Origin of the sequence: Parafrankia discariae, from assembly GCF_000373365.1 — a bacterium.
GTDB lineage: Bacteria > Actinomycetota > Actinomycetes > Frankiales > Frankiaceae > Parafrankia > Parafrankia discariae.
In genome coordinates this window covers 57,672-115,342 of sequence record NZ_KB891285.1, presented here as the reverse complement: position 1 = coordinate 115,342, position 57,671 = coordinate 57,672, and the positions used below count along the sequence as shown (strand labels likewise).

The 57,671-nt window shown below is 70.9% G+C and carries 46 protein-coding genes and 1 tRNA gene (1 of these 47 only partly in view); 22 read left to right on the top strand and 25 right to left on the bottom strand.

Annotated elements, in window-relative coordinates:
• From B056_RS0133680 to B056_RS0133665, 4 genes are all read right to left on the bottom strand, one after another.
• Window positions 1–694, bottom strand: partial view of a replication initiator gene (locus tag B056_RS0133680; protein WP_018506239.1) — the start only. Its footprint begins 938 nt before the window's first position; only the first 694 of its 1,632 coding nucleotides appear in the window; the start codon lies at window positions 692–694; its stop codon lies beyond the left edge, outside the window.
• 95 nt (window positions 695–789) lie between these two features.
• Window positions 790–2,538, bottom strand: coding sequence for an FtsK/SpoIIIE domain-containing protein (locus B056_RS39005; protein WP_035753709.1), 1,749 nt, complete (start codon window positions 2,536–2,538; stop codon window positions 790–792).
• A gap of 137 nt (window positions 2,539–2,675) precedes the next feature.
• The gene (locus B056_RS0133670) at window positions 2,676–2,969 is read right to left on the bottom strand and encodes a hypothetical protein (RefSeq protein ID WP_018506237.1); all 294 of its coding nucleotides are present in this window, start codon (window positions 2,967–2,969) and stop codon (window positions 2,676–2,678) included.
• A complete protein-coding gene (locus B056_RS0133665; protein WP_020572851.1) occupies window positions 2,966–3,376 on the bottom strand; it encodes a hypothetical protein in 411 nt (136 codons plus the stop codon). The genes B056_RS0133670 and B056_RS0133665 overlap by 4 nt, the downstream gene beginning before the upstream one ends.
• Before the next feature lie 217 nt (window positions 3,377–3,593).
• On the opposite strand from B056_RS0133665, the gene B056_RS0133660 reads away from it, so the two are divergent.
• On the top strand, window positions 3,594–4,016 hold the full coding sequence (locus tag B056_RS0133660; RefSeq protein WP_195905982.1) for a helix-turn-helix domain-containing protein: 423 nt from the start codon (window positions 3,594–3,596) through the stop codon (window positions 4,014–4,016).
• Between the two features lie 56 nt (window positions 4,017–4,072).
• Here the strand turns inward: B056_RS0133660 and B056_RS0133655 are convergent, their stop codons facing one another.
• Window positions 4,073–4,558, bottom strand: a complete 486-nt coding sequence (locus B056_RS0133655; RefSeq protein ID WP_018506234.1) for a hypothetical protein — start codon at window positions 4,556–4,558, stop codon at window positions 4,073–4,075.
• A 336-nt stretch (window positions 4,559–4,894) separates the two neighbouring features.
• Between B056_RS0133655 and B056_RS0133650 the strand changes: the two genes are divergently transcribed.
• The 3 genes from B056_RS0133650 to B056_RS43355 are packed head-to-tail and all read left to right on the top strand — an operon-like array spanning window position 4,895 to window position 7,449.
• On the top strand, window positions 4,895–5,893 hold the full coding sequence (locus B056_RS0133650) for a helix-turn-helix domain-containing protein (RefSeq protein WP_018506233.1): 999 nt from the start codon (window positions 4,895–4,897) through the stop codon (window positions 5,891–5,893).
• A complete protein-coding gene (locus B056_RS43360) occupies window positions 5,880–7,076 on the top strand; it encodes a hypothetical protein (RefSeq protein ID WP_018506232.1) in 1,197 nt (398 codons plus the stop codon). Before B056_RS0133650 ends, B056_RS43360 begins: the two co-directional genes overlap by 14 nt.
• Window position 7,077: 1 nt before the next feature.
• Complete coding sequence (locus B056_RS43355; protein WP_018506231.1) at window positions 7,078–7,449, top strand: gamma-glutamylcyclotransferase family protein; 372 nt, start codon at window positions 7,078–7,080, stop codon at window positions 7,447–7,449.
• 134 nt (window positions 7,450–7,583) lie between these two features.
• On the opposite strand, the gene B056_RS41460 is transcribed toward B056_RS43355, so the two are convergent.
• The 3 genes from B056_RS41460 to B056_RS0133630 form a co-directional block, all read right to left on the bottom strand.
• On the bottom strand, window positions 7,584–9,815 hold the full coding sequence (locus B056_RS41460; RefSeq protein WP_076784831.1) for a S8 family peptidase: 2,232 nt from the start codon (window positions 9,813–9,815) through the stop codon (window positions 7,584–7,586).
• The gene (locus B056_RS41455; RefSeq protein WP_076784827.1) at window positions 9,805–10,971 is read right to left on the bottom strand and encodes an AAA family ATPase; all 1,167 of its coding nucleotides are present in this window, start codon (window positions 10,969–10,971) and stop codon (window positions 9,805–9,807) included. The genes B056_RS41460 and B056_RS41455 overlap by 11 nt, the downstream gene beginning before the upstream one ends.
• A gap of 1,001 nt (window positions 10,972–11,972) precedes the next feature.
• A complete protein-coding gene (locus B056_RS0133630) occupies window positions 11,973–12,398 on the bottom strand; it encodes a hypothetical protein (RefSeq protein WP_154677372.1) in 426 nt (141 codons plus the stop codon).
• Window positions 12,399–12,652: 254 nt separating this feature from the next.
• Here B056_RS0133630 and B056_RS0133625 point away from each other — a divergent pair, with 254 nt between their 5' ends.
• Window positions 12,653–13,084 (top strand): hypothetical protein, encoded by a 432-nt coding sequence (locus B056_RS0133625; RefSeq protein ID WP_018506228.1) that lies wholly within the window; start codon window positions 12,653–12,655, stop codon window positions 13,082–13,084.
• On the opposite strand, the gene B056_RS0133620 is transcribed toward B056_RS0133625, so the two are convergent.
• The 8 genes from B056_RS0133620 to B056_RS0133585 all read right to left on the bottom strand — a co-directional run bounded on the left by B056_RS0133620 (window position 13,015) and on the right by B056_RS0133585 (window position 23,044).
• Entirely contained in the window at window positions 13,015–15,660 is a 2,646-nt protein-coding gene (locus B056_RS0133620) for an FUSC family protein (RefSeq protein WP_018506227.1), read from the bottom strand. The two genes, B056_RS0133625 and B056_RS0133620, sit on opposite strands and share 70 nt — an antisense overlap.
• 394 nt (window positions 15,661–16,054) lie before the next feature.
• Window positions 16,055–16,816 carry an ABC transporter permease gene (locus B056_RS0133615; protein ID WP_018506226.1) on the bottom strand — a complete coding sequence of 254 codons (762 nt, stop codon included), beginning with the start codon at window positions 16,814–16,816 and terminating at the stop codon, window positions 16,055–16,057.
• On the bottom strand, window positions 16,813–17,982 hold the full coding sequence (locus B056_RS0133610; protein ID WP_018506225.1) for an ABC transporter ATP-binding protein: 1,170 nt from the start codon (window positions 17,980–17,982) through the stop codon (window positions 16,813–16,815). Before B056_RS0133610 ends, B056_RS0133615 begins: the two co-directional genes overlap by 4 nt.
• Before the next feature lie 307 nt (window positions 17,983–18,289).
• Complete coding sequence (locus B056_RS0133605) at window positions 18,290–18,994, bottom strand: GAF domain-containing protein (RefSeq protein WP_018506224.1); 705 nt, start codon at window positions 18,992–18,994, stop codon at window positions 18,290–18,292.
• Window positions 18,995–19,052: 58 nt separating this feature from the next.
• On the bottom strand, window positions 19,053–19,481 hold the full coding sequence (locus B056_RS0133600) for an STAS domain-containing protein (RefSeq protein ID WP_018506223.1): 429 nt from the start codon (window positions 19,479–19,481) through the stop codon (window positions 19,053–19,055).
• Entirely contained in the window at window positions 19,478–19,792 is a 315-nt protein-coding gene (locus tag B056_RS39880; RefSeq protein ID WP_051105814.1) for a hypothetical protein, read from the bottom strand. Before B056_RS39880 ends, B056_RS0133600 begins: the two co-directional genes overlap by 4 nt.
• A 469-nt stretch (window positions 19,793–20,261) precedes the next feature.
• Window positions 20,262–21,167 (bottom strand): LLM class F420-dependent oxidoreductase, encoded by a 906-nt coding sequence (locus B056_RS0133590; protein ID WP_018506221.1) that lies wholly within the window; start codon window positions 21,165–21,167, stop codon window positions 20,262–20,264.
• Window positions 21,168–22,153: 986 nt separating this feature from the next.
• Window positions 22,154–23,044 (bottom strand): class II glutamine amidotransferase, encoded by an 891-nt coding sequence (locus B056_RS0133585; RefSeq protein WP_018506220.1) that lies wholly within the window; start codon window positions 23,042–23,044, stop codon window positions 22,154–22,156.
• A 298-nt stretch (window positions 23,045–23,342) separates the two neighbouring features.
• On the opposite strand from B056_RS0133585, the gene B056_RS0133580 reads away from it, so the two are divergent.
• Window positions 23,343–24,350 (top strand): helix-turn-helix transcriptional regulator, encoded by a 1,008-nt coding sequence (locus B056_RS0133580; RefSeq protein WP_018506219.1) that lies wholly within the window; start codon window positions 23,343–23,345, stop codon window positions 24,348–24,350.
• Between the two features lie 7 nt (window positions 24,351–24,357).
• Here B056_RS0133580 and B056_RS0133575 read toward each other — a convergent pair whose 3' ends face one another.
• Window positions 24,358–25,131, bottom strand: coding sequence for a globin domain-containing protein (locus tag B056_RS0133575; RefSeq protein ID WP_018506218.1), 774 nt, complete (start codon window positions 25,129–25,131; stop codon window positions 24,358–24,360).
• A 148-nt stretch (window positions 25,132–25,279) separates the two neighbouring features.
• On the opposite strand from B056_RS0133575, the gene B056_RS0133570 reads away from it, so the two are divergent.
• From B056_RS0133570 to B056_RS0133560, 3 genes are all read left to right on the top strand, one after another.
• Window positions 25,280–25,705 (top strand): winged helix-turn-helix transcriptional regulator, encoded by a 426-nt coding sequence (locus B056_RS0133570; protein ID WP_230203315.1) that lies wholly within the window; start codon window positions 25,280–25,282, stop codon window positions 25,703–25,705.
• A gap of 224 nt (window positions 25,706–25,929) precedes the next feature.
• On the top strand, window positions 25,930–27,837 hold the full coding sequence (locus B056_RS0133565; protein ID WP_026240460.1) for a serine/threonine-protein kinase: 1,908 nt from the start codon (window positions 25,930–25,932) through the stop codon (window positions 27,835–27,837).
• 131 nt (window positions 27,838–27,968) lie between these two features.
• The gene (locus B056_RS0133560; RefSeq protein ID WP_018506215.1) at window positions 27,969–28,871 is read left to right on the top strand and encodes a hypothetical protein; all 903 of its coding nucleotides are present in this window, start codon (window positions 27,969–27,971) and stop codon (window positions 28,869–28,871) included.
• A 106-nt stretch (window positions 28,872–28,977) separates the two neighbouring features.
• On the opposite strand, the gene B056_RS0133555 is transcribed toward B056_RS0133560, so the two are convergent.
• Window positions 28,978–29,304 carry an FKBP-type peptidyl-prolyl cis-trans isomerase gene (locus B056_RS0133555; RefSeq protein ID WP_026240459.1) on the bottom strand — a complete coding sequence of 109 codons (327 nt, stop codon included), beginning with the start codon at window positions 29,302–29,304 and terminating at the stop codon, window positions 28,978–28,980.
• Window positions 29,305–29,609: 305 nt separating this feature from the next.
• Here B056_RS0133555 and B056_RS39875 point away from each other — a divergent pair, with 305 nt between their 5' ends.
• A complete protein-coding gene (locus B056_RS39875; RefSeq protein ID WP_026240458.1) occupies window positions 29,610–30,284 on the top strand; it encodes a serine/threonine-protein kinase in 675 nt (224 codons plus the stop codon).
• A gap of 202 nt (window positions 30,285–30,486) precedes the next feature.
• Window positions 30,487–30,819, top strand: a complete 333-nt coding sequence (locus tag B056_RS39870; protein WP_195905981.1) for a WD40 repeat domain-containing protein — start codon at window positions 30,487–30,489, stop codon at window positions 30,817–30,819.
• Window positions 30,820–31,559: 740 nt separating this feature from the next.
• Here the strand turns inward: B056_RS39870 and B056_RS0133540 are convergent.
• The 3 genes from B056_RS0133540 to B056_RS0133530 all read right to left on the bottom strand — a co-directional run bounded on the left by B056_RS0133540 (window position 31,560) and on the right by B056_RS0133530 (window position 34,966).
• Window positions 31,560–31,630: transfer RNA gene (locus B056_RS0133540), tRNA-Gly, on the bottom strand.
• A 130-nt stretch (window positions 31,631–31,760) separates the two neighbouring features.
• Complete coding sequence (locus B056_RS0133535) at window positions 31,761–34,163, bottom strand: glycoside hydrolase family 65 protein (protein WP_018506213.1); 2,403 nt, start codon at window positions 34,161–34,163, stop codon at window positions 31,761–31,763.
• A complete protein-coding gene (locus B056_RS0133530; RefSeq protein WP_035753736.1) occupies window positions 34,160–34,966 on the bottom strand; it encodes an HAD family hydrolase in 807 nt (268 codons plus the stop codon). Before B056_RS0133530 ends, B056_RS0133535 begins: the two co-directional genes overlap by 4 nt.
• A gap of 316 nt (window positions 34,967–35,282) precedes the next feature.
• Here B056_RS0133530 and dcd point away from each other — a divergent pair, with 316 nt between their 5' ends.
• Window positions 35,283–35,888 carry a dCTP deaminase gene (gene dcd, locus B056_RS0133525; RefSeq protein ID WP_018506211.1) on the top strand — a complete coding sequence of 202 codons (606 nt, stop codon included), beginning with the start codon at window positions 35,283–35,285 and terminating at the stop codon, window positions 35,886–35,888.
• Between the two features lie 93 nt (window positions 35,889–35,981).
• Here dcd and B056_RS0133520 read toward each other — a convergent pair whose 3' ends face one another.
• Entirely contained in the window at window positions 35,982–38,201 is a 2,220-nt protein-coding gene (locus tag B056_RS0133520; protein WP_018506210.1) for a (Fe-S)-binding protein, read from the bottom strand.
• A gap of 819 nt (window positions 38,202–39,020) precedes the next feature.
• Between B056_RS0133520 and B056_RS0133515 the strand changes: the two genes are divergently transcribed.
• The 6 genes from B056_RS0133515 to clpB all read left to right on the top strand — a co-directional run bounded on the left by B056_RS0133515 (window position 39,021) and on the right by clpB (window position 48,528).
• A complete protein-coding gene (locus B056_RS0133515; protein WP_035753733.1) occupies window positions 39,021–40,283 on the top strand; it encodes a nuclease-related domain-containing protein in 1,263 nt (420 codons plus the stop codon).
• 790 nt (window positions 40,284–41,073) lie between these two features.
• Window positions 41,074–42,912 (top strand): molecular chaperone DnaK, encoded by a 1,839-nt coding sequence (dnaK, locus tag B056_RS0133505; protein WP_018506207.1) that lies wholly within the window; start codon window positions 41,074–41,076, stop codon window positions 42,910–42,912.
• Complete coding sequence (gene grpE, locus B056_RS0133500) at window positions 42,909–43,736, top strand: nucleotide exchange factor GrpE (protein ID WP_018506206.1); 828 nt, start codon at window positions 42,909–42,911, stop codon at window positions 43,734–43,736. Before dnaK ends, grpE begins: the two co-directional genes overlap by 4 nt.
• Before the next feature lie 171 nt (window positions 43,737–43,907).
• A complete protein-coding gene (gene dnaJ / locus B056_RS0133495) occupies window positions 43,908–45,089 on the top strand; it encodes a molecular chaperone DnaJ (protein WP_026240456.1) in 1,182 nt (393 codons plus the stop codon).
• Window positions 45,086–45,709, top strand: a complete 624-nt coding sequence (locus B056_RS45185) for a heat shock protein transcriptional repressor HspR (RefSeq protein WP_026240455.1) — start codon at window positions 45,086–45,088, stop codon at window positions 45,707–45,709. The genes dnaJ and B056_RS45185 overlap by 4 nt, the downstream gene beginning before the upstream one ends.
• 206 nt (window positions 45,710–45,915) lie before the next feature.
• Window positions 45,916–48,528: an ATP-dependent chaperone ClpB gene (clpB, locus tag B056_RS0133485; RefSeq protein WP_018506203.1), complete on the top strand. Its 2,613-nt coding sequence runs from the start codon at window positions 45,916–45,918 to the stop codon at window positions 48,526–48,528.
• Between the two features lie 122 nt (window positions 48,529–48,650).
• Here the strand turns inward: clpB and B056_RS0133480 are convergent, their stop codons facing one another.
• Window positions 48,651–49,460, bottom strand: coding sequence for a hypothetical protein (locus tag B056_RS0133480; RefSeq protein WP_018506202.1), 810 nt, complete (start codon window positions 49,458–49,460; stop codon window positions 48,651–48,653).
• 311 nt (window positions 49,461–49,771) lie between these two features.
• On the opposite strand from B056_RS0133480, the gene B056_RS0133475 reads away from it, so the two are divergent.
• Entirely contained in the window at window positions 49,772–50,692 is a 921-nt protein-coding gene (locus tag B056_RS0133475; RefSeq protein ID WP_018506201.1) for a pseudouridine-5'-phosphate glycosidase, read from the top strand.
• Window positions 50,693–50,713: 21 nt separating this feature from the next.
• Here B056_RS0133475 and B056_RS0133470 read toward each other — a convergent pair whose 3' ends face one another.
• A complete protein-coding gene (locus tag B056_RS0133470) occupies window positions 50,714–51,556 on the bottom strand; it encodes a hypothetical protein (RefSeq protein ID WP_051105811.1) in 843 nt (280 codons plus the stop codon).
• A 395-nt stretch (window positions 51,557–51,951) separates the two neighbouring features.
• On the opposite strand from B056_RS0133470, the gene B056_RS0133465 reads away from it, so the two are divergent.
• The 3 genes from B056_RS0133465 to B056_RS0133455 all read left to right on the top strand — a co-directional run bounded on the left by B056_RS0133465 (window position 51,952) and on the right by B056_RS0133455 (window position 56,391).
• Complete coding sequence (locus tag B056_RS0133465; protein WP_018506199.1) at window positions 51,952–54,243, top strand: MMPL family transporter; 2,292 nt, start codon at window positions 51,952–51,954, stop codon at window positions 54,241–54,243.
• A 153-nt stretch (window positions 54,244–54,396) separates the two neighbouring features.
• The gene (locus B056_RS0133460; protein ID WP_018506198.1) at window positions 54,397–54,921 is read left to right on the top strand and encodes a PH domain-containing protein; all 525 of its coding nucleotides are present in this window, start codon (window positions 54,397–54,399) and stop codon (window positions 54,919–54,921) included.
• Between the two features lie 30 nt (window positions 54,922–54,951).
• Complete coding sequence (locus tag B056_RS0133455) at window positions 54,952–56,391, top strand: PH domain-containing protein (RefSeq protein ID WP_018506197.1); 1,440 nt, start codon at window positions 54,952–54,954, stop codon at window positions 56,389–56,391.
• A gap of 56 nt (window positions 56,392–56,447) precedes the next feature.
• Here the strand turns inward: B056_RS0133455 and B056_RS0133450 are convergent, their stop codons facing one another.
• Window positions 56,448–57,539, bottom strand: coding sequence for a nucleotidyltransferase domain-containing protein (locus B056_RS0133450; protein ID WP_026240454.1), 1,092 nt, complete (start codon window positions 57,537–57,539; stop codon window positions 56,448–56,450).
• Window positions 57,540–57,671: the final 132 nt, after the last annotated feature.

Here is a 57,671-nt window from a genome sequence, read left to right as displayed (position 1 = left end):
GGTTCTGCCAGAACCGGTCGATGAGCTTCGGGAAGTGGATGGCGTCGCGGGCCGCCCGCCGGTAGTCGTACGAGCCCGGATCCACCGGCGTGCTGTCGCTACGCACCCGCCCGTAGCTGTCGCAGGTCAGCGTCAGGAACATCGACGGCCGCCAGGCCGTGCCGTCCGGAGCTTCGTAGGTTCGGCCGATCGTCCGCTTGTCCACCGGGAGCCGGGGCAGGTCGGGGGCATCCTGCCGCCGCCGGGTCGAGCGTGCCCGACGAGGACGATCCCGGTTGTCCGGAGCGGCCTTGCCGCGCACGCCCAGCGCGTTGAGTTCGTCGTCCACCTGGCCGATAAGTTCGTCGATCTCCGCCACGCCCGCCGGGTCGCCGTCGCGTTCAGCGTCCCGCCGGGCGACTTCGAGATCCGCACGGAACCCGGCAAGAACCTTCGCGTCGTCCGTCGGGGGGTCCGGGTCGGGAACGGGTTCGTCGTCGAGGTGCCAGCCTGCCGTGCACTGCGCCATCCGCAGCCGCCGGGCCCGTTCCGCGCATGAGGGGCATTTGCTCGCCAGGGTGGCCCCGCAGGGCACAGGGATGATCTCGGTTTCGCCGGTGTCTAGGTTGGTGCGGCGCATCGCCATCGGCCGGACGCACACGCCGTTCTCCACAGCGACGGCTTCGACGACCTGTCGGGCCAGAGGCATGCGCATTCGTGCTTCCCGGGATCCGGGCCGCGCCGGTCGATCGTCACGGTCGTCACGGCCAGGGGAAGGAGCCGCGTCGGACGGGAGGGTGGTGGGGTCAGTCAAGCAACCTCCCCCCAGCCGGCAGACCCGTTCGCGGCCGGGCCGCCGGGCTCTTGGAACGGTCGGAGATCCGGCGTCCATCCCGCCGGGCCGCTGTCCGTGCCGTCCCGGTATGGGTCGAGGTCCGGAACCCAGCCACCGGCACCGCCGCCGTCCGGACGGTCGGGCGTGTCGTCGAGGTAGGGGCTCAGGTCCGGTGTCCAACCGGCAAGGGCCGGGGTTGGCCGGTAGGCCAGCACGGTGCGGCTGATCTCCGTGTCGTCGATGAACGACGCGCGGACCCGGACCGGTTCGGGCTGTCCCTCAGCGAGCACGTAGCCGACGCCGGGCAGCGAGACCGGGATCTCTTCCGCCCGCGCGCCGCGGTCCCGGGCACCGGAGCCGAGGACAAGGTCAGCCTGTTCGGGTTCGGTCATGCGCAGCGCGACCCGGACCGGGAACAGGTCCCGGAAGGGAAGCACTTCCTTGCGCGGGTCCTGGACCGCCGCCAGGACTACGACGCCGGGCGCACGTCCTTGGGAGAGCAGCAGTGGCAGCGCCGCCCCGATCCGCTTCTTGACGTCCCGGTCGGTGACGTACGCCGTCAGGGAGGCGATTTCGTCGACGATCAGGACGATCAGCGGCTCACCGGTCGTGGGCGTGTGCAGCCGGGTCCGGCCCCGCAGCCGTGCCGTGCGCTGTTGCATGACCGAGACGGCGTCGTCGAGGAGATCCGCGATCTCGCCGGTGGTGGTGGCGAACCGGGTGAACAGCGGTTCCCCGAACGCGAGTTCCATGCCTCCCTTGGGGTCGCAGACCCACAGCTCCGCCAGGCCGGCACGGATCGCCGGGCCGAGACCGCGGATGATCGACCACAGCACCGACCCCTTGCCCGCGCCGGTCGCCCCCGCGACGAGGACATGCGTCCCGCGGACAGGCAGGGTCCACGGGGATCCGTCCTCACGCCGGCCGACAGGCACCGCGGACAGGCCCTCAACGAGCGGACCCGCCGTGGCACTGGCGTCACTCGCCGCGGGTCCGTCGTCGAGGACATCGTCATCCCAGCCGCGGTCAGCGTTCTCACCGTGCAGATCACTGGCGTCGTGGTCGATGGCCGGGCCGGGGCCGGGGTGGTCGAGCCGGGTGGGGTGAACCGGTCGGGTCAGGGTGTCGCGGTAGTGGAAGTGCAACCGGACGAACCGGTGTTCCTCCGCCTGGACCTGGCAGCGCCGGGCCCGGAACACGTGCCGCAACGCTTCAGCCTGATCCGCCCACTGTTCCGGGGTCTGGCCGGGAAGCAGTTCCACCCGCAGCGTGTCCGCGGCCCGCGTGGAGCGGATCGAGCGGATCCGCGGAAAGTACTCGTCAAACGTCACCTGGTCGCCGTTGGACGCCGGCATCCGGATCGCCAGATCGGTGTGCACCATCGCCGGCCGCCACCGCCGCCGGTAGACGAACGCCAACCGGACCCGGGCCCGCACCCACCGGGCCAGCCAGCCGAACGACCGCGGATGCACCCGCCGCCACACGACCGCTACCAGCGCGACGGCAACGAGCAGCGCCACCAGGCCCAGCAGGCCGAACCGGTGGGTGAACATGGCGAGAGCCAGGCCCAGAGGGACGGCGACCCGGTGCCGCCAGCACCAGCGCACCCCCAGCACCAGGCCCTTACCGACCACCGCCACGAACAGCATCCACAGCGGGACCCGCATCCGATCCGGCCGGGACGGAATACGCGGCAACCCCCGGTCACCGTTGATCCTGGACATGCCAAATACCACCCTTTTCAGAGCGCGCGAAACGAGAGGGAGTAAGGGGAGGAAGAAAGGAGGAGCGGCCCGGAGCGGCAGTTACTCAGGATCCGGAATCCGGGCCGCCTCCCCGAAGAGAGCAGCTAGAGGAGCTGCTACGCGGCGCGGTACTCCGCGGATTCGGCTATTTCCAGCATGGCGAACCGGAGCCGTTCGCATTCGATCAGGTAATCGTTCACCGCGGCGAGCAGCGCGTAGGCGAAATCCACCTGATCCGACGTCACCGCGCTACCCGCCACCGAGACGGACAGGGTCGTGCGGCCGAGGGTCACCGCGAGGATCGGCGCACTGTCCGGGTAGCTGTGGCAGCGGGCCGACCAGTCCGCACCCACGTGCAACCCCAGGTGCGTCGACGAGCGCAGGCCGTCCAGGCCGGGTCCGGTCGTCATGCCGCCACCCCCGGGTTCGTCCGACGAGCCGGGCCAACCGGACGCATCGACACTGCCCGCAGCGAGAACGCCTGTCGAGGCTTGGAACTGTTGGTGTCCACGTACGGCAGCACCGACAGCCCGTCGAACAGCACCGGCCGGAACGGCATCCCCGGCATCGCGTCCGGGGCGACCGGAGCCGTCTCGCCGAGGATCTTCACCTTGACTTCCGCCTGCCGGGCCGCCGGGTCCGGGTCCAGGGCACGGACGGTCCAGACCCGGGCGCCGGTCTCCTTGTCCCGCTGCTGTGGGTCCGCCGCGCCCGCCCGCACCTTGTCGAAGTCGTTCGCCGCCTCCACACCGAGCACGTACGCGCCGTGCGGGAACACATCCTCGAACCGCACCGGAATACGCCGGGGAACCGCCATCACGCCACCTCCACACATCGCAGACCGTCATCTGTGGCCGGTCGTTCCGGCCGATGAGATACACGATCCACCGCTCGGCAAGCGCGCATCAAACGCTAACCAAGCGTTGTATGTACGGGTGGTATGAGCCCCATGCGGGCCCGCATGGTTCATGCCATGGTGATATGAGGCACGGGTATGCGTTTCCGACTTCTTTGCAGGCCGCTAATATGCGCGCATGGCTGACCGGAAAACCGCGCCGGTGTACCGGACCAGAGGCCCCGTGGATGGTGAGGACTGGGCCGCCGTCGCCGTTGCGCTCAACGAGCGGATGGCGCGACGCCGCATCGGTCAGCAGGACCTTGCCCGCCTGTCCGGGGTGTCCGTGTCCACGCTGCGCGAGCTTCAGCACGGCGCCGGCCGCCGCGTGCAGAACAAGACCCTCGCGTCGATCGCCCGCGCTCTGGAGTGGCCCGACGACCACCTGATTCAGGTGCTCCTGTCAGGCCCGCCGGTCGACGACCCCGAGACGGCCGAGCCCATCGGGCGGGAGATCCTCACCGCACTGGCCCGTGTCGAGGACCGTCTCACCGAGATCGTGACCAGACTCGCCGTAGTCGAGCAGGCCGTGACCAGGTCGGACGAGCCGGCATCGTCCTGACATGCCAAGGGCCGGATCCCCCCGACGAGATCCGGCCCCTGTGAACGTGCGCGATGTCAGCCCAGAGCAGTGGGGTTCCACGACCGCGGACGCCGACGGCGGATCACCTGTCGCCGCAGCGCATCCGCTACATCCGCCTTCCCCGCGGCGTACGCGTCCTGCTCCCCATCCGTCATCCACCGCCGCCCGGCACCGTCCCCCACCGTGGCCGGGTCGAGTTCGAGCATGGAACGCAGGAAGTCCCCCGGAAGCTGCCGCCGGGACAGCCGCACCCCAGCCGCCGCGTAGACGAGCACCACGTCCGCGTCCCCGTAGGCCTCCACGAAGTGCAGCCCCGCAGGCATCCCCGCCATCGCTTCCGCCAGCGCCGACGCGGACGAGCCCGCAGGAACGACCAGCGCCCAGGCATCCGCGCCCCACGGCAACAGGCCGACGCCCGGTTCCGCATCCGCCTGACACGGCCCGCTCGCCCAGGTCATCGCGAACCCCCGTTCCCCCCGCGCCGTGTCACGGCTGTCCCGCCCGTCGTTGGCTTCGGCCACACCGCCGCACCCCCTTCATCCGTTCTCATGCCGCCTCACGGCCTGGACGCCACCCCGCCCCGCGGAGGACGCCGCTCGACACGGGACGGGATGGCTTGCGAATCAGACTGTCCGGATCCGGATGGGTCACGAAACGTCAAGATGGAATGGCACTCAGTGCATGGGATTCCGGCGGTCCGCCGCTCGGCGAGCGGTCAGCAAGCGCCACACGAGCGCCCGATCCGCACAACAACCGCGAACAGGCCATACCACCGTTGCATGGCCGGGTTAGTCTCTGCGTAGCGACCTGACCACCCGCTGACCATGCCAGTCGGCCCGCACCCGAGGAGATGGCGGATGGCCCAGCCCGCCCCTCCGTACACCGTCTCGCCCGAACTCCTCGGACGAGGCGAGTTCCGCGCCGCCTGCGAAGCCATGGACTTCCAGACGATCTTCCGTCTGATGCGCAAGTACGACGGCGCCAGTCAGGACCGCGTCTCCTCACCCGTCCGCGGCCTCACCCAAAGCCGCGTCAGCCGGGTCATGTCCGGAGAAACCCGGATCGCCACTCTCGAGCTGGTCGAGCGCATCGCCGACGCCCTGCGTATCCCCGGCGCCTACTTCCGTCTCGCCGCACGCCCGTGGGAAGCCACCGCCCCGGCAACCATTGCCGAACCCGCGGCACCAGCGCCGACCGCACCGGATGAGGCCCGAACACCCGCCATCCCCGAACAGGCCGCCAACCGCGCACCCGGACCAGCCGCACCGGTGACGTCTGGTGCGGTGACCGGTGACGTCGTGGACCGCAGCCTGACCATCGATATCGACGTGGCCGACGACGGATGGGCGACCCTGACCTACCGGCACGAGATCTACAACGCGACCGCGACGCCGTTCACCCGGCTGAACCGGGAGCTGTGGTTCGAGACCACCAACGGCCCGTTGCAGATCGAGGCCCTGCCCTCCCCCGACCGGAACGTCATCATCCAGCGCATCCATGACACCGAGCTGAACGCCCGGTTCGCCTGCCAGGTCTTCCCCGCGATCCAGCCCGGTGAGTCCGCGATCGTCGGCTACCGCAGCTCCGGCGGGCGGTTCGTCTACGACCACTACTGGCGACAGTCGATCGTCCGGCCGACGGGCACGTTCACGATCCGGCTTCGCCACCAGGGCGTCACGTCGCTCACCCGATGCACCGCAACCGAGGACCGGCCGGACGGGTCGGAGATCTCAGCGACCGACGGCCTGTCGTTCTCCCGCGGCGAGAACGGCGTCGTCATCGAGCTGACGCGTTACAACCTCCGGCCGAACCAGTTCGTGACGTTGCGATGGGACACCACCCATGCGTCTCCGTGACGCGGTAGAGCAGACCCTACGGGCATGGCACGGCCACGAGACCGCGCGCCAGGCAGCCCCGGTCATCGACTTCGACTGTGCGCCCACCGCCGCCCCGGTCACCGCGGCCCCGAGCCGCCTGGACGTCTACGACACGCTCAGCAGGCTGGCCGAACGCGCCGAAGCCGAGCACGACCAGGTGTGCGCCGAGCAGCTCCGGGCGCACCTGGCCTATCTCGGGGCCTTGCTCGGCGAGCGGCCCCCACTCGGCCCCTACCTGAGCGCCACTCAGGGATGCCCCGCCGGCGGATGGTCCGACGAGTACGTCACCGCCGTAGGCGACCGCGCCCGCGCGGCACTCGCTGATCTCGGGATTTCCTGGGGACCGGACACCGACCGCCAGCTCCGCGATACCGAAGGCCCGGTCGACACCGCCGACGCGCCGGACCTCATCCGAGCCGCCGCCGACGAGCTGGAGCCCGCTGTCCGGGCCCTTGCCGAAACCGATGCGCCGTACACGCTGGACATCACGACCGCCGACGTCGACGCCTACTGGGCCTACTGGCTGGACGGCACCGGCCACCAGGTCCGGCTACGGTTCAACCTCCGCAATGCCGCCTTCACCAAGACCCGGCTACGCCAGTTCGCCCTCCACGAGATCCTCGGCCACGCGCTCCAAAGCGCCAGCTACACCACCACCGCCGAGACCACCGACGTCCCGTGGCCGCGCCTACTGTCGGTCCACGTGCCGTACCAGGTGCTGTTGGAAGGCATCGCCCAGGCCATGCCCCTGTTCGTCCTCCCCGACGACACCGCGGTCACCGCCCGCGTCCGCCTGGACCACTACCTCCAGCTCGTCCGCGCCGAGCTCCACCAGGCCATCAACACCGGCCGCCCTGTTGCCGCATGCGCCGAGCACGCCCGCGCCCGCGCCCCGTTCTGGACCGCGGGCACGATCGCAGACATCCTCACCGACCGCGGCAACGACCCCCAGCTACGCAGCTATCTGTGGGCCTACCCCGCCGGCATCGACTGGTTCGTCAATCTCGCCGACACCGCCGACACCGACACCGTGGGGAAGGTCTTCCGTGCCACCTACACACAGCCCCTCACCCCGAGCCAGCTCACCGACCTCTGGCCGACTGGCCCCCGCATCGGCGGACCCGGCACCCCTGTTCGTCTACGGAAGCCTTCTCTTCCCTGAGGTGCTCCGCGTCCTCATCGACCGCGACCCCCACCGCTCACCGGTCACCGTCACCGGATGGCGCGTCATCGCACTCCCCGAACGCATCTATCCCGGCCTCATCCACGACCAGGACGCCACCGCGACCGGGCACCTCTTCGAGGACCTCACACCGGCCGAGTGGGAGACCCTCGACTCGTTCGAAGCCGACTTCTACACCGTCGGACGCATCAGCCTGGACCACGACCGCCACGCATGGGCCTACATCTGCGCCGACCCCAACGAGATACTCCCCGCCTCAGTGTGGAGCCCAGACGACTTCGCCCGCGACCACCTACCCGCCTACGTCGAACGATGCACCGCATGGCGCCGCCGACACGAGGCAACCACGTAGGCCGCACGTTGCCGAAACCGTCGATTTAGGATCAAGCGCGATGGAGGCCGCGCCGCGCGGCCGCCTGCGCGCGGCCGTGGACGGCCGTGCTCGCCGGGCGCGTCGCAGCCTCCAAAATTCTCCCCAAGCCAAGTTCACGTGCGAACAGAGATCTCCACAACAGGCTGGAGCACCTCAAGCCTTCCAGCATATGTGCGAATCACGGCATCGTAAATGTCGGTCTTGGTGCTGTAAACCGCAACAACAAGTGCGTACCTGATTTTATTAGCCGAGCTAGCGATACCTCCACCCAGACGCGCATTATAGTGGATATCAAACATGGGACGATAAAGGGTGTTCCCGCGAAATCTCTGTTTTGCGTTGAGGACTGTGTCCCACTTCTGCGCATCTCGGCGCAGAGTTTGTTCCGAATCATAATTGGTACGTTTAAAGAAGGCCTTGCTCTGAGGATCGGTACTGTCGTCCTTGGCGAAGCGGCGGGCATCGGGGCGGAAAGTTACCTCAAGCCCACTCCGGGTGTAACTTCCCGGGTCCTGTGGATCTACAGCTGTCGCATAGCAGAAGGTCGCGCTGATTTCCACCATTCCATTTAGCTGCTCATCAGGCATCGGAATCAGCGCGCGAAGGTACTGGCTCGGCTCCAGCTCGCCTTGATAGATCACGCGTACAGTGTTCTCTGGGCAGGTGACAAGGCTTTCCAGATCGCCTCTCAGCCGGCCCCAACCGACCTCGGACCTGTCATTCATAGCCCCGTCTGCACCATGAATAAGGAGAGCCTTCAGCGCAAGAGGATTCAGACGACTACCAAAGTGCGCGCGAATTCCGGAGGCCAGACGTAGCGCCGCAGGTGCTGCGAACGACGTGCCGCAAGTCGACGCTATTTGCGGAGAACGGTCCGTGGCGTAGACCATAAATGGCTCACGGTCTTCGCCCCCAAAATGTAGGAGATCCGGCTTCACTCTACCGGGGCTGCGACCGGGACCAAACGCGCTGTAGCTGGCACGCTGCCAACCCTCTCGCACACTATCCGCAGCGCCTACACCAAGGGCATTAACGCAATCAGAGGGTACTTGGATCCGCGCCTCACCCAGGTCAGAGTCGCCTTCCCCATTGTTTCCGACCGCTACCGCTGCCAGTGCGCGACCGTCGGCGAGATACTCATCCAAAAGCGCCGTCCATGCATGAACCTCATCGTCCTCAACAGGGAGAGCTGGACCGATACTGAGGCTGAAAAGCTCATAGCACTCCTGCTTTAGTACACTCTCAATCCGTTTCAACACATCGTAAAGCTCGTAGGGGTCGCTATCAGTCTTCTCGTCAAGGACCCGATAATGATCAATTCGACTGTACGGCCGCGGCGCCGGTTTACCGACCATAAGAGAGCCGAAGAGAGCAGCTGAAGTGACATCATGGCCGTGCTGTAGAAGCATCGGTCGGGAGCTAGACACCCCTTGAGCGTCCATAGCGGTCACCCATCTACCAAGGTCACTCGTTTCGTCAAACCCTCCGTCGAAGATCGCCATTCGGAGATCGGGATCAACAGGCCCCTCGGACGGCAGGGGAGAAACGGGCGAGTTCGGGAGTGGGACTGATCTTTCTATAGGCATCAGCCTGCGCAGTCGAGGCATAGGGCGTACAACCCGGAGAAAAGAAAATCGCGCAAGATCGGAAACCGCATGAATCGGAGCCTCGACGGGCATAAAGCACAGACCACCTGCGTACACTCTACGATCTAGGTCGGGCTGCACATCAAGCGACAACGCATATTCTTCAAACGCCAAAATAATGTACTGTGCCGCACGAGAGTTACTTGCATGTAGACCGACTTCGAGTACAACTGATGCGGCCGAATAAATCTGCGAATCCCCAGAAGTATTGCGTATCTTCTCGGCGCTGGTGGGCGCACGGAAGTCTTCCAATCGTTGGATCTGATCACTAATTCGATGCGGGAAATTGCCGAGCTCGGCGGCCCAACGATCGAATGATTCACGTTTCCCTGCGACAAATATATCTGTACTTGGCAGCGGCTGAGGATCCCCGTCTCTAGTCCATCTTTCCGGCTGGACTGTGACGGGACGGCTTCCTACCTGTCTAAGACTAAACTCGTCAAATAGCTGCTGCGGATGATACGATTTTGCGATGGACTGAGGATGGAGTGTTACTACCCCGATGGCTTCATTTTCCGGACATGCCGAGCGTGGCAATGCGTCCAAAATAGTTGCAGCTTCCCTAACCCTCGGGCGCAAACGCTCTATTGCCTCCTGGTAAGAGTAGGCGAGTTGCGTCCCCCCTCCACCACCGGGCGGAGGGATACGTTCCGTCAGACGCTCACCGTAACCGAGGAGAAAGCGCGGCTCATCCGGCATCCCCAATTTCCTCTCTGCTAACGCTGCCGCTTGGCTGATTCACCATATATTTACGGATAGTGTCTCTACTTACACCAGTCATTTCGCTGGCTCGCCTCTGAGACATTCCCGTACTTCTGATTATTTCGGCTACAAAGCGTCCGCGCTGGGCCGCCGGCAGCGTTCGGATACGAATCTGGGCTATCTGGAAAAGCGCCTGCTCGATGGAGGTCCCGTCCAAGACAGCCGCCCGACGAGCCCGCATCACCTCACGTTCTACGTCATTGAATGACGATCCCACATAAAGTTGCGCAAGCATGGAAAGCGTTTCGTTCCCAATTTCATTTCCGTCAAGATACCGCTGAATCGCTGCTGCAAGTTTCTCCGACTCAGGTAGGGGAAACTCGACGAGAAGCTCAAATCGTCGCCACACTGCCGGGTCGAGTAGTTCGGGGTGGTTCGTTGCGGCTAGAAGAAGGGATCCCTCCGGCCAGGAATCAACTTCTTGCAGAAGTACCGTTACCAACCTCTTTAGTTCACCGACATCCGTTACGTCATCACGCTTCTTCGCAATAGCATCAAGCTCATCGAGAAGTAGGATGCTTTTTGTGCTCTTGGCGTAATCAAGAACCTTGCGAAGATTATTTCCTGTGCGACCCAGCAAACTACTAATAACGGTCGAAAGATCCAGCACTATCAAGGGGACGCCAAGTTCCCTGGCTAGCCAACGTGCAGCGAGAGTTTTTCCAACACCAGGAGGGCCCGTAAAAAGTGCAGTTCGAGTAGGGGATATACCCGCCTCAAGTAGAGGTTCGGGCATTCGATGTTCCCGAAGAAGCTGTTGCAGCAAGGCATTTGTTTCCGTATCAAGTACTGGCTCAACCGAAAGTACTACATGCTCTTCTTCGCGAACGAGAGGAAGGCGTGACTCCGTGTCGATCGGCTCCGCCATTACCGTTGCGCGACCAGCACTACTCCTGAGGGGGCTTTCGCGAAGGAGCATGACGAGATCCGATGCCAGCGCCGGCCTTCTGTCTCTGTATCGCCGTGCAAGGCGCCGGAGCGTCACCTGTGCGTGAGAGGAGTTCGAGGCGAGGGCGAGTCGCGCCACATGGACTAGATCTGTCTCTACCTCCGAGAGCTCGTCCGCCTGGATGTTGGAAGGGTTCGAGGGCATGGCATCAGCCTACCGGGCTGGTGGACTAGCAAACAGGATCAGGACAACAACTAGTCCACATCGTAGCAGTCGCCTTGCGATCCGGTGACGATCACCTGACCCTGCCGGTACGACGGGCACCCACTGCACGGCAACGATCGAGATCTTCCTGATCTTTGACTCGAACGAGAGGTTTCCGGCGCTGTGGCGTGACAGCCAGACAGCCAGCATTTAATGATCTTCAGGCGGACCCGGCCGGCGTACCGCACAGGCGAAGGAGCTGTCCGGGGAACGGGACAAAGAAATGGGAGCCACTACTACCACCAGCCCGTGGGCGGAGACGCCCGCTGACGCCTCGTGATCCCGCCCGGATGCTGCCCGCCATGCGCCCGTGAACCATGGTCAACAGTGGGATCCCGTGGGACTCGCCGGGACCACGCACCGACGATCAATGCGAGGGATCCGCCCAGGTCAGGCCGGGTTCACCGAGGTCAGGAGGACCACACGGCGCCGGGCCGGTCGGCGTCCCGAGTAGTTTTCAAGACCGCCGTCGATGCGCCGCGCAGGCCCGCGGAACCGTTCCGTGCCTGTTCCGTGGAGGCTGGTCAGCGACGGGACCCTGCGGGACTTTGCTGGACCCGACGCCCAAGCACGTACGGCCCGTCGATCCAGGTCACCCGCTCGCGCCGCAGCTCACGGGCCGTTTCGATCAGGCCGAAATCCGAGGCACCGTAAGCATTTCAAGACCGCCGCCATCGGCCACTAGGCGAGCCCTCCTGACCTGCGGAGACGCTGCCAGGCTTTGTCCGGCGTGCCGGAGTTCGCCTGGCCAGGTGCCCGCCGGGTACCTGGCCAGGATCTCACAGCCCGCGGCGGCGGTGTCCGGGACATCACCCGACCGTCCCGGAGGGCAGGTCGACGGTCGCTCGTCAGTGCGCCCGCCGCCGGCCCCGGCCCCAGCTCGGCTGATTTGGACCGCCTGGCCTGGCCCAGACTGGCCCGGCCCAGGCCGGCTTGGCCCGTCAGCCGCGCCGGAGGCGGCCTTCGAAGCCGTCCCCGGCGAGTTGCTCGAAAAGCGCGCGGGCACGGGCGTCCTCGGCGTCGAGATGGTCGCCCATCGACTCCTCCGCGTCCTGTGCGGTGAGGAAGCACAGGGTGTCCAGCGCGCCGCAGGCGCAGGTGACCCGCCACTGGCCGTCGGCGTCCTGGTCGGTCGTCGCGTCGGTGCAACTGTCGTCGCCCAGCAGGAACATCGGCACGAATCCGACGCCCGGTCGGCAGACGCTCATCGAGATCTCGCCGCATCGCCGGTCCGAACTCGGATGGCCGTCCGCCGCCGCCCGGGCGTCGGCTCCGGTCGGATGTTCGCCGTTGAGCTCACCGCACCGGCAGTGCACCCACCAGGGACCATCAGTGTCTTCCCGGTCCACCGCGTCTTCCCGGTCCACCGTGTTCCCTCCGTCGGCTGCCTCGCGTCGGCTGCCCGCCTCGCGCCCGTCGCCCGCCTCGCGCCACACCCATCGTGCCGGGCTCCTCAGCCGGCCCGAATGACCCAAACAAGATCGCCTTGATTGTGCCCGGCCCGGACGGGCACGCAGGTACTGTGACCAGCGCCCATCCACCGAATACCGCAGGGCGACACGATCGCCAGGCCTCGTGGGCGGCCCAGCGGCCCACCGCACGTGCCGCGCCCACGGCGGGCGTGACGCCGCCGGCGCCCACGGCCGATCGAACCGCCCCCCAGGTCGACGACGCGACCTCGGCGGCCGCCGGCAAACTCAGCGAGGCGCTCGAGTGGGTGGAGCGCGCGCGGGGCGCGCTGTACTCCTTCCACCAGCTCTCCGGCCGCGCCGATCTCATTCTCGGCGAGGCACTGGACGCCCTTCGCGAGGCCGGGCACCCGCGGCTGGCGGCGGAGGTTCGACGGGAGCTGCACGGCCGCAACGTGCTGGACGGACGGTGGACGTTCCAGATCGTCGAGGAGTACGACGATCTGTACTACCAGCCGTTCGTCAGCACGGAGGAGCGGGTGCGCGCCCTGCTCACCGACGGCCGACGGCACGTCTACGAGGCTCGGATGAAGGCCCGCGAACGCTCCGGGGCCGCCCGCGACCCCTGGGGCCCCGGCGCCTGACCGACCGGCCCGCGCGGGTGGTCCCGGCCGCCGTCGGACGTCCGGTCGAGCGCGCGGGCGGCGGCGGTCAGCCGGGGCTGCAGATCGCGCAGGATGTCCAGGTAGGCGGCCCGGGCGGTTAGCGCGGCACCGGCGAGGACCTCGGGTCCGCGGTGCGCGCGGGCGGCCCGATGAATCATGATCAGTCCGGCTGTCGCGGCCCGGCCGGAGCCGGCCTGGGGCTCGGGTGGCCGCCGCGCGGCGCCGAGGGCCGTGGCGTAGGCGCCGTACCAGCGACAGAGATCGGTCATGTCCTCGACGAGGATGCCCTGGGCGAAGGCGAAGCCGGTGGCCGCGCCGCGGCCGCTCACCGCGGGCCCGTCGACGGCCGCGGCCCCGTCGGGGCCGGTCGTGGGTGGCGGATCGAGCGTCAGGTCCGGCGGCCAGGGGACGTCCCCGTTCCACAGGAGCTGCGCGGTCCGCCGGATACGCAGCGCGCCGGCGGCGATCGTCATCAGTGCGTCGACGTCGAAGCGACCCGGCGGCTGCTCGGCGAGGAACTGCCGCACGGCGTCGTCGAGGAGGCGCCCGGCCCGGATCGCCGCGCGGGAGGCCGGTGCCGCGGCCGGATGCTGGGATGCGCCCGGCGTGTGCGGGACGACGAGATCGAGGAACCCCACCGCGCTTCGGTACGCGGATTCGGCGCGGGCCCGGATCACGGCGACCGCGCCGCGGGGCCACAGCAGGGCACCGACGACGATGCTCACCCCGAACCCGATCATGACATCCTGGATGCGCACCAGGCCCACCCGCCAACCGGCGGGTTCGACGATGTTGAACAGCATGAGCACGGCGACCGTGAAGCCGGCCTGGCCCAGCACGAACCCCGACCTGCGGCGGGCGTAGCTCCCGAGCAGCACGGCGAACGGGAGAACCGCCCACAGCACCGCCGTGTGGGTGCCCACGGCGACCACGAAAAGGCCACCCACGACGATGCCGACTCCCGTGCCGGCCAGCGCGCGCAGCGCGGCGGAACTGGTGGCCATGGCATTCGAGCGCAGGACGGACAAGGTCCCCAGCACCACCCAGAACCCATGCTGGAGCCCGGCGGCCTGAGCGATGATCACCGCCGAGGTGAGGCCGAGCGAGCCGCGCACGCTGTTGCGGAACCACACCGACCGCGGGCTGGCGTAGCCGGCGGCGAGATCGGTCGCGGCGGTTCCCCGCTCGCGCGCCAGCCGGCGCGCGTGGTGGAACGCGTCCACGGCACGTCGGACGGGGCCCACCGGCGGCCGGGGCGGGACGGGGCCGGTCACCCGCAGCACGTTCAGCGCCAGTTCCCTGGTCCCTCGGGCCAGTCGGCGCAGGCGGAACGCCTCGGCCGCGGCGAGGTCCGGCGGACGGTCGGGCGCCGGTTCCCGCAGCTGCCGCAGCAGCGCCGAGCGCATCGCCCGTTCGGACCGTTCGAGTCGCGCGATCCCGAGCCGATCGTCCCCGACCCGCACCACCCCCGCACCGCCCCCGCCGTCGGCACCATCCCCGCCGTCGGCACCATCCCCGCTGTCGGCATCGCCCCCGCTGTCGGCGCCGCCCCCGCCGTCGGCGATTCGGGTGGCCGCCGCACGCAGCGTCGCCGTGACCGCGGCGTGCAGCTCGGCGGCCTCCGCGGGGAAGCAGACCCGGGCGGTCCGGTCCCGCTCCGGCCACGGAAGGGCGAAAGGCACCAGCCAGTTGACGTCCATCACCAGATGGCCGAGGGCCGCCGCGCGCCCGCCGACCCCGGTCGGACGGTGCGCCGTCGCGACGAACTGCCGCCGCAGCCGCCGCAGCGCCGGCCAGAGGTCGGACGCCGGACGCCGCGTTACCTCGGCCGCCGGGTGGCGCCGCACCTCCCGGGCCGGATCCCGCGCCCTCTCGGACACCGGACCCCGCGGCACCTCGGCGGCCGAACGCCACGACGACGGCGACGGCGACGGCGACGGCGGATCAGACACGGTGGGGTGCTGCCAGCTCACGGCTGTCGCGAGGGCGCGGCAGACGTCCGCCGTCGCCGCGCGCAGGCGGTCCGGCGGGCGGCGGGGCCAGAGCAGCATCACGGCGACGATCGAGGCGACCGAGGCCAGCCCCCAGCCGGCCAGCCGTTCCGGTATCGCCGAGATCGGACCAGGTGTCATCACCGGCAGCACGAAGGCGAGCAGCGCGGATCGGCCGGCGACGGCGACCTTGGCGTTCAGTACACCGGAGAACATCACGACGAAGGCCACAACCGCGGTCATCGATGCCGCCAGCCAGGGTGACCGCGAGCCGAGCGTGCCGAGGACGACCATCCCGGCGCCGGTGGTGGCGAGCGTGAGGTAGGCGGTGAGCCTGGCCGGCCGGGGCCCGTCGAAGTCGACGAACTCCAGGAGCGCGTAGGCGCCGAACCAGGCGAACAGGCTCATCCGCACATCGCCGACGAGCGTGGAGACGAGGGCGAGCAGAGCGGGGGCCACGATCGCCACCCGAGCCGCCGAGGTGAGGCAGTAGTGCCCGGGGTCGCCGTCGAGGACTTCGGACAGCCGCGGACGCCACTCCCCCCGCCGCCACAGCTGTCGCATCGAGGTAACCGCTACCCACAGTCGCGATCCGGGATGCGTACCAGCCCTGCCTCAGACCACGAACCGCCTACCGAGAGGCAGCCCCCCAACCCCACCCAGCCCAGCCCAGCGCCCCAGGCCCAGACCGTCAAAGCTCGGGGCCCGAACCGAGGCGAGGTGTCCCACCAGCACCTGGACTGGCTCAGACAACTTCCTTCCGCCAAAGCGGCGGCAGGGTCCGGAAGGGCCGGCGGCGCGCGGCCGACCGGGCCGGCCCGCGGGGCGCGGACCGCGCGGGGCCCGACCGGAGCGGCGTCCGGTCGGGCCCGGCGGATCGGAGCGGCCTGCCTCCCCAGCGAACGAGTCGTCGCGCGGCGGGTCAGGCGTCCCGGTGGGTCAGGCGCCCAGCGGTGGGTCAGGCGTCGCGGCGCTTGGCGGCGACCAGGCCGATCACCAGCAGGCCGACGCAGACGGCGGCGAAGTAGATCAATGATCCCCAGGGGCCGAAGGGCAGGCCGTCGACCACCGGCGGGCCGTCGTTCGTCTCGGGCTGGCCCGCGACGATGAAGTTGTTCCCGACGATGAAGGGCAGCCAGTCCTGGATGTGATCGCCGATGCGCGGGATGACCGGCAGCAGGCTCTCCACCAGGAAGAGGTAGACGAGCATGACCACGACCGCGCCCGCGGTGTGCCGGATCATCAGGCCGAGGCCGATCGCGAAGACCGCCGCGAGAAGGTAGATCAGCCCGATCCCGAAGACGTTGCGGTACTCCTGGCCGGTGTCCAGGGCCAGCGGGGCGTCCGGCTGGATCAGGCGCGCGACGCCCCAGGAGGCCACCGCGGTGATCTCACCGACGATCCCGGCGAGCCCGGCGACGACGACCGTCTTCGCGAGCAGCGCGGGTGTCCGGCCGGGGACGGCGAGGAATGTCGACCTGATCGTCCCGAAGCGGTACTCGGTGGTGACGGCCAGCGCCGCCATCACCATCATCACGACGAGCCCGAAGTTGTACGCGAACTGCGTCACGCTCGGGGTCAGGTCGGCGAGCTCGCTTGGCTTGGTCGCGACGCTGAAGACCGCGGTGAGGCCGACGGTGAGCGCGACCGCGAGGATCATGCACCACCAGGGCGAGCGGGTGGAGAAGAGCTTGATCCGCTCGACGGTGAGCAGTGTCATGGCTTGTCGACCCCCGTCCAGGCGTCGGTACCGGGGCGGGTCGGAGCCGGGACCCCCGAGCCGCGGGGGCCCGATGGTCCGGCGGGCGCGACGCCCGGTGGAGTGGGAGCGGGCACGGCGCCGGGAGGCACACCCCCGGGTGGGAGCGCTCCAGGCGGCGGCCCGGCGAGACCGGGAGCACCGGGACCACCAGGACCACCGGGTGCGCCGGCCGGCCTGGTGCCGGCGAGCGACCCGGCCGGGCCGACCCCGCCCGCGTGGTACTCGACGTCGCCGCCGGTCATCTGGATGAACGCCTGCTCCAGCGAGCCGCGCGACTCGGAGAGCTCGTGCAGGACCAGCCCGACGGCGCCGGCCAGCTCACCCACCTGCTCGGTGGAGCTGCCGCGCACCACCAGGGCGGCCGGGATGTCGGTGGTGGCGGGTGTCTCCTGGACGGCCAGGCCCTGGCCGGCGAGGACGCTGTGCAGCCGCTCCATCTCGGGCCCGCGCACGCGTACCGAGGAGTCGGAGGCCGAGTCGATGAACTCCTTGGTGCTCGTCTGGGCGATGAGCCGCCCACGACCGATGACGATGAGTTCCTGGGCGGTCAGCGCCATCTCGGAGAGGAGATGGCTGGACACGAACACCGTGCGACCCTCGTCGGCGAGCCGATGCATGAACTGGCGAATCCAGAGGATTCCCTCCGGGTCCAGGCCGTTCACCGGCTCGTCGAACAGCAGCACTCCGGGGTCACCGAGCAGCGCGACCGCGATCCCGAGGCGCTGGGCCATGCCGAGGGAGTAGCCCCCGGCCCGGCGGCCGGCCACCGCGGTGAGGCCGACGATCTCCAGGACCTCGTCCACCCGCTTGGCGGGCAGCCGGTTGGAGGCGGCCATCCAGCGCAGGTGTGCGCGGGCCGAGCGGTTGGGGTGGACCCACTTCGCCTCGAGGAGCGCGCCGACCTCACGCAGCGGCTCCCTGAGCTCCCGATACCTGCGGCCGCCGATCCGGACCTCGCCGGCCGACGGGTGGTCGAGCCCGAGAATCATGCGCATCGTGGTCGACTTGCCCGCACCGTTGGGGCCCAGGAAGCCGGTCACCTTGCCGGGCTGCACCGTGAAGGTCAGGTCGTTGACGGCAACCGTACGGCCGTAACGCTTGGTCAGCCCTCGTGCCTCGATCATCACCCTCCTTTCTCGATCATTCGTTATTCGTCTAGCTAATTCGCCGCTGCTATGGGAGCAATCCACGGCCGTCACTCACCGGATGGTGGCATCCGGGGCAGACACTTCCCGACCGCGCGAGCAATCGGTAGACATGTGGCCTGTCGGGCTGGTGACAACCCGAAGCTTCCCCGCGGACAGTGAACAAGAACACGAGCCGTGGCAGCCATCGGGCTAACCCCCGGAAGCGGGGTCGAGACAACCGCAGGCGGCCGCACGGTCCCTGGAGCCGGACCCGCCCGGACCTGGAACCGGACCCCGCCCGGTCCTAGAGCCGGACCCGCCCGGCGAGAATCTCCTCGGCCAGCTCGGACACCCGCCGGCGGCTGCTGCGCGCCGCACGGCGCAGCCGTTCGAAGGCGGTGACGGCGTCGGTGTCCCAGACGGCCATCAGGTAACCGACGGCCCGGTCGATGGGGACGCGGTAGTCAAGGGCGAACTGCAGCTGGCGGGCCAGCTTGGTGCTGCGGTCGGCGACCAGTCCGGCGAGCAGGATGCTCTCCAGTACCTGCCCGAACCGCTCGAGGGCCTCGCGCTCGGCTGGGGTCCACTCCCGCGGCGAGTCGTCGGCGACGTTCAACGTCCCGATCGGGCCGCCGCCCATCCGGAGCGGCACGCCGAGGACCGCCCGCACCCCGCCGGCGAGCAGCCGGGGCCTGGCCCGCGGCCAGCGTGCCTCAGCGGTGAGATCCGGGCTCACCACCAGCTCGTCCAGGACGAAGGACTCGACGCACGGGCCCTCACCGAGCTCTTCCTGTACCTGTTCCAGCAGACGCCCGCTGCTGTTGCTCGCGGCCACGCTGCGCAGGGCCCGGTCGGCGTCGACGACGAGGATACCGGCGCCGTCGAGCCCGAAGACGTCGGTGATCGCACGCACGGCCTCGGACAGCAGCTCACCGAGCTCCACCCGCTCGGGGACGAGGTGGTGCAGCCGGGTCAGGCTGGCGTCCAGACGCGCCTTGTCGATCTCCACGTGTCCTCCCGCGGCCGGCCGGGGGGGCGCGGAGGGGCAACGTCGGCACGACCGGCGACTACACCCGCTCCACCCGCTCGGACATGGTCAGCACGGCATTCCAGGCTTCCGCGACGCCAGGGTAGAGCGGAACTCCAGGTGATGTGAGCAGCTCCACCATACGGCGCAGCAACGGCGCCGCACCGCCGAGCGCGACGACGACCGCGCGGCGCTCCCCGGCACGCCACAACCGGTGCAGCACAGTGAGTCCGCGGACGTCGGCGAACACCCGGGACACGTCGAGCACCAGCCCCACCGGCGCGGGAGAGGGCGCGCGCCGGGCGGTGACCGCGCTCAGCACGGTGTCGAGGGCGGCCCCGGCCGACGCCTCGGTCAACATGTCCAGGTCGCCGTCGAGTGCCGCCGTCGCGCCCCACGGGTTCAGCCGTACCGTGATCTTCAGCGCCAGGGGATCACCGAGAGCGACCCGGAAGCCTTCGGGGATCAACGGTCGACGTGCCTGGAGCGCTCGGCGGGGCCGGAGAGGTCATCCGGGCCCGCGTCGGCCGACGCCGGATCGGACTCCTGATCCGGCTCGCGCCGGCGCCGGTGGCGAGGTCCCACGTCGACCTGGCGACGTATCCGGCCGTCGAGCGCGGCCTCCCGCTCGGCCTCCACGCTCGAGCTGATCATCCCGAGCATCCGGGAACGCTCGCCGACGTCCATGCCGGCCATCAGGCTGTCCAGCAGGCCGCCGCTTTCGCTCAGGAGGCTCGCCGGCACCCTGACCGGCCCGTCCACCGTGGCGGCCGAAGGCACCCGGGGCGTCTTCACCGGCCCCGCCGCGGACACCTCACCGGAGGCGTCCGCGGCGTCTCGGGGACGAGGAGCGCCCGCGGGCCGACCGGCCGGGAGCGGACTCGCCGGCACCTCGGCCGGGGCGGGCGGCGCGGTGGGCACAGAAGGCGCGGCAGGCGCAGAAGGCGGGGCAGGCCCAGGAGGCGCGGCAGGCGCCGACGCCTCGGCCGGACTGGCCGAGCCCGCCGCCGCCCGGGTACGGGCCGCTCCCCTGCGGGCTGTTTCGTCGAGGAACACGTCGAGGGAGGTCTCGACGGAAGAACGGTCTGCGGGCATACGTCACACTCCGTGACAGGGCCGCAGACACAGGGCAGCGCGAACTCGGTTTCGTGAAGGTACTACCTTCGCGGGCACGACCGCCAGTGGATCTTTTCGGTGGCCTCGGGGCCCCGAGGCCACCGCGAACCGGGCGGCCGCCGTTTCACAGCGGTCAGGGAGCGGTTCCGCGCGCCGCTCCGGCGCCCGCCCGTGGCCTCAGGTCGAGCCCCGCGGCCAGGTCACGCCACTGCTCCCGTGGCAGCTCCCGGCCGCCGGTGAGGATCTGCGCGCAGACGTGATCCGCGCCGGCCGCGCGGTGCTCGTCCAGCCGTGCCCGGACGGTGTCCATGTCGCCCCACGCCACCAGGGCGTCGACCAGGCGGTCACTGCCCCCACCCGCCAGGTCCGCGTCGGTGAAACCGAGCCGGCGCAGGTTGTTCGTGTAGTTCGGCAGGTCCAGGTAGACCGCCAGCGCGGCCCGCCCGATCGCGCGGGCCCGGTCGGCGTCCACCTCCAGGATGATCTTCTGTTCCGGTGCCAGCAGCGCGCCGGCGCCGAGGATCTCCCGGGCCGTCCGGGTGTGCTCCGGCGTGACGAGGAAGGGGTGCGCCCCGGCCGACCGCTGCGCGGCCAGGCCGAGCATCCGCGGGCCGAGCGCCGCCAGCACCCGGGCCGAGACCGGGATGCCCACCGCGTCGAGCGCGTCGAGGTAGGACAGGACGGCACCGTAGGGGTGGTGGTAGCGGCGACCGGTCATCGCCTCGACCCGTTTCGCGTGCCCGGTTCCCACCCCGAGCAGCAGGCGGCTGGGGTGCGCCTTCTCCAACATGCCGTAGGTGTCGGCCAGCAGGTCGACCGGTTCGGTCCAGATGTTCAGGATCCCGGTGCCGACACACAGGTGCTCGGTGGATTCCAGCAGCGCCGCCGGCAGCTCCAGGTCCGCCGTCGCGCCACCCAGCCAGACCATCTCGTAGCCGAGCTCCTCGAGCTCCTGGGCGGTGTCGCGACGTTCGGCCGTGCCACGTGGCCACTGCCCGGCGGGCATCCAGAGCCCGGTCCTGGCGACATTCATGGTCACTCGTGATCCCTTCTCGCTGGTCACATCGTCGTCATCGACGTCGCGATCCGATCGGGTCCTCCTACCCGATGCCGCGGTCCTCCTCACGTCTCGGCGTGGTCCTGATGGGTATGTCACCCCGGCGATTCGGGACGTCCGCCCCTTGTCTGTCCGAGCCACCAGTCCGAACCACCGGTCCGGGCCGTCCGCTTTCGCCAACCGCGATCGCGGATGTCGTTGCAGGTGGTCGAGGTATTCTCGATCAGTCAACGGCTGCCGACGACCCCGGCGGCCGTGAATCCGCGGCGGGCGCCCCGGTGGTGAACCGGAATCCCGTGGCGGGAACCGACCCCACCATCCGGCCATTCGGCGGTCGTTATTCACCCGGATGGCGTACCTGACCGGTTTTACGCACTCGACATTTCGGTAGTGCCGCCCCGAGATGACCGGGATGTCACCACGGCGGCGGTTCGAGCGGGGGAGGGCCCTGCGCCGACCATAACTACCCGAGGGGACAATCGTCACGGTCGACGGGGACCGTGCGGCCCCCCACGGGGCGTCATCCGGCCGAAACGGAAGCAAGCCATCCAGGTCGCGCCGCTGCCGCCCGGCGTCGACGGGCCCGCCCGGAGGTGGTGCCCGCCCTGGCCCGATCGGGCCAGCCGCCACCGCCCCGGACACCGCCGCGGCGCCGCTCCGGGCCCACCCGGCTCCGGCCTGGCGCCGCCCGCCGTCAACAGGCCGTCCACGGGTGGACGGGGCCTGCGGCCCGCCCCGGAACCGGCCGAAAAAGCCTGCCCCACCAGGGGTGTCGTCCTGGCGGGGCAGCCGGGCGGCGCGAGCGGAGGCCGCGACTGTCCACAGCTCTCCACACACTTTCCACAAGTTATCCACAGGCTGTGGTGACGACGGTGGAGACACGGCCCGACGCCCTCACCGCTCAGGCCCCGCTGGCCAGAATTATGGGCGACCGGGCCGCGGCCGGGCCCGCGTTACGTGCCCGGCGCTCAGGCGGAGACCGGGAGGTCGGGGACGGCGGTCGTCTGCGACGCGGCCGCCTCGGGACGAAGGTCGTCGAGGGTCAGCGGATGCGCCGGCGGGCCGGCCACGACGATGCTGGACGTCACTTTCAGATCCGGGCCGACGTGCAGCAGTTCCCCGCTGGCCATCAGCCGCCACCGGGGGTCCTCGTCCATCCGCTCGCTCTCGACGACCACGGCGGGGCGGGTCGTCAGGTCGAGGGAGCGGACCCGGATCTCGCTGAACGGGCTGGCGTGATCCAGGTGGCGGTTGTTACGCCCGCCCGGGGCCCGCTGGAGCACGTGCAGACCATTCGTGTCGGGATACCGCAGCGCCCACAGATCGTCCCGGCTGGCCAGGATCATGTTGATCGAGTAGAGCGGCAGGTTCTCGGCGATCCAGTTCGCCGCGGCCGCGATGCCCGCCGCGACGTCGCCGTCCCGCGCCGCGATCTCGCGGGTGATCAGGGCGAAGTAGCGCTCCGAGTCGGTGTCACCGAGCACGCCGGAGCCCGTCGTGCCGAGCTCCGCGTCGAGCTTGCCCAGCCCCTCGATGACCCCGTTGTGGGCGAAGATCCGCCCGTCCTGGACGAACGGGTGCGTGTTGCGGTCGTCGACCCGCCCGGTCGAGGCGTGCCGCACGTGCGCGACGAACGTCGACGAGGTGACCTGCTGCGCCTCGCGGGCGAACGCCGTGTCGGCGCGGGAGCGAATCGCCTGCTTGACCACCTCGGGGCGGCCTTCGTCACCAAAGAAGCCGAAGCCCGCGCCGTCCGGGGGACGACGGGTCTGCGCCCGCGGACTGTCGGGCGCGTCCAGCAGCCAGAAGGTCGCCTGGATCCGCTCGCTGCCACTGCTCATCGCGAACAGATGACACATTTCAGACCTCCTCGCACCGTTACGGGTCCCATCTCGGAAAGGGGTGATCCGCCACGTCCCAGACCTCGTATGTAGGGGAAGGTAGCCGACCGGTCAGGGTTCGTGGCGTCTTCTGGGCCCTCCCCCCGATCCAGGGGATCACGCCAAGCCCACGAACGTGAGATGTGTCCACTTGTGGCCTCATGTGGGACTACCACTTTTCGGACAATCAACCTGATCAGCCGTAAAGCAACCGGAGAGAGCAAGCAGACTGATCGCGGACCGCGGACTGTCCGCCGGTAGCGGCAGACTCGGGTACATGCTCGAGACCTCGGCCCGCCTGCTCCGGCTGCTCTCGCTGCTGCAGACCCATCGCGACTGGTCCGGGGCGGACCTGGCCGACCGGCTCGGGGTCACCGCCCGCACCGTCCGGCGGGACGTCGACAAGCTGCGCAGCCTCGGCTACCCCGTGCATGCCGCCCCCGGCACGGCCGGCGGCTACCGCCTCGGCGCCGGCGCCCAGCTACCGCCGCTGCTGCTCGACGACGACGAGGCCGTCGCCGTCGCCGTGAGTTTGCGCACCGCCGCCGCCAGCGGCTCGGTCGAGGGCATCGCCGAGTCCGCCATCCGGGCGCTGACGAAACTCGAACAGGTCCTGCCGACCCGGCTCCGGCACCGGGTGCTGGCGCTGCACTCGGTCACCGTCTCCCTGCGTGGCACGAATCCCGCGGCGGTCGACCCGGACGTCCTGATGGCCGTGGCGACCGCCTGCCGTGAGCACCAGCGGCTGCGGTTCGACTACCGCGACCACAACGGGACACCGACCGCGCGGATCACCGAACCACACACCCTCGTCCACACCGGGTGGCGCTGGTACCTCATCGCCTGGGACGTCGACCGCGACGCCTGGCGCAACTTCCGCCTCGACCGCATCGCGCCGAAGACCCCGACCGGCCCTCGGTTCACCCCCCGGGACCCACCCGCGGACGACCTCCAGTCGTACGCCTCCTGGTCGGTCTCCACCGCCGGGTTCCGGCACCAGGCCCGGGTGCGCTACCACGCTCCCGCCGCGGTGATCGCCGCCTCGCTCGGCCCGACCTCCGCCGTGATCGAGGCGGTCGACGACGGGAGCTGCCTCGTCCGGACCGGCTCCAACTCGCTGGACGCCCTCGCGATCTACCTCAGCCTCGTCGGCGTGGACTTCGACGTGCTCGGGCCGCCCGAGCTCGCGGACCGGGTCCGTGAACTCGCCGGCCGGCTCACCCGGGCGGCACCGCCGCCGGCGCCACCAGCACCACCGGCACCGGCACCGGCAGCCGCCGGGTGAAAGCGGTTCAGGACGGCTGCCACGGCGGCGCGACACCCCAGCCCCACCGCGGCACCGGCGCGTGCGGCATGGGTGTGGCGCCCGGTGCGGAGTTCTCGACGGCGAGGCGGGTCCCCCATTCGACATAGCCCACGAACGCCGCCCGGAACTCGGGATCGCCCGGCAGCCCCACCTCGTCCGCCGCGTCGACGAGCAGGCTCACCCACCGCCGGCGCTGCCGTTCGCTGATCGCCCGCCCGACGTGGTGGGCCAGCATGTTCTCGTACCCGCCGCGTTTCTCGGTGTACTCGGCCGGACCACCGAAGACCTCACCGAGCCACATCGCCACATGATGGGCGTGCGCCGGATTCATGCCCGCGAACAGCGGCGCGAGAAGGTCGTCCTCGACGACCGTCTCGTAGAAGCGGGTGAGGAGCCGCTCGAAGGCCTCGGCGCCGCCGGCCCATTCGTAGAGGGTGGGTGGCTCGGGCGCTCCCCCGCCCGGCCCGGCGACCGCCGTGGGCGAATAGTGCCGCATCTCCTCGATGTGTTCGACGTACGGCCCGATCCGCGCCAGGAACTCGCGGAACTCCGGGCTCCGCCGGAAGCCGTCCAGATGGCCGGCGACCGAATCCCATTCGATGCGCAGGATGTACTGGACGCTCGCTTCGACGCAGCGGGCGAGCTCGAACGACAGGCAGTTCGGCGACCGCCTGAGCGCCGCCGCGGCGTGTGAATAAGCCTTCTCGAACTCGTCAGTGCTGTGTTCTGGTAGCTGGTACCGAATGTACTCGACGATCACGGCCGGATCACCTTTTCACCTCCGGCGACTGGGGAGAACCCGAAACTACCAGCGGGAAACCGGACGTCGGCGACCCTCGGGGTACGCACAAAAAAGTGCGTACCATGCGGGCACGGCGCCCCGTGAGGAGTGGTGAGGAGTGGTGACGATGCCCCCGGACACGCCCCGGTCCCCGGTAACGCCCGAACCCCCGGACACAGCACGGCCCCCGGGCGCGGCACGGCCCGGCCGCGGCTATCACTGCCACGTCGAGGTCACGGTCGACGTGATCGGCGGGAAGTGGACGCCGGTCGTCCTCGCACATCTGAAGGAACACGACCGGCTACGTTTCGCACAGCTACGCCGGCTGATCCCCGACATCACCGAGAAAATGCTGGCGCAGCGGCTGCGGGAACTCGAGGCGATCCGGATCGTCGACCGGATACCCGTCAGCACCGCGCCGCCGCACGTCGAGTACGCGCTGACGGCGCAGGGCCGGTCCCTGGGCCCGGTGCTGCAGGCGATGTGGGAGTGGGGCCGGGACTGGGCGGCCACGAACCAGCTCGCCGTCGATCCGGTCCGGTTCCACCACTGACCCGCGCGTCCCGGGGCCGCACCCTCCGCTGGCCGCCCGCTGACCGGCCAATATGATGAAGATCGGCGTTTTTTGATGATCTCGGCTGGTTCTGGGGATCTAGTCCGGTTCTGGCGATCTCGGACGAGACTTGCGATATCGGCTGGTTCAGGCAATTTTCATCCGGTTCCGGCAGTCTCGACCGGTACGCCGGAACCGAAGCGGGCCGGCATCCGGAGGACACGATGCGCAGCACGCCACCGAGGACGGCGGGAAGCGGCCCGCACACGCCGCCATCCGGTGGCCAACCGCCGTGGTCCGCAGACCTCACCTCCGAAGACCTCACCTCCGAGGTGTCGGGACGCCGCGGCACGTCGGCACACGGCACGTCCGGCAGCCGCGCCTGGGACACCGTCTTCACCCCGCTGACCGCGCACGACCCGGAGGAGATCAGCGGCTACCCGCTGCGGGCCCGGATCGGCGAGGGCGGCATGGGCGCCGTCTATCTCTCGCACACCCCCGGCGGACGTCCACTCGCGGTCAAGGTGGTCCGCCCGGAGTTCGCCGCCGATCCGGACTTCCGGGCCCGGTTCGCGAAAGAGGTCGCGATCGCGCAGCGGGTACAGGGCCCGTACACGGTCCCGGTCATCGACGCCGATCCCGACGCGGTGCGCCCGTGGATCGCCACGGCCTACGTCCCGGCCCCGTCACTCGCGATAGCCGTGGCACGGACGGGCGCTCTGCCCGCCACGACCGTCCTGATGCTGATCGCCGGTGTCGCGGAGGCCCTGCAGTCCATTCACCGGGTCGGGGTGATCCACCGCGACCTGAAACCGGGGAACGTCATCCTCGCGGCCGACGGCCCGCGCGTCATCGACTTCGGCGTCGCGCGCGCCCTCGACGCCGCGACGGCCGCGATGACCCAGACCGGGGCACGCCTCGGGACACCGGCCTTCATGGCCCCCGAGCAGGTTCGCGGCGCGCAGCTCGACCGGTCCGGTGACGTCTTCGCCCTCGGGGCCACCGCCTATTACGCCATGACCGGCCGCCCGCCGTTCGGCGTCGACGCCGCCGTCTTCCACCGCATCGAGCACCAGCAGCCCGACTGGGACGACTGCCCGCCGCAGGTTCGCGACGTCCTGGCCCGCTGCCTGGAGAAGGACCCGGCGCGCCGGCCGACCCCCACCGAGCTGATCGAGCTGTGCCGGCTGATCACCCCGCTCGGCCAGCTCGCCTCCGGCGAGCAACCGGCGACCGGCGAGGGGTGGCTGCCACCGACCGTCGCCGCCGAGGTTACCCGCTACCACCTCGCCCCGCTGCCCATCCCGCCGCCGGCTCCCGGCCCGGACCCGGCCCTCACCGAACCGCCCACCGCCGCCCCTGCCGGCGCCGGCGGCGCCGCGGGGACCGGCGGGGCGCCGCGCCGGCCCGGCCACGGCCGCCGTCCCTGGCTGGTCGGCGCGATCGGCGCGGTGGCGTTCGTCGTGGTCTGCGCGCTCGCCGCCCTGCTGCTCACCCGCTCCGGCGAGCCGTCGCCCGCCGCGCCCATGGTCGCCTCGGCCGTGGACGGGCCCACCGCGGACCCGGCCAGACCACCCTCCGAGCCGAAGGCGGGCATCCCCGGTCAGGTCGTGCCCGGCCAGGTCGTGCCGGGGCCGGGCCTGCCCGGTCCCGGTGCCCCACCGGGTGGGCCGGGAGCCGGCTCGCCTGGTTCACCGCCCACGGCTGCGGGCAGCCCCGCGGCTCCCCTCGCCCCACCGCCGGCCGCGACCACGCCGAGAGCGACCGCGCCGCAGGCACCCGCCCCCACGCCGAAAGCAGCACCGTCCAGCACGGCCGTGAGCGGATGCCCCGGCAGCCCGGGCCACGGCTACAACGGCGACGGATACGGCGTCCTGACCGAGGCCACCGCGCTGCGCAGCGGGCCGTACGCGGCATGCGGCGCGGTCGCGAACCTGGCCAAGAGCAAGAAGGTCTGGCTGCACTGCAGCGTCGTCAACGGCCACAACAACCTGTGGTGGTGGGCGCGCCTGGACGGCTCCACCACCGCCGGCTGGATCTACGACGGAGACCTCGAACTCAGCTACGTCGACGACAACGACGACGGCAGGACACGGATCTACAGCTGCGACGGGACGTACGTCAACCGCTGACCCCGCCGCTCACCGCTCACATCCAGGCGATCTTCCCGGTCCCCCAGGAGATTCCGCCCGCTTCGCGTCAACCTGACGGACGTGCCCGGCATCTATCCGAATGCGGCAACCCCGCCGCGGAGGAGGACTCGATGACGACGTCCGATCGACCGGGCCGACGCCCGGCCGGCAACGCAACGACCCGCGCACGCACCCGCACCCGCGGCGGACGGCACCTGGCCACGCTGACGCTCCTGCTCGCCGCGGTCTCGGCCATGATCCCCGCACAGGCGGCCCTGGCCGGGGAGAACGGACCCCAGCCGTTCGTCCGGGCCCGGGCGGAGGCAGCCGTCAGGGCGGCCTACGCGCAGGCGTTCACCGGCGACCAGGACCCGGCGCACAGCCTCGCCGCGGTCGAGGACGGCCCCGACCTGGCCGCCACCCTCGCCCAGGCGACCCAGAACTTCCCGCAGGCCACCCAGACGTCCCAGGTGACCGTCAGCAACATCGCCTTCGACGGTCCGCGGGACGCGCGGCTGCGGTTCCACCTCAGCTACCAGGGTGGTGTCGACTTCGGCGAGGTCGACGGCACGGCGCTGATCAGCGGCGGTCGGTGGAAGGTCAGCCGGACGACCTACTGCACCGTCATGAGCTGGGCCGGTGCCACCTGCCCGGTCAAGCCGGGCCGCCAGCCGCGGAACCCCGCCGCGGCCCGGACCGCCGTCGCGCAGGCCTACACCCAGGCGTTCACCGGCGGCCAGGACCCGGCGCACAGCCTCGCCGCGGTGGACGACGGACAGAACCTGGCCGCCACCCTCGCCCAGGCGACCCAGAACTTCCCGCAGGCCACCCAGACCGCCAGTGTGACCACGAGTGACATCGTCTTCACCGACCCGTCGCACGCGGCGCTGCGGTTTCACATCACCTACCAGGGCGGAATCGACTTCGGGGTGACCCCGGGCAACGCCCTGATCGTCGATGGCAGGTGGAAGGTCAGCCGGAGCACCTACTGCACGGTCATGGGCTGGGCCGGCGCCACCTGCCCGACTCCGTGAGCCGCTACCCGGCTCCCTGACACGGCGCTCGGCACCAGGTGGGACGCGGCCGGCGGCGACCCCGCTCGGGACGCCGCCGGTCCGCGCTCCCAGGCCCGTCGCCGGGTCAGTTGATGGCGAGCAGCTCCACCTCGAAGACCAGGTCGGAGTTCGGCGGGATGACGGGCGGGAAACCGCCGGGGCCGTACCCGTAGTCGGGCGTGATGGTGAGCACGGCCTTCTCCCCGAGGGAAAGCTGCGGGACCCCCTCGTCCCATCCCCTGATGACCCGGCCGACACCGATCTCCGTGACGAACGGCGCGCCCCGGTCCCGGGACGAGTCGAACTTCTTGCCGTCACGCAGGGTGCCGACATAGTGCATCGTCACCCGGTCCCCCTTCTTGGGGAAAGTCTTGCCGTCTCCCGGTGAGAGGCTTTCAATCGAAACGCCCATGCGATCAGCCTTTCCTCGATGGTGGGACGTGTGCCCTGCACCGGCGGGCTCCCCCGGCTGGAACCGGGCGGACCGCCACCGCGGGCCGCCACTCCCCCGCTGGCAGGAGCCAGCGGTGCCCAGGAAGTATGTCAGCGAGCGCCCCGGCACCATCGGCGCCGGTCAGTCGCTCGGGACGCCGCGACGGCGAGGCCCTGCCGTCCGGGTGGCGGAAGCGCAGCCGTAGGATCACCCATCGTGCCGGGGGAAGTGGGCGGTTCCGCGATGGTCTCCGACAAGGATCGCCGGAGGCCGGACGCCCGATCATGATGATTGACCGAGCGCGGGTGGCCGCGGCTCTGCCCGGCTACGAACTGGGCGACCAGATCGGCGCGGGCGCCTTCGGGCTGGTGCTGGCCGGCTGGCACCGCGGCCTGCACCGCGATGTCGCCGTCAAGGTGCTGTCGACCCGCGGTCACGACCGGGCGGCGGCCGGTTCCGCCACCGAGGCACGGCTGCTGGCCCGTTTCGACCATCCGCACATCATCCGGGTCCACGACTATGTCGAGGCCGACGATCTGCACCTGATCGTCACCGAGATGATGGCTGGCGGGACGCTGACCAGCCACCAGGCGGACATCACTCAGCAGAGCGCCTGCGCAATCGGCCTCGCGGTCGCCGGGGCCCTTTCCTATGCGCATTCCCAGGGTGTTCTGCACCGCGACATAAAACCCGACAACATGCTGTTCGACACTGCAGGATTGTTGAAGGTCGCCGATTTCGGGATCGCGAAGCTGCTGGACGGTGCGGATGCCGCCGTGAACACGGTGATCGGGACGCCGTTGTTCATGGCTCCCGAACAGATCGCGGGGGCCCGGCTGGGCCCGGCGACCGATCTGTACGCGCTCGGATTGGTGCTGTACCTGCTGCTGACCGGCACGGCGCCGTTCGACCCGGCCCCCACCCCATCCCGGCGACGGACGCGGTGCCCGCACCGGTGAGGCAGGTCGTCCTGCGCGCGCTGAGCAGAAAACCCGCCACCCGCCAGTCGTCCGCGCACACGTTCGCCCGTCGGCGAGGACAAGACCCTGCGCCTGTGGGACGTGACCGACCCGGCCAAACCCCCATCCGCTCGGGAAACCCCAGACCGGCCACTCCGGCCCCGTGTACGGGGTGGCCCTCACCCCTGACCAGCGCACCCTGGTGACCGCCAGCAAGGACACCACGCTGCGGCTGTGGGACGTGACCGACGTAGCCAACCCGCGCCCGCTCGGCGAACCGCTGACCGGCCACCGCAGCACCGTGTGGTCGGTGGCGATCTTCGGGAACCTGCTGGCCAGCGGCAGCTTCGACGAGACAGTACGGCTATGGAACATAACCGACCGCGACCATCCCATCCCGGTGGGCCAGCCCCTGCCAGCCAGCTGGGTGCAGACCCTGGCCTTCTCGAATGACGGACACACGCTTGCCAGCGCTGGCAAGGACGGCAAAATTCGGCTCTGGGACGTCGCCGACCTGCCCGCCGCCGGACCGTGATCTCATCCCAACCGGTTCCACCACCACCTCAGGGAACTCTCCGCCGCCCGGCCCACGCGACGGTGTGTGTCGTGGCTGGATCAGGCCTCAGAAAGCCATGATCGGCCGTGGCCTGTGACGGTCGCGTCCTCGGGCTGAGGGTGTGCGCGGGAGCATCCCGAGCGGTGCGCGGACGCGGCGCCGGGCAGCGCACGAAGCTAGCCGGGGAGTGCCCCGAATCCATAGGTATGCGTGCCGGCCCGGCCGGTATGCACGGCGCCGCGGAACCGTGGCGGGGGAGAGGCAATCAGGACTCACTCGACGGCCACACATCGCCCGGCGGGGGCCCAGCGTGCATAACAGCTCGGAGCAGATCCCGGACCCCGGCCAGCACCTCGTGCCGGGACCAGGGCCGTGTTGGCCGGCGGGCGCGGTGTCGTGGGTGCCAGGGCGGTGCAGGGAGGTCCGGGGTGCCGCACGACGGCGCGCCTACCGAAAAGCCTCCGAGAGCGCGCCGGAAAGCCGCCGACCACACGGGCCCGGGACCGAGTACACCCGCCGAGGTATCGGGGTCCTGGGGTGACGCCCCCGTGCCACCCCAAGGCCCCCGCAACCGGCACGGAAACACCCCGATAAGGGAGACCGCCCCCACCAGCCGACCACGCCCGCCGCTCGGGGGGCCTCGGGGGTCGCCCCCCGAAAAAAACAACGGCCCCCCGGAAAGCCGCCCCCAGGGGCGGCAACCACAGCGAACCGGCTCGAGCGGGCGACGGGAATCGAACCCGCGTTGCAAGCTTGGGAAGCTCGTGTTCTGCCTCTGAACTACGCCCGCGTAGTGCAACCGCATCTTACTGGACCCGGGCGGCGCGTGTCCCACTGCCACCCCTGGGACTTCACGCGCCCCCGGCTCCCCGCGGCCCCGGGCTCCCCGCGGCCCGTGGCCGCTGGTCGGTCCCGGCTCGTCACCCGTCGACGGGGTGGGTGTCGACCGCCCTGGTGACCTCGGTGCCGTTGCCGTGGCGCAGGAACCGCAGCGGCTCCCGGCCGGCGGGCTGCGTCGGGCGTTCCTGGGCCGGTATCGGCGGGACGTCCAGCTTGCTGGGCTGGTCGGGGGTGACGCGGACCTTCTCGCCGTGGTGCAGGATCGTGATCGCCTCGCCTTCGAGCACGGTGTACGTGGCGGAGGAGTCGATCACCTCGACGCGCAGCTGGCGGGAGCGTACCCGTAGGCCGAAGGCGAGCCGGCTGAGGCCCTCGGGCAGGCGGGGGCTGAAGGAGAGCAGCTCACCGGTGTCGCGCAGCCCGCCGAAGCCCTCGACGAGCGCGATCCAGCTGCCGGCCAGCGAGGCCATGTGCAGGCCGTCGCCGGTGTTGTGCTCGATGTCCTTCAGGTCCATGAAGGCGGCTTCGCGCAGGTAGTCGTGCGCGAGGGACATGTGCCCGCATTCGGCCGCCAGCACCGCCTGGCAGCAGGCGGACAACGAGGAGTCGCGGACGGTGAGCGCCTCGTAGTAGGCGAAGTTGCGGGCCTTCTGCTCGGCGGTGAACGCGTCGCCGCGGCGCTGCATCGCCAGTACCAGGTCGGCCTGTTTCACGACCTGCTTGCGGTAGAGGTCGAAGTAGGTGAAGTGCAGCAGCAGCGGGTACTGCTCCGGCCTGGTCTGTTCGAAGTCCCACACCTGGTGCTCGGTGAATCCCTCGGACTGCGGGTGGACCCCGAGGCGTCTGTCGAACGGGATGAACATGTCCTCGGCGGCGTCGCGCCAGCTCGCCGCGGTCTCCGCGTCGACCCCGAGGGCCCGGGCGTGTTCGGGATGGCGCCGGACGGCGTCGGCGGCCCCGATGAGGTTCCGCTGGGCCATCAGGTTGGTGTAGACGTTGTTGTCGGCGAGCGCGGAGTACTCGTCCGGGCCGGTCACCCCGTCGATGCGGAAGCGGCCGGAGAGGTCGTGGTGGCCCAGCGAACGCCACAGCCGCGCCGTCTCGATGAGGATCTCCAGGCCCACCTCGAGCTCGAACTGCTCGTCCTCGGTGGCCCACAGGTAGCGCAGGACGGCGTCGGCGATGTCGGCGTTGACGTGGTAGGCGGCCGTCCCGGCCGGCCAGTAGCCGGAGCACTCCTCGCCGTGGATGGTGCGCCAGGGGTAGGCGGCGCCGTCGAGGTTGAGCAGCTGGGCGCGTTCGCGGGCCAGCGGGAGGATCGAGTGCCGCCAGCGCAGCGCGTCGGCGGCGGCGGCCGGCGCGGTGTAGGTGAGGACGGGCAGGACGTAGCTCTCGGTGTCCCAGAAGGCGTGGCCGTCGTATCCGGGGCCGGTGAGCCCCTTCGCGGGGATGGCCCGGCGCTCGGCCCGCGCGCCGGCCTGCAGGACGTGGAAGAGCGCGAACCGGACGGCCTGCTGCACCTCGGCGTCCCCGTCGACCTCGACGTCGGACCGGTGCCAGAAGTCCGCCAGGTACGCGCGCTGTTCGGCGACGAGGCCGTCCCAGCCGGTCTGGCGGGCGGCGACGAGGGCGGCGGTGGCCTGGTCGCGCAGCGCCGGCAGGGAACGCTGCTCGGACCAGCCGTAGGCGAGGAACTTGACCATCCGCAGGGTCTCGCCCGGTTTGAGGACGGCCGTCGCGGTGACCCAGCCGGTGTCGGGCTCGCTCTCCGAGGTGACGCCGAGCGAGCGCGGGCCGGCGAAGATGTGGTCCATCGCCGCGGCGACCCGGATGTCGCTGTGCCGGGTGCGGTGGACGAGCTCGACCATGGTCTCGCGGGCGCGGTGCCGTTCGGAGATGAGCGGCGACTCCAGGACGGCGGCGGCGCGCGGGTCGCCCTTGCGCCCCGGAAGTTGCTCGTTGGCGACCAGCTCGGACTGGATGACGACCCGCGCGGTGTCGCCGACCGGTTCGATCTCGTAGTGGATCGCGGCGGCGGAGCGCTGGGAGAAGGAGATGAGACGCTGGGTGCGAATCCTGACCCGCTGCCCGGCCGGGGAGACCCAGTCGGCCTCCCGGCGCAGCACCCCGTCCCGGAAGTCGATCGTGCGGGTGTGCGCGAGAAGATCCCCGTAGCGGACGTCGAACGGCTCGTCGTCGACCAGCAGGCGGACGACCTTGCCGTTGGTGACGTTGATGACCGTCTGCCCGGACTCGGGGTAGCCGTAGCCCGCCTCGGCGTACGGCAGCGGCCGCAGCTCGTGGACGGAGTTCAGGTAGGTGCCGGGCAGCCCGTGCGGATCACCTTCGTCGAGGTTGCCGCGCATGCCCACATGCCCGTTGGACAGCGAGAACAGCGACTCTGAGCGGGCCAGGTCGTCGAGGTCGAGCCCGTGCTCGGTCAGCGACCAGGCCTCGATGGGGTAGGTGGGCCGGCCGATCACGCGTCGCCCCCGGCGGAGGCCGGGCCGCTCGGAGCCGGGCCGCTCGGAGCCCGACCGGTCGGACGTCCGTCGAGCAGTTCGGCGAGGTCCTCGACGACCGTGTCGGCGCCGTTGCCGCGCAGCGCCTCGGCGTGGCCGACCCGGTCGACGCCCACCACGTAGCCGAAGCCGCCGGCCCGCCCCGCCTGGACGCCGGCGATGGCGTCCTCGAAGACGGCGGCGGCGCCGGGAGCCACCCCCAGTGCCTCGGCGCCGGCGAGGAAGGTGTCGGGGGCCGGCTTGCCGGCGAGGCCGCGCTCCTCGGCGACCAGGCCGTCGACCCGGGCCAGCAGCAGGTGCTCGATGCCGGCGGCCCGCACCACCTCGGCGCAGTTCGCGCTGGACGACACGACCGCCCGCGGCACGCCGGCCCGCTCCAGCTCCTCCAGGTAGCGCACGGAGCCGGGGAACACCTCCACGCCCATCTCCTTCAGTTTCTCCAAGAGCAGGATGTTCTTCCGGGTGGCGAGCGCCTGGATCGTCATCCCGGACGGCGGGTCGTCGGGCGCGCCGGGTGGGAGGTGGATGCCCCGGGAGTCGAGGAACGCGCGCACGCCGTCGGCGCGCGGGCGGCCGTCCACGTAGTCGGCGTAGTCGGTGGCGATGTCGAAGGCGACGAACGGGTCACCGGACCGGCTCGCCCAGTTCTCCAGGAAGTCGTCGAACATCTCCTTCCACGCCGCGGCGTGGACGGCGGCGGTTCGGGTCAGTACCCCGTCCAGATCGAACAGGCATGCCTCGATGTGATCCGGTAGCCCCAGCATCGTCCCCATCCTGGATCGTCGTCCGGCTGCGTCGCCAGCTCCCTCGCGCGGACCGGTTCCCTCCCCGCGCGGTCGTTCCCGCCGCGATCGTTCCCTCGCGGCCGTTCCCTCCGCAGTCAGAGTGTCACCGAAGGCGATGTCCCGTAGGGGCGACCTCGCGCGCGTCCGGGGTGCTCCTACCCGAGGCACCGCGGCTCCCACACCGCGGCGGCGGCGAAATCGCCGCAGTCCGCACATCCCGTCATCGGACGGTCGCGATGATCCACCGGGCTCGTGCCGGCGGGACGTCCGAGCCGCTGCGGTAGCGTCCTCGACCGTGCTGCTGTCCGACCGGGATATCCGGGCCGAGATCACCGCCGGTCGCGTCCGACTCGAACCCTACGACGCTGGGCTGATCCAGCCGTCCAGCGTGGATCTGCGGCTCGACCGCGCGTTCCGGGTGTTCCAGAACCACCGGTACAGCCACATCGACCCGGCGGTGGAGCAGGAGGATCTCACCGAGCTCGTGGCGCCCGAGGGCGACGAGCCGTTCGTCCTGCACCCGGGCGAGTTCGTGCTCGGGTCGACGCTGGAGGTCGTGACGCTGCCGGAGGATCTCGCCGGCCGGCTCGAGGGCAAGTCGAGCCTGGGCCGGCTGGGACTGCTGACCCATTCGACCGCCGGGTTCATCGACCCGGGCTTCTCCGGCCATGTGACGCTGGAGCTGTCGAACGTCGCGACGCTGCCCATCAAGCTGTGGCCGGGGATGAAGATCGGCCAGCTCTGCCTGTTCCGGCTGTCGACGCCGGCCGAGCATCCCTACGGCTCGGCGATCTACGGCTCCCGTTATCAGGGCCAGCGCGGGCCCACGCCGTCCCGGGCCTACCGCGACTTCACCCGGGCGGCGGTTCCGGAGATTCCGAACGGCTCGCCCGGCGCCTGACCGCACACGACGACGGCCGCCCCCGAGTTTCCTCGGGGACGGCCGCGACGGTGTGGCTACCGCCCGATCGGGGCTCGCTACCGGCTCAGCGGCTCAACTGCTCAACGGCTCCGCCGTCGGCGTGGGCGTCGGCGCGACCAGTGACCGGGCGAGCAGCTGCGAGACGTCGAGCACCTCGACGCTCTCCTTCGCTTCGCCGGCGAGCTTCTTCTCGGTGACGGCGTCGGAGAGCATCACGATGCAGAACGGGCAGGCGGTCGAGACCACATCGGGATCGAGGCCGAGGGCCTCCTCCATGCGGTCGACGTTGACCCGCTTGCCGATCTTCTCCTCCATCCACATCCGCGCGCCGCCGGCGCCGCAGCAGAAGCCGCGTTCCTTGCAGCGGTGCATCTCCTGGCCGCGGATACCCGGGATGGCTTCCAGGATCTCCCGGGGCGGGGTGTAGACCTTGTTGTGCCGGCCCAGGAAGCACGGGTCGTGGTAGGTCACCGAGGAGTCGATCGGCGTGATCGGGACGAGCTTGCGTTCCTCGACCAGCTTGCCGAGCAGCTGGGTGTGGTGGACGACCTCGAACGTCCCGCCGAGCGAGGAGTACTCCCGGGCGAGGCTGTTGAAGCAGTGCGGGCAGGTCGCGACGATCTTCTTGACGCCCGTCTCGTTCAGCAGCTCGATGTTGGCCTTCGCCATCTCCTGGTAGAGGTACTCGTTGCCGAGGCGGCGCGCCGGGTCGCCGGTGCAGGACTCCTGGCTGCCGAGGATGGCGAACTCGACACCGGCGGTGTGCAGCAGCTCGGCGAACGAGCGCGCGACCTTCTTGGCCCGGTCCTCGATGGCGCCGGCGCAGCCGACCCAGTAGAGGTACTCGACCTCGTCCGGGATCCGCTCGCCCTCGTCGAGGATGCGCACCTCGAACGGCAGGCCCTCGGTCCACTCGGTGCGCGAGCGCGGCGAGACGCCCCACGGGTTGCCGTTGTTCTCCAGGTTGCGCAGCATCACGCCGGCCTCGGACGGGAACGCCGACTCGATCATGACCTGGTAGCGGCGCATGTCGACGATGTGGTCGACGTGCTCGATGTCCACCGGGCACTGCTCGACGCAGGCCCCGCAGTTGGTGCACGACCACAGGACGTCGGGGTCGATGACCCCGCCCTCCTCGGCGGTGCCGACGAGCGGGCGGTCCACCTGGGGCTGGCCGGGCTCGGGCACCCGGCCGAACCCGGACTCGGGCACGTGGTGCACGGTGTGCTTGCTGGAGCCGTCCTCGGACGCGCCGGTGGCCGCCTTCGTGGTCTCCTCGCCGCCCTCGCCGTCCTCGGCCTTCTTGGGCGCGAGCAGGTAGGGAGCCTTCGCGAAGAGGTGGTCCCGAAGATCCATGATCAGGAGCTTGGGCGACAGCGGCTTGCCGGTGTTCCAGGCCGGGCACTGGCTCTGGCACCGCCCGCACTCGGTGCAGGTGGAGAAGTCGAGCATGGCCTTCCAGGAGAAGTCCTCGACCTTGCCGACCCCGACGATCGGCTCGTCCTCCTCCATCAGCTTCTCGATGTCGGGCGTGGTGCCCAGCGGGCCGAGCGCGACCGGCTCCCGCTTGAGGATGACGTTGATCGGCGCCAGGCCGATGTGCAGGTGCTTGGAGTAGACCACCAGCACCAGGAAGCCCTGGATGATCGCGATGTTGAGGAGCAGGAACACCGTCTCGATGTGCTCGTTGGTGTGTTCCGAGAAGACATCGAGCGGCAGGCTGACCAGCCAGGACGCGAAGGCCCACTTGGTGTCGCCCTGCGGGTGGGTGCCCGCGTTGAACTGGGCGCCACGGGTGATCAGCAGGGTCACGATGACCAGCGTGATCATCCCGAGGATGACCCAGGCCGGGCCGGTGTGGGAGCCGTAGAACCGGGACTTGCGGTCAAGCCGGGCCGGGGCGTTGCGCAGCCGGATGACGGTGAAGGTGACCAGTCCGGCGAGCACGGCGACGGCGAAGAAGTCCTCGAGGAACCCGATGATCGCCCAGTGCCCGAACAGCGGGATGTGGAAGTCGTGGTCGAACAGGGCCCCGTACGCCTCGACGATCGTCAGGCCGAGGACGGTGAAGCCCCAGAAGGTGAAGAAGTGCGCCAGGCCGGGCACCGACCACTTGAGCAGCTTGCGCTGGCCGCCGACCTCACTGATCTCGGTCCAGATCCGGGTCGGCAGGTCGTCGAGCCGGCCCTGCGCCGGTTGACCGGACCTGATCAGCCTGGTCAGCCAGAAGACGCGGCGGCCGGCCACCGCGAGAGCGATCAGCGTGATCGCTAGACCGATCGCGATTCTCACAGGTCCTCCATCTGAGCTATCCGGCCCGTACTGACCGGTACTGACCGGCGACAACCGGTGCCGTCCGGCGACGCGGCGAGCCTACCCGTACCCGCCGGTAACTTCCTGAGCGCGACGGCCGCCCCGCCCTCGACCGTCGGCGCGGAGCGTTCCGCCGCCACCGCGACCCGCGCGACAGCCGTCGGGCCCACTCCGAAGCGCAAGCCTTCCCGTGACCGTACGACCCGCGACGAGCGGAGTGACCAGAGACACGTCACGATCACCGGACGCACACCTAACCCTCTCCGAAAGTCCCACAACGACACCATCCGGGGTGGCTCTCGGCGGCCATCACTTCTGAATCCCCCGTCCCTGCCCCTGGACACCCCCGACCCTGCCACGACGTGGTCCGAGTGGGGCGGGATCGGGTGGCTATTGGGCCGATCTTGCCCCGGGCACCGGCAGTCCTGCTACTTTGAGTGGCAGACAACCGCCCGAACCACGACTCTCCGCACCGTCCGTTCTCATCTGGCCACCCCACGAGCCCCAGGTGGGACCACATGGTCCAATCACCGGGTGGCACGTGTTGTGGCACTCCGCCGGCCGGCGGCCCGTTGCTCGTGGATCATCCAGAGCACTGATGTCAACTCTTGTGATGACCGCGGGGCCCACCGCACCATGGGTGGGTGGCTCCGTCCGCGCGGTCACGGGATCATGCCGTGGCCGGGTCGGGCTGGAGGTTCAGTCGGCCGGCTACAGCGCTGTCGCGACGACGCCCGGCGCGCTCCGGAGAACGGTCTCCAACCACGTTGACGACCCCTGCGATCCATGGTGGGCACGATGGCGACGAGCACCAGGCCGGCGACGCCCCGGGCCGGGCGGCCCGGGTTCTCCCAGCACACGGAATACCTACGCGCACGCGAGAACCAGGCGATGGTCCGACGCGACCGCCTCGCGCGCGAGGTTCCGCGCGCGGCCATCCGCGCCGCGGTGATCGGCATGGGCCTCGGCCTGGTCATCGGGTTCGGGCTCGGGCTGCCCGGCCTCGGTGTGGCCGTCTTCGTGGTCCTGCTCATCGTCTGGCCCGGGGGCATGGCCGTGGCCGCCTTCGGCGCCTCGCCGGACGTCGAGACCCTGCGTGAGGCGGCCGAGGCCGAGCGCAAGACCGCCCGGGCGATCTCCCGGCTCCGCCGGCACGGCTATGTGATCATGCACGACCGCGCTGTCCCCTACTCGCAGGCCACAATCGGGCACCTGCTGGTCGGCCCCGGCGGCGTCATGATCCTCGGCAGCGACACCAACAAGGGCATCGTCCGCTACACCAAGGGCGGCGCCATGGTGGACGGCGAGTCGCTCAAGCCCGCGATCGACAAGACCTCCTGGCTCGGCGGCGAGGTGCGCAACCAGGTCCGGGCCGCCCTGCCCACCACGAAGATCCCGGTCTACCCGGTCCTCGTGATGGTCGAGGCGAGCGTCCTGTGGAGTGACGGCGCGCTGGACGGCGTCACGATCATCAGCGTCAAGGACATCGTCAAGTACGTCCGGAGCAAGCCCGGGCGGCTCAACCCCGGGCAGGTCGGGCAGGTCGTCGCCGCCGCCCAGCGGCTCTTCCCGCCGTACTCCTCCAACCGGCTCGCCGAGCACGTCGTCGTCGACCGCGACCAGTGGCTCACCCTCATGGACGCCCTGCGCACGATCCGCGAACGCGGCGGTGACGCCTCCGAGATGCTCGAGCGCCTGGCCCAGATCGAAGCCGACCTCGGCCGCCAGGCCGACCTCATCGACCGCGCCGGCATGCCCCTCGCCCGGGCCGGCGAGCCGTCCGACGGCCCGCCGCCCACCTCCGGGGCGGACCCGGCGACCGACGCGATCGGCCTGCTCGACGTGGACGGAACCGGCACCGCCAAGTCCCTGGAGGGCCCGTCCCGAGGCCGCCCCGGCGAGGGCCGGCGCGGCCGCATCCTGGCCGCCGTCCGCCAGCCGCGGAGCAACGAGACCATCAGCACCACGAGCCGGCCCCGTGTCGGCAGGGCCCCGACACCGGAAGGCGAGCCGCACCCCACCCCCGGCGACGACCGTCCCCACCCGCCCTCCGGTTCATAGCCCCGCCCTCCAGGCCGTAGCCCCACCCCCCCACAGGCCATAGCCCACCTGGCCGGGCGAGCCCTGTGCCTTCTCCGGGCCGTAGCCCTGCCCTCCGGGCCGGGGTCGTAGCCCGGTCACCCACCCCCGCTCCGACCGCGGGCCGCGGGTTCGTGCTGAGCGAGTTGTGTCAGCGGCGGATGGAGCCGCTGACACAACTCGCTTCGGCGATCACGCGGCCATCCCGGCCACGGGCGCGGGTCGCTGGCCACGTCTCCGCCACGCTGGCCACACCCAGTCCGGGCCCGGGCGCCGCCGCGGGCCTGGGCCCCGGAGACCCGCCGATCCCAGACGGCCGCCACTCCCGGACACCCGCCACTCCCCAGACGGCCGCGATCGCGGATGGCCGCATCGGCCGGGAAGTCTCGGCGGCGTCGATCTCGCGCCAGGAGTGACACCTCGACCACATAAGGTGATTATTGTGGTGTCCGGGCCTCCCAGTCCGCCCGACGGAGCAATATTGAGTGGACAGGACTCAGGTTCGTCTGGTTATCCTAGGAGCGTTCATCCTGAGTCGACCGTACTCAAGTCGGTTCCGGGCGCAGGCGCGGGCGACCGGAGCCGGGTAGAGACGCCACACAGCCACACAGATCCACAGCGAGACGGCCACCCAGCCACACGGCCGGCCACACAGCCACAGCCGCGCACACGACCGACGCTTCGGCGCAGGACGCAGTCCGGGGCTCACACCAACTAGGGCGTCCCGCCGGTCTCCACCAGGCGGGCCAGCATGATCGAGAGGCATACAGACATGGCACGAGCGGTCGGTATCGACCTCGGCACCACGAACTCCGTCGTGAGCGTGCTCGAGGGTGGAGAGCCCACGGTGATCGCCAATGCCGAGGGTTCCCGGACGACTCCGTCAGTCGTGGCCTTCGCGAAGAACGGCGAGGTGCTCGTCGGCGAGGTCGCCAAGCGGCAGGCCGTGACGAACGTCGAGCGGACCATTCGGTCGGTCAAGCGGCACATGGGCACCGACTGGAAGATGAAGGTGGACTCCAAGGAGTTCACCCCCCAGGAGATCAGCGCCCGCATCCTGCAGAAGCTCAAGCGGGACGCCGAGGCCTACCTGGGTGAGTCGGTGTCCGACGCCGTCATCACCGTCCCGGCGTACTTCGACGACGCCCAGCGGCAGGCGACCACGGAGGCCGGCACCATCGCCGGTCTGAACGTCCTGCGCATCGTCAACGAGCCCACCGCGGCGGCGCTGGCCTACGGACTGGACAAGGGCGAGAAGGAGCAGACCATCCTGGTCTTCGACCTCGGTGGCGGCACGTTCGACGTGTCCCTGCTCGAGATCGGCGACGGCGTGGTCGAGGTCAAGTCGACCTCCGGCGACACCCAGCTCGGTGGTGACGACTGGGACCAGCGCATCACCGACCACCTGATCAAGACCTTCAACGGCCAGCACGGTGTCGACCTCGGCAAGGACAAGATGGCGCTGCAGCGCCTGCGTGAGGCCGCCGAGAAGGCCAAGATCGAGCTGTCGCAGTCCACCCAGACCTCGATCAACCTGCCGTACATCACCGCGTCGGCCGAGGGCCCGCTGCACCTGGACGTCTCGCTGTCCCGGGCGGAGCTCCAGCGGATGACGCAGGACCTGATCGACCGCTGCAAGGGCCCGTTCCAGCAGGCCGTCAAGGACGCCGGCATCAAGATCAGCGACGTCGACCACGTCGTGCTCGTCGGTGGTTCGACCCGGATGCCCGCCGTCGTGGACCTCGTCCGCGAGCTGACCGGCGGCAAGGAGCCGAACAAGGGCGTCAACCCGGACGAGGTCGTCGCGGTCGGCGCCTCCCTGCAGGCCGGTGTCCTCAAGGGTGAGGTCAAGGACGTCCTGCTGCTCGACGTCACGCCGCTGTCCCTGGGTATCGAGACCAAGGGCGGCATCATGACCAAGCTGATCGAGCGGAACACGACGATCCCGACGAAGCGCTCGGAGATCTTCACCACCGCCGAGGACAGCCAGCCCTCAGTGCAGATCCAGGTCTTCCAGGGCGAGCGCGAGATGGCGGCCTACAACAAGAAGCTCGGCATGTTCGAGCTGACCGGCCTGCCGCCGGCCCCCCGCGGCATGCCGCAGATCGAGGTCACCTTCGACATCGACGCCAACGGCATCGTGCACGTGTCCGCGAAGGACCTGGGCACCGGCAAGGAGCAGTCGATGACGATCACCGGCGGCTCGGCGCTGCCGAAGGACGACATCAACCGCATGGTGCAGGACGCCGAGCAGTACGCCGAGGAGGACCGCCAGCGCCGCGAGGAGGCCGAGACCCGCAACCGCGCCGAGTCCCTCGTGTACTCGACGGAGCGGTTCCTGGCCGAGAACGGCGACAAGATCGAGGCCGGCGTGAAGTCCGACGTCGAGGAGAAGCTCAGCACGCTGCGCGGCGCGGTCGGCGGCACGGACATCGCCGCGATCCGCGAGGCGGCGGACGATCTGACCAAGGCCAGCCAGGCCATGGGCGAGTCGATGTACGCCCAGGCCGCGGGCGCGCAGGGCGCTCCGGGCGCGCCCGGAGCCGGGGCGGGCCAGGCCGACGACGACGTGGTGGACGCCGAGATCGTCGACGAGGAGGACAAGAAGTGACCTCTGCCCACGGCGAGCACCGGCTGAACGACAGCCGGGCCGGCGGGGACGGCGGCCCGGAGGAGCCCATCGTCAAGGACAGGCGGCGCATCGACCCGGAGACCGGCCAGGTCCGTGGGGGCGCCGCCGGCGCGGCCGCCCCCGGCTCCGAGTCCCCGGCGTCGGCCGGGGCCGACGCCGACTCCGAGCTGGTCGCGTCGCTGCGCGGCCAGCTGGGCGAGCGGACCGCCGACCTGCAACGACTCAAGGCCGAGTTCGACAACTACCGCCGGCGCGCCGCGCGCGAGCGCGACGCCGCCGGCGACCAGGCCGTCTCCAAGCTGCTCGGCGGGCTGCTCGGGGTGCTCGACGACATCGGCCGCGCCCGCGACCACGGTGATCTCGAGGGGCCGTTCAAGGCCATCGCCGAGTCGCTGGAGACCGCGCTCGAGGCCACGGGTCTGGAGCGGTTCGGCACGCCGGGCGAGGTGTTCGACCCGCACCTGCACCACGCCCTGATGCACTCGTACCGGTCGGACGTCGCCGAGACGACCTGTGTGGAGATCTTCCGGGCGGGTTACCGCCGGGGGGACTTCGTGCTCCGGGCCGCGCAGGTCGCGGTCGCGGAACCGTCCGACGACGGCGGTGACCAGCCGTACGACGACGGGCCGGGCGAGGGCATCTCGGATCGGGTGACCGAGGTCGGCCTCGGTGGCGGGCATGACGCCGCCGAGGGTCAGCCGGCCGCCGGCGCGTCTCCCGGAAGGGAGAACGCTCCCCTGCCGGACGACACCGGCAGCGTTCCGGGTCCGGACCGCGGGGGACCGACCGTCAGCGCCGACTGAAGAGATGGCCTACTGAACCATGCCGATGGACCGTTCGCGTGCCTCCCGCCCGGTGCTCCGCGCCGGGCGGGACGGCTCGTTCCGACCTGACCGGCGGCCGGCTGGCCCTCGGCGCCCGGATGCTCCCGATGCCCGCGCGCCGGGCTCTTTCATGACGGAAGGAGGGGCGCCGTGAGTGTTCGCGACATGGTTGAGAAGGACTACTACGCCGCTCTCGGTGTCCCCAAGGACGCGTCCGCGGCCGACATCAAGAAGGCGTACCGCAAGCTCGCCCGGGAGCTGCACCCGGACAAGAACCCCGGGGACGTGAAGGCGGAGGCACGCTTCAAGGAGGTGTCCGAGGCCTACGACGTCCTCTCCGACGAGAACCGGCGCCGGGAGTACGACGAGGCCCGGGCGCTGTTCGCCTCCGGCGCCTACCCGGGTGGCGGTGGGCGCGGCGGCGGCATGGGCGGGTTCGGGGCGCCGGGCGGCTACGGCCCGGGCGCCGGCAACCTGAACCTCGACGACCTGCTCAACGGCAACGGCGGCGGCGGGCTCGGCGGGATCTTCGACAACCTCTTCCAGCGGTCACCGACCGGGCGCGCCCCGCGCCGCGGCACGGACATCGCGGCGGAGGTGACCATCTCGTTCGAGAAGTCGCTGACCGGCCTGGAGGCGACCGTACGGCTGCCCGGGGCCGCCACCTGCGCCACCTGCGTCGGCATCGGGGCCCGCCCGGGGACGTCCCCCCGGACGTGCCCGACCTGCCGGGGCCTCGGTGTGATCTCCCGGTCGCAGGGCGGTTTCGCGCTGTCCGAGCCGTGCCGGGACTGCCTGGGCAAGGGCAGCCTGATCGACCACCCCTGCCCCGACTGCCACGGTACCGGCCGGCGTGAGCGCGAGCAGCGCATCCGCATCCCGGCCGGGGTCAGCGACGGCCAGCGCCTGCGGGTGCGCGGCCGCGGCTCGCCCGGCGAGCGCGGTGGCGCGGCCGGTGACCTGGAGGTCACCGTGCACGTGCAGAGCCATCCCGTGTTCGGGCGGGAGGGCCACAACCTGACGATCAACCTGCCGGTGACGATCACCGAGGCGGCCCTGGGCGCCTCGGTGAAGGTACCGACGGTCGACGGCACCCCGCTGACGGTCAAGGTCCCGGCCGGTACGTCCAGCGGACGGCGGTTGCGGGCCCGCAACCGGGGTGTCCCGCGCCCCGGCGGGGAGAACGGTGACCTCATCGTGACCCTCGAGGTGACCGTGCCCAAGCCGTCCGAGCTCTCGCCGAAGGCGCGCACCGCGCTCCAGGAGTTCGCGCGGGCGCATCCGGAGGACCCTCGTGAATCCCTGATAGCCCAGATGGAGGGACGGGCATGAACGCGCGTCCGAACCGTACGTCCGATCCGCCGCGCGCCGCGGGTGCCGCGGGTGCCCGTGCCGCGGCGGGGGCAGCCGGGCCGGCGGTGGGCGGGGGCGGCCCCGCCGGCATGGCGCCGCCGTCTCCCGGCCGGAGCGGCCCGATGAACGGGAGCGGCGTGGGGAACGACCCCGGCGCCACCTACTACCAGCCGCCCGGCCCCGCCGCCGGTCCGGCGCACGACGACGACGCGCCGGTCTACGTGATCTCGATCGCGGCGCAGCTCGCCGGGATGCATCCCCAGACACTGCGGTCGTACGACCGGCTCGGGCTGGTGACCCCCGGCCGCACGGCGGGTCGCGGCCGCCGCTACTCCGCCCGGGACGTCGCCCTGCTGCGCGAGGTTCAGCGCCTCTCCCAGGAGGAGGGCGTCAACCTCGAGGGCATCCGGCAGATCCTGCACCTCGGCGCCCAGGTGGTCGCGCTGCAGGCGCAGGTCCGTCAGCTGGCGGAGCAGCTCGCCGAGGCCCGGGCCGACGCGGACCGCCGGGTGGCCGAGGCCCACGCCAGCCACCGGCGCGACCTCGTCCCCATCGAGCGGGGCGCGGTCGTCGTCTGGCGACCGGGCCATCGCCGCTGACCCCTGCCCGACATGTCCAGCAAGTTGAGTGGGAATGACTCAGGTATGCTGAGTGTCGTACCTGGTGGACGCGGTTCCGCACGAGATCAGGCAGCGCAGTCTCAGGCAGCGCGGCGGGATCAGACAGCGCGGCGGGATCAGACAGCGCGGGACCGCGTGGCCGAAGGCCGTACGACATCGGATCGCCTCGAGACACAGGGATCGCCATGAACGCTGACCGTCTCACCGCCCGCTCGCAGGAGGCGCTGTCCTCCGCGATCAGCCGTGCCACCGGCGACGGATCGCCGCTCGTCGACCCACTGCACCTGCTGACCGCCCTGCTCGAGGCGCCCGACGGTGTCGGCGCCGCCCTGCTGGAGGCCGTCGGCGCCCCGGCGGCGGACATCCGCTCCCGGGCCGAGGCCGCGGTGGGCCGGCTCCCCCGCGCCGCCGGGGCCAACGTGGCGCCGCCGCAGCTGTCCCGGCAGCTCGTCGCCGTCCTGAACAACGCCGAGCGCCAGGCCGCCCGGCTCGGCGACGAGTACACCTCGGTCGAGCACCTGGTCGTGGCGCTCGCCGAGGAGGGCGGGGAGGCCGCCCGTGTCCTCGCCGGGGCGGGCGCGACCCCGGACGCCCTGCGCGGCGCGTTCGACCGCGTCCGCGGTGGCGCCCGCCGCGTCACCAGCCGGGATCCGGAGGGCGCCTACCGGGCGCTCGAGAAGTACTCCATCGATCTCACCGCCCGCGCCCGCGACGGCAAGCTCGACCCGGTGATCGGCCGCGACACCGAGATCCGCCGGGTCGTGCAGGTGCTCTCCCGGCGGACGAAGAACAACCCCGTCCTGATCGGGGAGCCCGGCGTCGGCAAGACGGCGATCGTCGAGGGGCTCGCGCTGCGGGTGGCCGCGGGCGACGTCCCGGAGTCGCTGCGCGGGCGGCGCATCGTCTCGCTCGACCTCGGCTCGATGGTCGCGGGCTCGAAGCTGCGCGGCGAGTTCGAGGAGCGGCTGACCTCGGTGCTCACCGAGATCCGCGAGGCCGAGGGCCAGATCATCACCTTCATCGACGAGCTGCACACCGTCGTCGGCGCCGGCGCGGCCGAGGGCGCGATGGACGCCGGCAACATGCTCAAGCCGATGCTGGCCCGCGGCGAGCTGCGCATGATCGGCGCGACGACGCTCGACGAGTACCGCACCCGGATCGAGAAGGACCCGGCGCTGGAGCGCCGCTTCCAGCCGGTCATGGTCGGGGAGCCGTCCGTGGAGGACACGATCGGCATCCTGCGTGGGCTCAAGGAGCGTTACGAGGTCCACCACGGGGTGCGGATCACCGACTCGGCGTTGGTGGCCGCGGCCACCCTGTCCGACCGGTACGTCACCGCCCGGTTCCTGCCCGACAAGGCGATCGATCTGGTGGACGAGGCGGCGTCCCGGCTGCGGATGGAGATCGACAGCCGGCCGGTCGCCGTCGACGAGCTCGAGCGGGCCGTGCGCCGCCTCGAGATCGAGGACATGGCCCTGTCGAAGGAGAACGACGACGCCTCCCGCGAGCGGCGCGGTCGGCTGCAGCGCGAGCTGGCGGAGAAGCGCGAGGAGCTCTCCGCGCTGACCGCGCGGTGGCAGCGGGAGAAGAACTCCATCTCCGAGGTCCAGAAGATCAAGGAAGAGCTGGAGAACGCGCGCCGCGCCGCCGAGATGGCCGAGCGCGACCTCGACCTGGCCAAGGCCGGTGAGCTGCGGTACGGCACGATCCCGACGCTGGAGAAGCGGCTGGCCGAGGCGACCGGCGCGCTCGCCGGCTCGGACTCGCCCGGCGGGGCGATGCTCAGTGAGGAGGTCGGCCCCGACGACGTCGCCGAGGTCGTCGCCTCGTGGACGGGCATCCCCGCCGGCCGCATGCTCGAGGGCGAGACGAGCAAGCTGCTGCGCATGGAGGCGGAGCTGCACCGCCGGGTGATCGGCCAGGACGACGCGGTGCGCACCGTGGCGGACGCCGTCCGCCGCGCGCGGGCCGGCATCGCCGACCCGGACCGGCCGACCGGGTCGTTCCTGTTCCTCGGGCCGACGGGTGTCGGCAAGACGGAGCTGGCCAAGGCGCTCGCCGACTTCCTGTTCGACGACGAGCGGGCGGTCGTGCGCATCGACATGAGCGAGTACGCCGAGAAGCACTCGGTGGCGCGGCTGATCGGCGCGCCCCCCGGCTACGTCGGGTTCGAGTCCGGCGGCCAGCTCACCGAGGCGATCCGGCGCCGCCCGTACAACGTGATCCTGCTCGACGAGGTCGAGAAGGCGCACCCGGACGTCTTCGACGTGCTGCTCGCCGTCCTCGACGACGGCCGGCTGACCGACGGCCAGGGCCGCACGGTCGACTTCCGGAACACCATCCTGATCCTGACCTCGAACCTGGGGTCGGCCTACATCGCCGACCCGACGCTGCCCCCGCAGGTCCGCCACGATTCGGTGATGGTCGCCGTGCGCGACGCCTTCAAGCCGGAGTTCCTGAACCGGCTCGACGACGTGCTCGTCTTCGAACAGCTCGGCCGGGGCGACCTGACGAAGATCGTCGACATCCAGCTCGACCGGCTGCGCAAGCGGCTGGCCGACCGCCGGATCACCCTCGAGGTGACCGACGGCGCCAAGGTCTGGCTCGCGGACGCCGGCTTCGACCCGGTGTACGGGGCACGGCCGCTGCGCCGCCTGGTGCAGACCGCGATCGGCGACCAGCTCGCCCGCGAGCTGCTGGCCGGCCAGATCAGGGACGGCGACGAGGTCGTGGTCGACGTGGACGGGCAGCGTTCGGCGTTGAGCGTCCACTCCGCGGCCCGCGCCCAGGCGATCTGAGCGGAAGCGGGGCCGGGACAGCCGGCCAGCCGGGGCCGACCAGCCCCGGCTGGTCGGCCGCCCCCGCCCCCCGCCCCCCGCGCCGGTGCGGGTGCGGGTGCGGGTGCGGGGGGCGGGAGCCGTCACTGGGCGGCGATCTTGCTTTCCACCTGGGCGGTCAGCATGGCGAGCAGCGCCGGATCCGCCGGTTCGAACGGCGTGACCAGGGTGATCGCCCCCTCCACCCGGCCGGTGAAAATCATGACCAGGTCGACGTAGGTGCGGAAGCTCTGCTGCTGCGCGGTGACGAGGTCGATGGTGACCGTGATCCGGCCGGTCGCCCCGGGCGGCGGCGGCACCGTCTCCGTGCCGATCAGGGTGGCCCCGAGCTCGTCGGAGTCGAGCTCGTCGACGAGGGCCCGCCCGTAGCACCCGGCGAAGCGGTCGAGTCTGACGATCTCCCGGTGCCCCGCGACGGTCGCGGTGTCCGCGTAGACCGACGCGAACGAGCGGAGATCCGCCCCGCTGGTGTCGTGGGTGAAGACGGGGCCGTCGGCGTCGCCGGTCGACACGGCGCCGATCTGCGCCTCGGTCGCCCCGGCGCACGTCGCCACCGCACCATCGAAGATCGACGATGGTGCGCTGGTGGCCGAGTCGGGTCCGCTCGCCGGCCGCGGCGGGTCCTCGCTGAAGCCCGCGGTCTCCGGACCGGCGGTGAGCACGAAGTCCGCCGCCGTCAGCGGCGTCGGCGCGGGGGGCGGCGTCCGCCGGCCGCCGGTGCCGTTCGTGCCGTTCGTGCCGCCCCGGTTGACGTCCTCCACACCGATGTCGACCTCGGTCGAGTCGTTACGCCGATCCGCCCCACGGGCCCGGGTGGAGCTCCCGCCGGTACAGGCGGTCGCGACGACGAGCAGCGCCAGCAGGCCGACGCCGGCTCGCAGCGCCGTCGACATCCCGGGAATCGACGGCCGCCGGCCGGAGGCTCCCGCACGCGGTATTTCCGTTGATTTAATCGCTCTCACGACGAGAAGGGTACGTCCGGTCATCGCCGTGGATAACCTTTTAAGACTGTCCATCAAGCGACAAGAAACCCGTGGCTGATTGTCCAGGCAGATCTATCCGTATACAGAGTTTCGTATCGTCCACCGTTGATATCCACCGCGGCGATCCCCCGGGGAGACGCGGGGGATCCTCGGGGACGCGGGCGGGGGCCATCGGGCACCGCCCGGTCGGTGGTCCGCGGCACGACGCCTAGAGTTGACAGATGATCTCACCCGGTCCGGGCCTGGCCGTCTCCGCCGAGGTCTCGGCGGCGCTGACCACCGGTCGGCCGGTGGTCGCCCTGGAGTCGACGCTGATCGCCCACGGCCTGCCACGCCCCCGCAACCGCGCGGTGGCCCTGGAACTGGAGGGGATGCTGCGCGAACGCGGCGTCACCCCCGCGACGGTCGCGGTGATCGACGGCGTGCCCACCATCGGCCTGGACGACGCCACGCTGGGCCGCGTCGCCGACGACCCGGCGGTGGCCAAGGCGTCCGTGCGCGACCTGCCCGCCGCCGCCGCGCTGCGGCGCACCTGCGCCACCACGGTCGCGTCCACGTCGGTGCTGGCCGCTCGGGCCGGGATCCGGGTATTCGCGACCGGCGGGCTCGGCGGCGTGCATCGCGGGGCGGGCGAGTCCTTCGACGAGTCCGCCGACCTGCCGACACTGGCCGGCACCCCGATCACCGTCGTCAGCGCGGGCGTCAAGTCGATCCTGGACGTCGGCGCGACCCTCGAGCGGATGGAGACCCTCGGGATCACGCTGCTGGGCTGGCGAACGTCGGAGTTCCCGGGTTTCTACCTGCCGGGCTCCGGCCACCGCCTGGACTGGCGGGTGGACGACGCCCGGCAGGTGGCCGGGGCCATGGCGGCCCGCGACCGCCTCGGGCTGACGTCCGCGATCGTGGTCGCGAACCCGGTGCCGCACGAGCGGGCGCTCGACCCGGGCCTGCACGACCGGGTGCTCGCCGAGGCGCTGCGCCGCGCCGCGGCGGGCGGGCTGCGCGGGAAGGCCGTCACTCCTTTCCTGCTGGAGACCTTCCACGCCGAGACCGCGGGCGCGAGCCTCGAGGTGAATATCGCCGTAGTACGGAGCAATGTCTCGGTCGCGGCCGAGATCGCAATCGCCTGGGCCGCCGCCTGACCACCCGGGCCAGCCGTGCGCCTACTGGTTCTGGAGCTTTCCGGAAATCTGGTCGGTGATGCGCTGCAGGTGGTCCCCCGACGGGGCGTTGTCGACGTTCGAGTAGTTCACGATCACCTCGACCTGCCCCTCGAAGAAGAACACGTTGTCCAACACCAGGCCGACGGTCTCGCCGCCAGCCGTCACGCCCATGGAGATGCGTAGCAGAGCGTTCGCGCCCGCGGGCGGGGGCGGCGACTCGGCGGCGACGATCTCGACCTTGGCCCCGCTGCCGGAGTCGGCGTCGAACTCGGCCTGTATCGCCCGGCCGAAGCATTCGGCGAAGCGCGGATTCTTCAGGATCTCCAGGTCGGAGGCGACCTTCGCCTCGGACACGATCTCCGCCGAGGACGAGATCGTCACGAGCTCGTCGACGTCGTTGGTGAAGTCCGGGCCGTCGGCGGTGTCCAGATGCTCGTCGCTGAACTGCTCGGCGGGCACTCCGAGGCACTGCGCCACCTGGACCATGGTCAGGTCGTCGGAGTTCGACTCCGGGTCCGCGGGAGAGGCGGTGAACCCGGCCGTGACGGCGCCCTCGGTGAGCACGTAGTCCTCGGCCCGCAGCGCGGGCCCGGCCGAGGTCCGGGACACCACGGGGGCCTGGGACGGGCCGGGCGGCGCGGAGGTCACCGCGGGCACGATGCCCGCCGTGCCGTCCCCGCCGCTCTGGCACGAGGCCACGACCAGCGCGACGGCGGCCAGCGCCAGCCCCCCGCGGCCGGCGGTCGCCGGTCCGCTCCGCCACGTGCGCGAGCGCACCGCCCGGGTCCCCCGCACCCGCTCCGACCGCTCCGACCGCTCCGATCCCGAATTCCGCACGTCCATCGTCGAACCCCCAAGAATGGCGGCCCGAATCGAAAAGTCGGACCGTTAATTCCGCGTCATTGCGGCTGCACACCGCATTGGCGGTCCCGTCAACGATGCCGCATAAATGCGACTGCGGACACCATGATTTCTGTCGTCGTGGGGACAGCCGGCGGCCGGCCGGGAGCTTGGTACCCCCCTTGACATCGCCCGGCCTTCCCGTCGTTCGCGCCACAGCAATCGTTCGCGGCCCGGCGACGACGACACACGACCAGTCGGGCATGCGATTGATCGGACACGGAGCGTTCCATCGGCAGGTGACAGGTGGTTCACGTCGCGCTGGGGTGGGCACCCGACGCTCCGAGCTGGCAGCATCGGAGAGGACACCGGTGGGAGACGGGAGGAGGGCACGCCTGATGGGCCTGCCTCGTTCCGGCGCCGCACTCCGCACGCGGCGGTTCCGCTGGGCGGTCGTCCTGGTGTGGCTGCTGATCGGCGTCGCCATCAGCCCACTCGCGCTCATGCTCACCGACGCCGAGACCAACGACGCCGCCGCCTTCCTCCCCGAGGACGCCGAGTCGACCCGTCTGCTCGAGGCCCAGCGCCGGCTCCCCGGTGGCGACGCCGTGCCGGCGGTGGTCGTCCTGGCCCGCGACAGCGGCCTGACCAGCGAAGATCTGAACGTCGCGACGACGTTGCGCACCGAGCTCGCCGATTTCGCGACGACGACGATCCCGCAGATCATCCCCGCCCCGGATCACCGTGCGGTACTCATCACCATCCCGATGCCGCAGACCACGGACGCCGACCGGTTCACCTCCGACGTCGCCCGCATGCGGACGATCGCCAGACACGCCGCCGCCGCGGAACCCGGCCTGGATTCCGCGGTGACCGGGCCCGCGGGTCTGGTCTCCGACACCTACGACGTGTTCGTGAAGATCGAGGGTGCGCTGCTGATCGTGACCGCGTCGATCGTGGCCGTGATCCTGCTCGTGGTCTACCGAAGTCCGTTCCTGTGGGTCGTGCCGCTGCTGTCCGTCGGCATCGCCGACCAGACCGCGGCCGGTCTGATCTACCTGCTCGCCGAGCACGCCGGGCTCACGGTGAACGGCCAGAGTGCCGGCATGCTGCGGGTGCTCGTCTTCGGCGCCGGCACCGACTACGCCCTGCTGCTCATCTCCCGCTACCGCGAGGAGCTGACCCGGCAAGCCGAGCCGGCCGCGGCGATGCTGGTCGCGCTGCGCCGCGCCGGACCGGCGATCCTGGCCTCGGCGGGCACAGTGATCATCGGCATGCTGTGCCTGCTGCTGGGCGAGCTGAACTCACACCGCGGGCTGGGCCCGGTCTGCGCGATCGGGATCGCGGTCGCGCTGGTCACCATGCTCACGCTGCTGCCGGCGGCGATGGTGGTCGGCGGGCGGCGGCTGTTCTGGCCGTTCGTGCCGCGCCTGAGCCAGCCGGATCTGAACCAATCCGATCCGAACCAGCCGGATCTGGACCAGCCGGATCTGGACCAACCGGAGCGGTCGGTGGAGACCGGCGCGTGGGCGCGCGTCGGCGCCGTGATCGGGCGACGCCCGCGGACGGTCTGGGTCACCACCGCGGCCGTGCTGGGCGCACTCGTCCTCGGCATGCTCGTCCTGCCCGGTGTCCTGCGCCAGGACCAGGCCTTCCGCGACGACGTCGAGTCGGTCCAGGGTCAGCACCTGGCCGAACGGAGCTTCCCACCGGGTGTCACCGCGCCCACGTTCGTGGTGGCGGACAGCGCGCGCGCCGACGCCGTCGCCGAGACGGTCCGCGCGACCCCCGGCGTGGCCGCGGCGGTGGAGAGCGGGCGGACTGCCGAGCTCGTCCAGTTCCTGGTCGTGCTCGACGCGCCGCCGGACAGCCCCGAGTCGTTCCGGGCGGTGCAGCGGCTGCGCACGGCCGTGCACGCGCTGCCCGGGGCCGACGCGCTCGTGGGCGGCAACACCGCCGTCAACCTGGACGTCCGGGACGCGGCCGTGCGGGACCGCGAGCTGATCATCCCGGTCGTGCTCATCGTGGTACTGCTCATCCTCGGGCTGCTGCTGCGTTCCGTCGTGGCGCCACTGCTGCTCATGGGCACGGTCGTGCTGTCGTTCTTCGCCGCGCTCGGCGCGAGCGCGCTGGTCTACCGCTACGTCTTCGACTTCCCCGGCATCGATCCGGCGCTCCCGCTGATCGGCTTCATCTTCCTGGTCGCGCTCGGCGTCGACTACAACATCTTCCTGATGACCCGGGTGAAGGAGGAGACCGAGCACCTCGGGCACGCCGCCGGTATCCGCCGCGGCCTCGCGGTGACCGGCGGGGTCATCACCTCAGCCGGGGTCGTGCTCGCCGCCACGTTCGCCGTTCTGATCATCTTCCCACTGGTGCAACTGGCCGAGACCGGTTTCCTGGTCGCGTTCGGGGTCCTGCTCGACACGCTCGTGGTCCGCTCGGTTCTCGTGCCGGCGCTCGCGCTGGACGTCGGCCCCGTGGTGTGGTGGCCCAGCCGCCCGGAACGCGCCCACCCCGCCAGCCCGCTCGCCGACCCGCTCTCCGACCACGAGGCACCTGGTCTTCCCCTGAGCGCGATGGAGCCCGCGGCCGCGGCCCTCGAGAGCTCCGAGGCAGAAGCCGGGGAAGAGACCGACACCCGCCCGGCGGACGAGGCCGCCGCGAGCCGGCAGGCCACGAACCGATAACCAGGCCGCCACCGCCCACGGGGTGGCACGGTCGGGACGGCACGGTCGGGACGGCACGGTCGGGACGGCACAGCCGCCCGGTGGTGGTTCCGCCGTGGTCGTCACGCCGCGAAACGGCTCAGTGTGCCACGCGCAAGACCTTATGGTTGCCAGATGCACACAGCTCCGGCCGATACCCCTGGCCCGGGGTGGAGCTCCCATTCCTGGCGGATCGACCCCGGCGGCTGGCGGGGGCTGTCACCGCAGCTGCGCCGCCTGCGCCGCCTGCTGCTGCTGGTCGGTGCCGTCCCGGTGATCGGGCTGGCCAGCCTGATCGGCGGGGCGTTCCTGGGGCTGCCGGGGCTTGTCGTCGGGGTCGTGCCGACCGCGGCCACCGTGTGGGGCTGGCGCTCGATCGGCCGGGCCTGGAGCGCCTGGCGCTATGCCGAGCGCGAGGACGATCTCCTGATCAGCCACGGGACCTTCGTCCGCAGGCTGGTGGTCGTCCCCTACGGCCGCATGCAGCTGGTGGACGTCACCGCCGGCCCGCTGGCGCAGCGGTTCGGCATCGCGCAGGTCCGGCTGCACACCGCCGCGGCCACCACGGACGCCGTGATCCCCGGGCTGTCACCGCGCGAGGCGGCCCGGCTGCGGGATTCGCTGACCGAGCGCGGCGAGGCCCAGGCGGCCGTCCTTTGACCAGGAACGTCCGGTGAGCGGGAGTGTCCGGTGAGCGGGGCGGGGCCGGACGGCCGAGCGGGGCCGGACGACGCGGTGGAGCCGGACGACGGCTACCACCATCTCCATCCGCTCACGCCGCTGCTGCGCGGCTGGCTGCTGGTGGCGGCGGTCGCCGTCAGCATCCTGAAGAACTTCGCCGAGGAGCTGACGGTTCGCAGCGTCACCCTCACCCTCTCCGCGCTGCTGCCGACGGCCTCGGCCTACGGCTACTGCGCCTGGCGGTTCACCCGCTACCGGGTCGAAGCCGAGGACCTGCGGCTGGAGACCGGCCTGCTGATCAAGCGTATCCGGCACGTCCGACTCGACCGCATCCAGTCGGTGGACGTCGCCCAGCCTTTGATCGCCCGGGTGACCGGGCTCGCCGTGCTGCGGCTGGACCTCGCCGGCACCCACGACGGGGACGCGGAGGAATCCGGCACCAGCCTCAGCTACCTCTCGCTCGAACACGCGAGGCTGCTGCGGGCGGAGCTGCTCGCCCGCGCCGCCGGTGTGGCACCCGGAGCCGGGGAGGCGCCCGAGCGCCCGCTCGTGTACGTCCCGCCGCTGCGCCTGGCCGGCGCGATCGCTCTCTCCCCCGCACCGTGGCTGGCGCTCGGCGCGGCCTTCATCCTGGTCACCCCGGCGTTGCTGACCGGTACCTTCGCCGGGTTCATCGCGGTCGCGCCCGCGCTGGTCGGAGTGTGGCGGACGACCCTGGACCGCTTCGCGACCAACTTCCGGTTCACGGTGTCGGAGTCGCCGGACGGCCTGCGCATCCGCAGCGGGCTGCTCGACCGCGCCCATCACACCGTCCCGCACGGCCGGGTCCAGGCGGTGAGCCTGCGCGGCTCACCGCTGTGGCGCTGGCTCGGCTGGGTGGAGCTCCAGATCAACGTCGCCGGGGACGCCCGGAGCATGCTGCTGCCCGTCGCCCCGCGCGGGCAGGCCGTGAGCGTGATCGAACGGCTCCTGCCGGCCGTCGACGTCGACGACGTGGCGCTGCTGCGCCCGCCGGGCCGGGCCCGGCTGATCGCGCCCGTCCGGTGGCGCCGGATGCGCTGCGGCGCGGACGACCGCGTGTTCGTCGTCCGCGGCGGAGTGCTGTGGCAGCGGACCGACATCATCCCGCACGGCAAGGTACAGAGCATCCGGCTCGTGCAGCACCCGGTTCATCGCCTGCTGCGCCTGGCGGACGTCCACCTCGACTGCGCGGGCGGGCCGGTGCGGATCCACGCCCGGCTGCTGGACGTCCGCCAGGCGCACGCGATCGTGGCCGCGCAGGCCGAACGCTCCCGGCTCAGTCGGGTCACCGCCGTGCCGATCCCGACCGGCTCGCCGGCCTGGACGCCGCTGCGCCCGTTGTCCGGGGCGCGTGACCTGCCCGAAGCTCGCGACCTACCCCGAGTGCACGGCCTGCCCGGGGCACGCGACCCTGACGCGGTGCACTGAGCCCAGGACCGGGCGCCCCGGCCGGGTGCCCGGCCGAGCGAGCGGGCGGGCCGGCGTCAGCCGAAGGTCGGGAACTCCGGGCCGAAGACGGTGCCCCACAGGCTCACGGCCTCCTCGTGGTCCCCGGCGCGCTCGGCCGCGACCGCCTTGGCCGAGTAGACACGCGCCTGGCGGACGACGGCGCCAAGATCTTCGAGGTCGTCCCGGCGAAGGTAACTGGACAGGTCACCGCGGATGTCGGACGGATCGCCGACGGCGAGGCCGACCTCGTCCATGTACCGGAACACCTCGGCGAGGCCCTGGCGCGTGTTGAGCCCGCGGCCCGCGAGCACCTGCCCGGCGAGCGCCTCGATGTGGAACGAGCGCAGGTGGCTGCCGCACACCCGGTTCCAGGCCTTGAGCAGCCGGACCGCCGAGATCACCCGGGGGCCGAGGTCCATCGTCCAGCTCGCGTGCCGCTCCGGGCGGGTCGGCAGCCAGCCGCCCACCCGGTCCGGGATGACGTAGCCGGCGCGGGGGTGGTCGAAGGCCGGCACGAGGTGGACGTCCGGCGCGGCGTCGTAGACGATGCGCAGCGCCTGGCCGCGGGTGCCGATCGTCTGCACCCGGTCGCCGCCGATGGCGTTGCGGACGCAGACGAGCAGGTCGCGGGAATCCCACCGGAAGCGCTTCCACGCGCTGTTCGCCGCGCTGAAGACCACGAAGATGTCCACCTCGTCGAGGGGACGGATCATCGTGTCACGCCCGGCGGACCCGATCGTGGCCACGCCCACCAGGGGCAGCGCGCAGCGCGGCGGGAAGATCGACCGCAGCGCCCGCTCCGCCTCGGCCCGCCGGTCGTCGATCACCGCGCGGTCGTCGTCGCCGAGTCGGACCAGGTCGTCCAGCTTGGCGAAGGCGCGGGCGGTCGTGCCGACCAGCAGCGGACCGGTCATCGGACCGGTCATCGGGTTGATCGGGGACGCACCGGTCACCGCGGGCCCGGGCGGCGGTGCCATCGCCTGCTCGCTTGCGGGGAACAGCGTGTTCGGCTCCCCCGGCGCGGACCCGGCCGGCCGCCGCCAGTGCGGCGGAATGATCAGATGGTCGTACGTGACCTCACTCGACCGTGTTCCGGTGGGAACTTCCCGACGGGCATCCACGCTCATCGTGCAGACCTCCCAGGGCGCAGGTGACGCCGAACGTGCGGGCTCCCTCCCCATTGCGACGCGCCGCCCGCGGCCCGTCGCAGATGCCCTCGCCGGGCCGGGCTCACCGGCTACCGGTTGCGACATCGGTTC

What these genes read in the sequence shown, in the direction of transcription:
- B056_RS0133480 (WP_018506202.1), bottom strand. Translation starts at nt 49,460, where the DNA reads ATGTCGACGGCGCTGCGAGCCGGCGTCGGCCTGCTGGCGCTGCTCGTC.
- B056_RS0133450 (WP_026240454.1), bottom strand. Translation starts at nt 57,539, where the DNA reads ATGAGCGTGGATGCCCGTCGGGAAGTTCCCACCGGAACACGGTCGAGT.
- B056_RS0133470 (WP_051105811.1), bottom strand. Translation starts at nt 51,556, where the DNA reads ATGGACGTGCGGAATTCGGGATCGGAGCGGTCGGAGCGGTCGGAGCGG.
- B056_RS0133530 (WP_035753736.1), bottom strand. Translation starts at nt 34,966, where the DNA reads ATGCTGGGGCTACCGGATCACATCGAGGCATGCCTGTTCGATCTGGAC.
- B056_RS39875 (WP_026240458.1), top strand. Translation starts at nt 29,610, where the DNA reads ATGATGATTGACCGAGCGCGGGTGGCCGCGGCTCTGCCCGGCTACGAA.
- B056_RS0133580 (WP_018506219.1), top strand. Translation starts at nt 23,343, where the DNA reads ATGCTCGAGACCTCGGCCCGCCTGCTCCGGCTGCTCTCGCTGCTGCAG.
- B056_RS0133460 (WP_018506198.1), top strand. Translation starts at nt 54,397, where the DNA reads ATGCACACAGCTCCGGCCGATACCCCTGGCCCGGGGTGGAGCTCCCAT.
- B056_RS0133650 (WP_018506233.1), top strand. Translation starts at nt 4,895, where the DNA reads ATGGCCCAGCCCGCCCCTCCGTACACCGTCTCGCCCGAACTCCTCGGA.
- B056_RS0133665 (WP_020572851.1), bottom strand. Translation starts at nt 3,376, where the DNA reads ATGGCGGTTCCCCGGCGTATTCCGGTGCGGTTCGAGGATGTGTTCCCG.
- B056_RS0133660 (WP_195905982.1), top strand. Translation starts at nt 3,594, where the DNA reads ATGGCTGACCGGAAAACCGCGCCGGTGTACCGGACCAGAGGCCCCGTG.
- B056_RS0133475 (WP_018506201.1), top strand. Translation starts at nt 49,772, where the DNA reads ATGATCTCACCCGGTCCGGGCCTGGCCGTCTCCGCCGAGGTCTCGGCG.
- B056_RS0133585 (WP_018506220.1), bottom strand. Translation starts at nt 23,044, where the DNA reads ATGTGTCATCTGTTCGCGATGAGCAGTGGCAGCGAGCGGATCCAGGCG.
- B056_RS0133555 (WP_026240459.1), bottom strand. Translation starts at nt 29,304, where the DNA reads ATGGGCGTTTCGATTGAAAGCCTCTCACCGGGAGACGGCAAGACTTTC.
- B056_RS41460 (WP_076784831.1), bottom strand. Translation starts at nt 9,815, where the DNA reads ATGCCGGATGAGCCGCGCTTTCTCCTCGGTTACGGTGAGCGTCTGACG.
- B056_RS0133560 (WP_018506215.1), top strand. Translation starts at nt 27,969, where the DNA reads ATGACGACGTCCGATCGACCGGGCCGACGCCCGGCCGGCAACGCAACG.
- dnaK (WP_018506207.1), top strand. Translation starts at nt 41,074, where the DNA reads ATGGCACGAGCGGTCGGTATCGACCTCGGCACCACGAACTCCGTCGTG.
- B056_RS0133620 (WP_018506227.1), bottom strand. Translation starts at nt 15,660, where the DNA reads ATGCGACAGCTGTGGCGGCGGGGGGAGTGGCGTCCGCGGCTGTCCGAA.
- B056_RS0133670 (WP_018506237.1), bottom strand. Translation starts at nt 2,969, where the DNA reads ATGACGACCGGACCCGGCCTGGACGGCCTGCGCTCGTCGACGCACCTG.
- B056_RS45185 (WP_026240455.1), top strand. Translation starts at nt 45,086, where the DNA reads ATGAACGCGCGTCCGAACCGTACGTCCGATCCGCCGCGCGCCGCGGGT.
- B056_RS0133610 (WP_018506225.1), bottom strand. Translation starts at nt 17,982, where the DNA reads ATGATCGAGGCACGAGGGCTGACCAAGCGTTACGGCCGTACGGTTGCC.
- B056_RS39005 (WP_035753709.1), bottom strand. Translation starts at nt 2,538, where the DNA reads ATGTCCAGGATCAACGGTGACCGGGGGTTGCCGCGTATTCCGTCCCGG.
- B056_RS41455 (WP_076784827.1), bottom strand. Translation starts at nt 10,971, where the DNA reads ATGCCCTCGAACCCTTCCAACATCCAGGCGGACGAGCTCTCGGAGGTA.
- B056_RS0133515 (WP_035753733.1), top strand. Translation starts at nt 39,021, where the DNA reads ATGGCGACGAGCACCAGGCCGGCGACGCCCCGGGCCGGGCGGCCCGGG.
- B056_RS0133615 (WP_018506226.1), bottom strand. Translation starts at nt 16,816, where the DNA reads ATGACACTGCTCACCGTCGAGCGGATCAAGCTCTTCTCCACCCGCTCG.
- B056_RS43360 (WP_018506232.1), top strand. Translation starts at nt 5,880, where the DNA reads ATGCGTCTCCGTGACGCGGTAGAGCAGACCCTACGGGCATGGCACGGC.
- B056_RS0133565 (WP_026240460.1), top strand. Translation starts at nt 25,930, where the DNA reads ATGCGCAGCACGCCACCGAGGACGGCGGGAAGCGGCCCGCACACGCCG.
- B056_RS0133465 (WP_018506199.1), top strand. Translation starts at nt 51,952, where the DNA reads ATGGGCCTGCCTCGTTCCGGCGCCGCACTCCGCACGCGGCGGTTCCGC.
- clpB (WP_018506203.1), top strand. Translation starts at nt 45,916, where the DNA reads ATGAACGCTGACCGTCTCACCGCCCGCTCGCAGGAGGCGCTGTCCTCC.
- B056_RS0133570 (WP_230203315.1), top strand. Translation starts at nt 25,280, where the DNA reads ATGCCCCCGGACACGCCCCGGTCCCCGGTAACGCCCGAACCCCCGGAC.